The following is a 46,943-nucleotide window of genomic DNA, read 5'->3' as shown; positions in this document are numbered from 1 at the left end:
TACGCCCGTCACGCAAGAAGGAGAAGGCCCGCTACGGCGAACCGATGCTCAAGAAGGTCCGCCAGTTGATCGAGTCGGTCAACGACACTCTCAAAGGCCAACTCGACCTGGAACAACACGGTGGGCGGACCTTCGCCGGCGTCGCTGTACGGGTGGCCCAACGCCTCCTCGCGATGGCCGCCGCGATCTGGCACAACAACAAGACCGGCGCACCCGTCACCCGGTCACTGATCGCCTACGACTACTGACCGAACTTCGGAACTACTCGTCTAGGGCTGGCGTCGCGGTTGTCCGCGTGTCTGGCCGATGGCAGTGCAAGCGCACACATTATTCCGTCGCTGTCGATACCTCCCGACACCAAGGTTCCAGCACGACCTCGGCTGAACAGGCCAAAGCCATGAGGCGTACGCGGCTGAGGTAACCCCCAGCGTCGAGTGTTCGTGTCGAGGCTGTTCGACATCCACCGCCTTGTCCAGGCTGTTTGCAGCATGTCGATCAGCGCTCGGGTCTACCGCGTGCCGCCGATCAGTGGCTCCTCGCAGCGAGACTCGGCGGCCAGCCGCGTACCTACCGCGACCGCGCAACCAAGCCAGACGCCCACCTGCCGGCCCTCGACCTGCGCGACCGACGAGCAGCGTCGCGCCGGCCATTCAAACCGTGGACAGGACGGCACCCGCGATGACCGTCTACCAGTCCGGGACTCATCGACGGTCGGCGTTGTCGTTGCCGGTTGATCGTCGGCTGTTGGCGGATGAGTTCTTCCTCTTGGCTCACCATGATGTGTCCGGTCAGCTGCGGCTGACGCCGCGGATCGCCGGGTTCGGGGTGGCGGCCGCTGTGGTGGCGGATCTGGTCGTGGCCGGTTCACTGGCGGTGACACCAGCGGGTCATCTGGCATGTCCGCCGTCGACGGTGGCGGGGGTGGGTGGGTTCGAGCGGCAGGTCGCTGCGTGGGTGGCGGCGGAGCCTGGGCAGCCGGTCCCGGTGTGGCTTGAGGTTCTGGCCGACGCGTCGGTGCCGGCGGTGGGGCAGCGGCTGGCCGAGGCCGGGGTGGTGCGGCCGGTGCGGGTCCGGCGGCTGATGGCGACCCGGACGGTGTGGGAGCCGGTGGACATGAATGTGGCGGCGTGGCCGTGGGCCCGGTTGGCGACCCGTGTTCGTCGGGGTGAGCGGCTGGATGCGTTCGACACGGCTTTGGCGGGTTTGTGTGTGGCTGTTGGTGTCGAGAGCCGGTTCCTCGACGGCGGGCCACGGGCTCGCCTGCGTTTCGGCCGGTTGGTGAGTCCGCTGCCGCCGCAGGTCGACGTGCTGTTGGTCGAGTTGGCGGCGGCGGTGGGCCGGGCGGTGTTGGGCGGTCGGACCTGACCACCGTCGCCGCTGGCCAGGCGTCTACCGGCACGCCCGCTGTCCTTTTGTCGGCCTGCCCCCTTTTTGGCTTTTCTCGGGAGTGTGTTGTGTCTGTTTCTCATGGTGTGCCGCGTCCGCGTCGGGGTGGTGTCGCCGCCGTGTTGGCCCGGTCCCGGCTCGGGGTGCCGCAGGTGGTGTTCTTCGTGTTGGCGGCTGCGGCGCCGATGACGGTGGCCGCGTCGGCGGTGCCGACGGCGTACGCGGTGACCGGCCTGACCGGTGTGCCGGTCGCCTATGCGGCGACCGCGGTGGTGATGCTGCTGTTCGCGGTCGGCTACGTCGCCATGTCGCGGCATGTCGTCAACGCGGGGTCGATGTACTCCTACATCGCGCATGGTCTCGGCCCCGCCTGGGGTGTGGCGGCGGCGTTCGTCGCGGTGGTGGCCTACAACCTGATGCAGGTCGGCCTGTACGGGGCGTTCGGTGTCGTCGCGGCCGCCGCAGCGGCGGTGGCCGGTGTCAACGTGCCGTGGTGGGTGTGGGCTGTCGCCGGCTGGCTGTTGGTCGGGGGTCTGGGGTTGGCGCGGGTCGACCTCAACGGCCGGGTCCTGGGTGTGCTGCTGGTCGCGGAGATCACCGTGGTGGTCGTCTTCGACACGATCATGGCCACCCACCCCGCCGCCGGAGGGCTGGGGCTGTACGGGTTGGAGCCGGCGCATCTGGCCGCGCCGGGGATGGCGGCGATCCTCGTCGGCGGGATCGCCGGCTACGTCGGTGTCGAGGCCACCACCGTCCTCGCGGAGGAGACCCGCGACCCCCGCCGCACGGTCGCCCACGCCACCTACACCGCGATCGCCGTCACCGCGATCCTCTACGCCGGGTCGGCGTGGGCGATGCAGACCGCCTCCGGCCCCGACCGGATCATCGACGCCGCCGCCCAGCACGGACCCGAGTTGATGTTCGCCCTCGTCGGCGGCCACCTACCCGGGCTGGTGGTCGACGTGGGCCGGCTGCTGCTGGTCACGAGCCTGTTCGCCGCCCTGCTCGCCTTCCACAACCTCGTCGCCCGCTACCTGTTCGCGCTCGGCCGTGAACACGTCCTCCCCACGAGCCTGGGCCGCACCCACGGCCGGACCGGGGCACCGAAACTCGGCTCCCTGACCCAGACGAGCGTGGCCGGCCTCGTCATCGCCGCCTACGCGGCGACAGGGTTGGACCCGATCGTCCACCTGTTCTTCTGGTTGACCGTCACCGGTGGCCTCGGCGTACTGGGCCTGATGACCGCGACCAGCCTCGCCGCCGTCCTGTTCTTCCGCGACCACCGGCGTGGTGAGAGCCGCTGGGCCGTCACCGCCGCACCCGCCGGGGCGTTCGTCGTGCTTGCCGTCATCCTCACCGCCACTCTCGCCGGCTTCGGGGACCTCCTCGACACCCCTGCCGGCTCACCCGCGCGGTGGGCGCTGCCCGGCCTCTACGCCGCCGCGATCACCACCGGCCTCGCCTGGGCCGCCGTCCTGCACCACACACGCCCCCACGTCTACGCCACCGTCGGCACCGGAGCCGACGCCACCACCCACACCACCGTCCGGAAGGAAATCCACCGATGACCACCCCCACCACTGTGATCCGTGTCGCCGACCGCCACGACATCCCACCACTCGTACCCGCCCTGGTCGACGCGTTCGCCACCACCCCGACGCCGCCCTCACACCTACCTCGCCTACCTCGGCGTCGCACCCGACCGGCAGCGCCACGGCATGGGCACCGCCCTGCTCACCCACCGCCACACCACCTGCGACACCGCCGGCACCGGCATCCACCTCGTCGCCACCAGCCACGGTGCCCGCCGCCTCTACCAACGACACGGCTACTACGACACCACCCCCACCCCGATCCACCTCCCCGACGGCGGACCACCCCTATGGCCCATGTGGCGCCAACCCCGCACCCCCCACGCTGCCGCTGGCGGTCCAGGTCGCGAGCGGTGATGACCCTCCCCGACACCAGCCACACCCCCGCCACGCCGGGCACCAACACCGCCTTCGACACAAGCCGGACACAAGCTCAGGACAAGTCAACGGCGCATCCACCCGTATCAGCGACCACCCGGCAGATGACACCAAGACGACGCATCAGCGGTATCGACCGGTACAGCTGCAGAAACGAGTTCGCGCAGCTGTACCGCGCCGGTTACTCCATCCGCCGCATCGCCCGCGAAACCCACCGCTCCTACGGCTTCGTGCACCGAATCCTCAACGAAGCCAACGTCACCTTCCGGACACGAGGCCACGACCGTCGACCGCACACCCAGACCGCCGACCACATCCCCGAAACCACCAACCCGTGACCGAGGGCACCGTACTCATCCTCGGCCTCGTCCTGCTCGCCATCGCCATCCTCCACGCGGGCAACAGCATCACCTGGGCCTACACCAAATACCGGGCCCGGCGGCTCCTCACCACCGGACTCCTCATCCTCACCGCCGTCATCCTCCTACGCCACCACACCGGCGAACCCGAATGACCCCGCCCACACCAACCGGGCTTGGGTCGACGCCTCAGACGCCGGCCTCGGTGATCGGGGTGATGGGTGGACGTGCGGTGCCCTACCGGGCCGGTCAGGCGACGGGGCGGCGGCGCCAGGCGACGATCGGCATCTCGACGTCGGGTTCGGCGGACAGGCCGTTCTCGTCGAGGGCGTTCTGCACGGCCAGCCGGGCACCGTCGAAGCGGAACTCGACCGCGTGCAGCACGTGCGGCCGCCAGTGCGACGGCATGATCCGCTCGATCACGTTGACCGCCCGCAGCGGTCGGCCCCGGGCCGGCAGCGGCGCCGGGTGGCGGTCGCTGCGCCAGTCCAGCCGCAGGCCGGGCTGGTCCACCGGCATCGTCATGTCCACCTGGTTCCAGGTGATCGCGCACTCGTCGAACTTGCGGTGGGTGACCTCGACGTTGACGTCACCGAAGCCGAGGATGACCGGACCGTTGGCGTACCAGGTGTCCAGGTCGAGGTCCCACATCAGCCAGGTGTCGACCAGCGGACGTCCGATGATGCGGGAGAACCGGGCCCGGTGGGCGGCGGCGAGCGTCGCGGCGTCGTGACACCACTGTGGCTCGTACCCATCGATGCCGAGCACGACCGACCTCCGCAGCGGACCACTCTGAATCGGTAGATCCTACCGGTGTAGTTCGTCCGGCAGCGACGCGCGGCCGGCCCCGGGGTACGGGACCGGCCACGCGGCGAGTGGTTCGGTGGGTGTTACTTGGCCAGCGTGGTGCCGGTGGAGCGCAGGTGCTCGCAGGCGCCGACGACCCGCTTGGCCATCCCGGCCTCGGCCGCCTTGCCCCAGGCCCGGGGGTCGTACGACTTCTTGTCGCCGACCTCGCCGTCGATCTTCAACACCCCGTCGTACTTGGTGAACATGTGGGTGACGACCGGGCGGGTGAAGGCGTACTGGGTGTCGGTGTCGATGTTCATCTTCACCACGCCGTAGTCCAGCGCGGCCCGGATCTCCTCCAGCAGCGAGCCGGAGCCGCCGTGGAAGACCAGGCTGAGCGGCTTCTCCTTGCCGTACTTGGCACCGACCGCGTCCTGGATCTCCTTGAGGATCTCCGGCCGCAGCTTGACGTTGCCCGGCTTGTAGACGCCGTGCACGTTGCCGAAGGTGAGCGCCGCCATGTAGCGGCCCTTCTCGCCGAGGCCGAGCGCCTCGACCATGGCCAGCCCGTCCTCGACGGTGGTGTACAGCTTCTCGTCGATGGCGCCGACGACGCCGTCCTCCTCGCCGCCGACGACGCCGACCTCGATCTCCAGCACGACCTTGGCGGCGGCGGCCTCGGCGAGCAGGTCGGTGGCGATCTCCAGGTTCTCCTTCAGCGGTACGGCGGAGCCGTCCCACATGTGCGACTGGAACAGCGGCGCGCCACCGGCGGCGACCCGCTCCTTGGAGGCGGCCAGCAGCGGGCGGACGAAGCCGTCGAGCTTGCCCTTCGGGCAGTGGTCGGTGTGCAGCGCGATGTTGACCGGGTACTTCTTGGCCACCTCCTCGGCGAAGGCGGCGAAGGCCAGCGAGCCGCTGACCATGTCCTTGACGGTCGGGCCGGAGAGGTACTCGGCACCACCGGTGGAGACCTGGATGATGCCGTCGCTCTCCGCCTCGGCGAAGCCCTGCAGCGCGGCGTTGAGGGTCTGCGAGGACGTGACGTTGATGGCGGGGTACGCGAACGCGCCGGCCTTGGCGCGGTCAAGCATCTCGGCGTAGACCTCGGGAGAGGCGATGGGCATCTCGAACGCTCCTTTGTACCGGTTCGGCCCGTCGACGGGCCGGATTCCATGCTCAGCTCACTGCGCTGGACCGCGCTGTCCTCCGTCAGGCAGTATCCCGCAGCGGCACCGCCCCGGCGACATCGGCCCTGTCTGTGGGCACGGTCAGCGACGGTCGTACTTGTCGGGGATGACCAGGCTGATCAGCCAGCCGACGACGGCCATCACGATCGCTCCCCAGAATGCCGGCCAGAACCCGTCGATGACGAACGGCAGGTCCAGTTGCTGCGCAAGCCAGTCGGTCAGCAGGAAGAGCAGGGCGTTGACGACCAGGGCGAACAGACCGAGGGTGAGCAGGTAGAAGACGCAGCCGACGACCTTGATGACCGGTTTGAGGACCGCGTTGACCAGTCCGAAGATCAGCGCCACGATGACCAGGGTCAGCGCGTTGTTGGTCGCGGTGTCCCCGGTGACGTCGATGCCGGGCACGATCAGCGTGGTTATCCACAGGGCGACCGCGTTGACCGCAAGCCTGATCAGAAATCCCATACGCCCATCCTGCCACCCGGAGTAAACCACCGCGTCACAAAAACGGACAAGCCTCCTATCTTGGACGGTGGTCAGCGGGCGCCCCGGTTGACCCGTACCGTGGTGGAAGCACCGGTACGGACGAACGGAGGGCGACATGACCTACCCGGACGAGGACATCGCCCCAGGGGACCACCTCGCTCCCGAGGAACGTGACCCGGAGGCGCCCGCCGACGACGCGGTCGAGCAGTCGGTCGTGGCCAACCCGGTCGAGCAGCAACCCGAGGTACACCGCGGTCTGGAGGTTGACGACTGGGACGCGGTCGAGCAGTCCCGCATCGTCGACCTCGATGACGACGACGGCTACCGCTGACGACGGCGCGACGGCCACCGGGCAACCGCGATAACCGGTGTCGACCGGTGGTGGCCGGCTGGCACCATCACCCGGGTGCTGATGACCGTGACGACGACCCACCGGCCCGCCACCGACCTCGGCTACCTGCTGGTCAAACATCCGGACCGGATGCAGTCGTTCGACGTACCCACCGGCACCGCGCACGTGTTCTACCCGGAGGCCACCGAACAGCGCTGCACCGCCGCGCTGCTGCTCGACGTTGACCCGGCGCGGCTCGCCGCCGGCGGTCCGCGCCGTGGCCGGCGCACGGCCGCGATGCCGGCGAGCTTCACCCTCGGCCAGTACGTCAACGACCGGCCGTACGCCGCGTCCAGCCTGCTCGCCGCCGCGCTCGCCAAGGTGTTCCGGTCCGCGCTGCGCGGGGAGAGCCGGGACCGTCCCGAGCTGCCCGGCACCGCCCTGCCGCTGACCATCCGGGTGCCGGTGCTGCGCTGCCGGGGCGGCGCGACTCTCGCCGAGCGACTGTTCACCCCGCTCGGCTGGACGGTGACCGCCCGACCCATTCCGCTGGACGAGCGCTACCCGCAGTGGGGGGACAGCCGCTACGTCGACCTCACCCTGACCGGCACGCTGCGGGTCGCCGACGCGCTCAACCACCTGTACGTGCTGCTGCCGGTGCTCGATGACGCCAAGCACTACTGGATCGCCCCGGACGAGTTGGACAAGCTGATCCGGGCCGGCGAGGGCTGGCTGGCCGGCCACCCGGAACGCCGGTTGATCACCCGGCGTTACCTGGCCCACCGGCGGGTGCTCGCCCGACGCGCCGAGGACCGGCTCGCCGAGGCGCGGGCCGCCGAGCTCCGGCTCGCCGACGCCGCCGTCGACGACGTCACTGGTGCTGACGACGACACTGGCGCTGACGAGGACGCCGGGCTGCCGGCGGTGGTCCGGCCGCGACCGCTGGCCGCGACCCGCCGGGCCGCTGTGCTCACCGCGCTGGCCGAGGCCGGTGCCACCCGGGTGCTCGACCTGGGCTGCGGCGGCGGTGCGCTGCTGACCGAACTGCTCGCCCAGCCCCGGTTCACCGAGATCGTCGGCACCGACGTGTCGGCCCGGGCGCTGGAGCTGGCCGCCCGGCGGCTGCGACTGGACCGGCTCCCGGCGCGCCAGCAGCAGCGGATCCGGCTGTGGCAGTCGGCGCTGACCTACCGCGACGACCGGCTGCGCGGCTACGACGCCGCCGTACTGATGGAAGTTGTCGAGCACCTCGACCCGCCCCGGCTGCCGGCGCTGGCCGAAGCGGTCTTCGGCCACGCCCGCCCCGGCACCGTGCTGGTGACCACCCCGAACGTGGAGTACAACGTGCGCTACGAAGGCCTCGCCGCGGGCGCGCTGCGGCACCCGGACCACCGGTTCGAGTGGACCCGCGCCGAGTTCGCCGACTGGGCCGGCCGGGTCGCCGCGGCGTACGGCTACCGGGTCGGGTTTCGGCCGGTCGGCGAGGTCGATCCGGACGTGGGGCCGCCGACCCAGCTGGCGGTCTTCACCCGCGACGACGCCGGCCCGGACAGCACCGGCCGCGACGACGTCGGCGCCGGGGGTGCCCGGTGAACAGGCTGGAGATCCCCGAACTCGCCCTGATCGCCCTGGTCGGTGTCTCCGGCTCCGGCAAGTCGACCTTCGCCCGCCGGCACTTCGCCGCGACCCAGGTGCTCTCCTCGGACACCTTCCGGGCGATGGTCGCCGACGACGAGAACGACCAGTCGGCGTCGGCGGACGCCTTCGACGCGCTGCACTACGTCGCCGGCAAGCGGCTGCGGGCCGGCCGGCTCACCGTGGTCGACGCCACCAACCTGCAGGAGCACGCCCGGGCCGGGCTGGTCGCGCTCGCCCGGGAACACGACGTACTGCCGGTCGCGGTGGTGCTCGACGTGCCCGAGCAGACCTGCTGGGAACGGACCCAGGGCCGGGCCGACCGCGCCTTCGGTCGGCACGTGATCACCCGGATGCAGCGTGACCTGCGCCGCTCGGTCGGCCGGCTGACCCGGGAAGGATTCCGGCACGTGTTCGTGCTGCGCGGCACCGACGAGATCGACGCCGCCGAGATCCGGCTGACCCGGCTGTACAACGACCGGCGGGAGCTGACCGGGCCGTTCGACATCATCGGTGACGTGCACGGCTGCCGCACCGAACTGGAGGCGCTGCTGACGAAGCTGGGTTGGGCGCTCGACCGCGACGACGCCGGCCGACCGGTCGACGCCCGGCACCCGCAGGGGCGTACCGCGGTCTTCGTCGGTGACCTGGTCGACCGCGGCCCGGACTCGCCCGGCGTGCTGCGCCTGGTGATGGGGATGGTGCGGGCCGGCACCGCGCTCTGCGTGCCCGGCAACCACGAGCAGAAGCTGCTGCGCAAACTGCGGGGACGCAAGGTGACCGTGTCGCACGGGCTGGCCGAGACCCTGGAGCAGTTGGCCGCCGAGTCGGCCGGGTTCACCGACGAGGTCGCCCGGTTCATCGACGGGCTGGTCAGCCACTATCGGCTCGACGGCGGCGCGCTGGTGGTGGCACACGCCGGGCTCAAGGCCGAATACCAGGGTCGGGCGTCCGGCCGGGTGCGCAGCTTCGCGCTGTACGGGGAGACGACCGGCGAGACCGACGAGTACGGTCTGCCGGTGCGCTACCCGTGGGCGCGCGACTACCGGGGTGCCGCCACCGTGGTCTACGGGCACACCCCGACGACCCGTCCCGACTGGGTGAACAACACCATCTGCGTCGACACCGGCTGCGTCTTCGGCGGCCGGCTGACCGCGCTGCGCTACCCGTCGCGGGAACTCGTCTCGGTACCGGCTGACCGCGAGTACTACCCGCCGGTCCGGCCACTGACGGCCGAGCCGGGTGCCGCCGACATCGGCGGGCCGGTCACCGACCGCCCCGACGACGTGCTGGACCTGCGCGACGTCACCGGCCGTCGGCACATCGACTACGGCTACGGCACCACGACGGTCCCGGCCGAGAACGCGGCCGCCGCGTTGGAGGTGATGAGCCGCTTCGCGGTGGATCCCCGGTGGCTGGTCTGGCTGCCGCCGACCATGTCGCCCTGCTCGACGTCGACCCGGGACGGGTTCCTGGAGCATCCGGCGGAGGCGTTCGCCGACTACCGGGCCGCCGGTGTCGACCGGGTGGTCTGCCAGGAGAAGCACATGGGATCCCGGGCGGTGGTGCTGGTCTGCCGCGACCCGGCGGGGGGCCCACTGTTCGGCCCCGGCGGCGGGGTGGTGCACACCCGGACCGGGCGGCCGTTCTTCACCTCCGACGAGCGGACCGAGGCGCTGCTGGCCCGGATCCGGGCGGCGGCCGAGGCGGCCGGGCTGTGGCAGCGGCTAACCACCGGTGCCGGGCCGGCCGGCTGGCTGCTGCTCGACTGCGAGCTGCTGCCCTGGTCGGCGAAGGCGCTCGGGCTGATCCGCGAGCAGTACGCCAGCGTCGCCGCCGCCGGCCGGGCCGCGCTGCCCGCCGCGTTGGACGTGCTCGACGCCGCCGCCGGTCGGGGCCTGCCGGTCGGGCAGCTGCGTGCCCGGTTGGCCCGCCGGGCCGGCGACGTCGACCGGTACGCCGACGCCTACCGGGCGTACGTCGGTGACCCGGACGCGGTGACGCTGGCGCCGTTCGCGGTGCTGGCCGCCGACGGCCGCTCGTACGCCGACCGCGACCACGGCTGGCATCTGGAGTGCGCGGACGCGCTGGTGGCGGCCGATCCGCAGCTGTTCACCACCACCCGTCGGCGGGTGGTGGAGCTCACTGACGAGGCGGCGGTGACCGACGCCACCGACTGGTGGTCGGAGCTGACGGCGGCCGGCGGTGAGGGCATGGTGGTCAAGCCGTACGCCGGACTGACCGCCCGCAGCGGCACCGGCCGGCTGCTGCAGCCCGGCGTCAAGTGCCGGGGCCGGGAGTATCTGCGGATCATCTACGGTCCGGAGTACACCGAACCGGAGCGGTTGGCCGAGCTGCGCCGGCGGTCGCTGGGCCGAAAACGGTCGATGGCGCTGCGCGAACACGGTCTCGGTCTGGCCGCGCTGGATCTGCTGGCCACCGGCGCACCGCTGTGGCGCCGGCACGAGTTGGTCTTCGCGGTGCTCGCCTGCGAGTCCGAACCGGTCGACCCACGACTGTGAGCACTGGCCCGGTATGGTTCTGCGAATGTCAGTGCGCGAACGTGTCGGCCATATGTTCCGGGGTGCGGCGATCGGGGTGGCAGAGGCCGTCCCGGGGGTCAGCGGCGGGACCATCGCCCTGGTCACCGGCGTGTACGAGCGGCTCATCGCCTCGGCCGGGCACCTGATCAGCGCGGTCCGGTACGCGGTCACCGACGTGCCCCGTAAGCAGGGCTGGGCGCGCAGCGGGGAGCAGTTCCGGCAGGTGCACTGGGGGGTGATCATCCCGCTGGCGCTGGGCATGCTGCCGGGTCTGCTGCTGGCGGCCCGGCTGCTGGAGCCGATGCTGGAGGAGTACCCGGAGCACACCCGAGGGTTGTTCTTCGGCCTGGTGCTGGCCTCGGTGCTAGTGCCGGTCTCGATGATCGGCCGGCCGTGGCGCGGCCGGGACGTCTTCGCGGTGGTCGCCGCCGGGGTCGCTGCGTTCGTGCTGACCGGTCTACCGTCGGCCAGCATCGACCCGAACCCGGTGGTGGTGCTGCTGGCCGCCGCGGTCGCGGTCTGCGCGCTGGTGCTGCCGGGCGTGTCCGGGTCGTTCCTGCTGCTGACCGTCGGGCTCTACGAGCCGACCATCGAGGCGGTCAACGACCGCGACGTCGGCTACCTGGCGGTCTTCGCCGTCGGCATGCTCGTCGGGTTGACGCTGTTCGTGAAGCTGCTGCAGTACCTGTTGGAGCACCACCGGCGGGTGACCCTGGCGGTGATGACCGGGGTGATCGTCGGTAGCCTGCGGGCGCTGTGGCCGTGGCAGACCGAGGAGCGCGGGCTGCTCGCCCCTGGCAGCAACGTGCTGTCGGTGGTGTTGCTGCTGGTGCTGGGGGTCGCCATCGTCACCGCGATGGTGGTTCTGGAGCAGCGTCGGCTGCGCCGCGCGGCGGTCGATGTCACCCAGGAGGAGTCGCCGCAGCTGCCGACCCACCACTGAGCTGGTCCGCCGGCCGGTTGGCCGACCGGCCCAGCGGGCTTTTCCTCATCGGGTCGGTCCGGTCCGGTCGGGTCAGACGGTGCCGTGCTCCGCGTCCGGCAGCCGGTCGAGGTAGTCGGCCGGCAGCGGCGTCAGGTCGTCGAGCCGACCGATGGCCAGTGCCCGGTAGGTGAGCCGGGCGGCCTCTTCCAGGTTGACCGCCCGCTTGTGGGCGAGTTCCACCGACCCGGCCAGTACGGAGCAGCCGTGCCGGGACAGGATCAGGCAGTTGGTGCCGTCGGCGGCCGCGTCGGCGGCGGCTCGGGCGAGCCGCTGTCCGCCGGGCGGCGCGAACGGCACGGTGACGACGCGCCGCAGGTAGAAGGCGTGGTCGGTGGTGACCAGCCGAATCGGTACGCCGAGCGTGTCCAGCAGCAGCATGCTCTGCGGGTGCAGATGCACGATGGCGCGGACGTCGGGGCGGGCACGGTAGACCGCCAGGTGCAGCGCCAGCTCACTGGTCGGTCGGACCTGCGGTTCGTCGGGCAGGGTGCAGCCGTCCGCGATCCGCACCCGGGCGAACGATGCCGGGCCGAGCCGGTCCAGCCAGGTGCCGGACGCGGTTACCCAGCATTCATCGTCGCCCGGCAGGCGGGCGGAAAGGTTGCCGCCGGAGCCCACGACGAGACCGGCGCGCACCACGTCGGACCCGACGTGGGCAAGCTGGTCCCGCAGATCGCCAGCGATGTACGTCACGCGGCGACCTCCGTAAACCTTGGGCACCTTGCCTGGCAGCTCCGCCTCCGCGAGTCGACCAGGCAAGGCGCCGTCAGGTCAGCGTGCCTTCTTGGTGGCGCGCTTACGCGGCGGGGTCAGCAGATCCGCGATCGTGGCGATCGCGGTCGGCACCAGCCGGTAGTAAGCCCACACTCCGCGCTTCTCCCGCTCCAGCAAGCCGGCCTCGGTGAGGATACGCAGGTGGTGGCTCACCGTCGGCTGGGAGAGCCCCAGCGGAGCGGTGAGGTCGCAGACGCAGGCCTCGCCTTCCGGCGCCGACTGGATCAGGCTGAGCAGCCTGAGTCGGGCCGGGTCGGCGAGCGCCTTGAGGACTCCAGCGAGTCGCTCCGCGTCCGCGCGTTCGATCGGCTCGCCGGCAAGCGGCGAGATTTGAGGCATGGTCATTTCAGCCAACGCAGTTCCCACGAAACCCATCCTTCCACCAAACAGCATCGATCCGCCTGCATATCAGCAGATCCGAATCGGCAAACTTTTAGGCCGGAAGGCCGAGGTCAGCCAACGTATAGGCGGCCCGATAGGCCAGTCCGGCTGCCCGAACCGCGTCACCGGCCCCACGATCGACGATCACCGCCACGCCGACCACCTCAGCCCCTGCCTCCTGTAACGCCTCGACAGCGGTCAGTACGCTTCCGCCGGTCGTCGAGGTGTCCTCCACTGCCAGCACCCGCCGGCCGGCCACGTCCGGCCCTTCGATCCGTCGCTGGAGTCCGTGCGTCTTGCCAGCCTTGCGCACCACGAAGGCATCCAGTCGCCGTTGCTCCGCCGCAGCGGCGTGCAACATGGACAGAGCCACCGGGTCCGCTCCCAACGTCAGGCCACCAACCGCGTCGTACTCCCAGTCCGCGGTGAGATCGAGCAGCACCCGTCCCACCAGCGGTGCGGCGGCGTGGTGCAGCGTCACCCGCCGCAGGTCGACGTACCAGTCAGCCTCGCGACCTGACGACAACACCACTCTGCCGTGCACCACGGCCAGGTCAGTGATGAATTTGCGCAGGTCGTCGAGGTTCCCCATGTCACAAAGAGTACTGCCCGTCACTGGGTCCCCATCCGCCGGCCCGGCAACTCGCCGATATCCACCATCCGCCTCGCTACCTGGTCATACACCACGAAATCCCTGGTCAACGCGGCGACCAGTGCAGCGACGTACCCGCTGATACGCTCTTCGGCTCACTCGCGACTCTTTGGGCGCCCGGCCGCCAACCGGAGCAGTCCATGCGGAGCGTGACGCACCACAGTGGCGAGCGTCTTGTAGCGCCAGTCGGGGACGCTCACCGCCCGCCCCCTGGCCAGGTCCCGCAGGCCATCGGCGACCACGTCGTCGGCCCGCAGCCACAGCCAGGTCGGCGAGCCGGAGGTCCGGATGCCGGCGCGTTCGTGGAACTCGGTGCGGACGTAGCCCGGGCACAACGCCATCACCCGCACCCCGAGGTGGCGGACCGACATGTCGATCGACTCACTGAAGTTTGTCACCCAGGCCTTGCTCGCCGAATAGGTCGAACCAGCTGCTAATGGCCCAAAGCCCGCCACCGACGAGACATTAATCACTCTGCCCTGTCGGCGTTGCACCATGCCGGGCAGGACAGCATGCGTCAACCGCAGCACCGCCTCCACATTGAGCCGCAGCAGCCGCAGCTCGTCCGCCTCATCGGTGCGCCGGAACGACCGGTTCAGACCGATGCCCGCGTTGTTGACCAGCAGGTCGACCGGCGCGTCGACGGACCGCAGCCGGTCGGCCACGGCGGTCACTCCACCGTCAGTAGCCAGGTCGGCGTCGAGCACCTCGACGGTCACGCCGTGCCGGTCGGCCAACTCGTCCGCCAACGTGGTGAGCCGCTGCCGGTCACGGGCGACCAGCACCAGCCGATACCCGTCGGCGGCGAGCCGACGGGCGAAGCTGGCACCGAGGCCGGCGGTGGCCCCGGTGACCAGTGCGGTACGCAGGGCAGGCTTGTCCCCCACGTCGTCACCTCCTACGAGGACCGGGTCTCCCCGTACCGGCGGGTCGGTCCGCCCCGGGCGGACCGACCCGTGATCGACTGATCGTCAGCTGGTCGGCGGCGGGGGGTTGCCCGGCGGATTCTCCGGCGGCTCGGCAGCCGGCGGCGCGCCAGGGGTCGGCGGCGGACCGGGCGGGGTGGCCGTCGGCGGTGGGCCGGCAGCCGGCGGCCCACCGGGGGCGGCTGGGTAACTCGGGTAGGCGCCGCCCGGCATCGGCGGCACGCCGTACCCACCGCCCGGCACCGGCGGCTCCCAGGCCACGGCCGGCTTACGGAAGAAGTCGTTCGACGGCGGCAGCGCCAGCAGGATCAGCGCGGCCAGCAGCGCCAGCACGGTCACGACGCCGAGCAACAGGTTGGCCGGCTCGTACCAGCCGGGCAGCGCGGCCTCCAGATCCCGTTGCACCTGCGCCGGGTCCGGCATGTCCGGGTCGGTGCTGGTCGGGCCGGTGGGCAACGCGCTGCCGGCCGCTCCGAGCGCGAGCCCGCCCCCGGAGCAGCAGAGGAAGATGCCACCGAGCACCCAGGTGACGATCCGAGACGGGTTCTTGCCCCGGTTGTTGAGCAGAGCCAGCACCACCAGGCCGGCGGCGATCAGCAGGCCGAAGATCGCGCCGGCGATCAGGGAGATCGTCGTAAGGCTGCTGATGGCCTCCATGTCGGTGCCGGCGTAGGCGTCCTCGTAGACCTGTTGCATCGTGCCCATCACCGACAGCGCGACGATCAGGCCGACGACCTGCAGCGCGGCGATCAGGAACAGCAGGTAACTCGAAATGGTGACGGTGCTCGGCCGCGCCTTGACCGGTGGCGCGGCCGGATTCGGATCCGACACGGCTCTCCTTCCCGAAGCTTCGGAAGATCACCGTAGCGGTACCCCGCCAGTGACACGGGGCAAACGGACGCCGCGTCGACCTCGCGTTTCGTCGCCGAACCCGGCCTCGCCGTCGAGCAGAGCGATCGACAGCACTCACCGATGCACATCGATGCCGGTCAGCCGGCCTGCACCGCCAGCCCTTCCTTGTCGTCGGCGAGCTGCACCCGGACGGTGTCGCCGTCACGGATCTCGCCGGCCAGCAGCGCCTTGGCCAACTGGTCGCCGATCGCCGACTGGACCAGTCGACGCAGCGGCCGGGCTCCGTAGATCGGGTCGTAGCCGTGCTCGGCCAGCCAGCTGCGGGCAGTGTCGTCGACGTCCAGGGTCAGCCGCCGGTCGGCCAACCGCCGGCGCATCCGGTCCAGTTGAATGTCCACGATCGACCGCAGCTCGGCGCCGCTGAGCATCGCGAAGACCACGATGTCGTCCAGCCGGTTGAGGAACTCCGGCTTGAAGTGCGCCCGGACCACGGCCAGCACCGCGTCGCGGCGCTGCTCCTCGGTCAACGTCAGGTCGTTGATCAGCGTCGAGCCGAGGTTGGAGGTGAGGATCAGGATCGCGTTGCGGAAGTCGACCGTACGGCCCTGCCCGTCGGTGAGCCGACCGTCGTCGAGCACCTGCAGCAGCACGTCGAAGACGTCCGGGTGAGCCTTCTCCACCTCGTCGAGCAGGATCACCGAGTACGGCCGGCGGCGTACCGCCTCGGTCAACTGACCGCCCTCCTCGTACCCGACGTAGCCGGGCGGGGCACCGACCAGCCGGGCCACGGAGTGCTTCTCGGCGTACTCGCTCATGTCGATGCGAACCATGGCCCGCTCGTCGTCGAAGAGGAACCCGGCCAGCGCCTTGCCCAGCTCGGTCTTGCCGACGCCGGTCGGGCCGAGGAAGAGGAAGCTGCCGGTCGGCCGGTCCGGGTCGGCGACCCCGGCCCGGGCCCGGCGGACCGCGTCGGAGACGGCGGTGACGGCGGCGGCCTGGCCGACCACCCGGGCCCCCAGCGAGGACTCCATCCGTAGCAGCTTGGCGGTCTCGCCCTCCATGAGCCGGCCGGCCGGGATGCCGGTCCAGGCGGCGACGACGGCCGCGATGTCGTCCGCGCCGATCTCCTCCTTGAGCATCGCGCCGTCGGCCTGCAGCGCGGCCAGCTCGGTCTCGGCGCGGGCCAGCTCGCCCTGCAGCGCCGGGATCCGGCCGTACCGCAGCTCGGCGGCGCGCTCCAGCTCACCGTCGCGTTCGGCCCGCTCGGCCTCGCCGCCGAGGCGTTCCAACTCCTCGCGGGCGGTGGAGATCCGGGTGATGTGCCCCTTCTCCAGCTGCCAGCGGTCGCTGAGCGCGGTCAACTGCTCGCGCTTGTCGGCCAGCTCCCGGCGCAGCCGCTCCAGGCGCTGCGCCGAGCCGGGGTCCGGCTCCTTGGCCAGCGCCATCTCCTCGATCTCCAGCCGGCGGACGGCCCGCTCGATCTCGTCGACCTCGACCGGCCGGGAGTCGATCTCCATCCGCAGCCGGGAGGCGGACTCGTCGACCAGATCGATCGCCTTGTCCGGCAGGAACCGGTCGGTGATGTAGCGGTCGGACAGGCCGGCGGCGGCGACCAGCGCGGCGTCGGTGATCCGTACGCCGTGGTGCACCTCGTAGCGTTCCTTGAGCCCGCGCAGGATGCCGATGGTGTCCTCCACGGTCGGCTCGCCGACCAGCACCGGCTGGAACCGGCGCTCCAACGCCGGGTCCTTCTCGATGTGCTCGCGGTACTCGTCGAGGGTGGTGGCGCCGACCATCCGCAGCTCGCCACGGGCCAGCATCGGCTTGAGCATGTTGCCGGCGTCCATCGAGCCCTCGCCCTTGCCGGCACCGACCACGGTGTGCAGCTCGTCGAGGAAGGTGATCACCTGGCCGTCGGAGCTCTTGATCTCCTCCAGGACGGATTTGAGCCGCTCCTCGAACTGGCCCCGGTACTGCGCACCGGCGACCATCGCGCCGAGGTCGAGCGACACCAGCCGCTTGTCGCGCAGCGACTCGGGTACGTCGCCGGCGACGATCCGCTGGGCGAGCCCTTCGACGATCGCGGTCTTGCCGACGCCGGGTTCGCCGATCAGCACCGGGTTGTTCTTGGTACGCCGGGACAGCACCTGGATCACCCGGCGGATCTCGGCGTCCCGGCCGATCACCGGGTCGATCTTGCCGTCCCGGGCGCTGGCGGTCAGGTCGACGCCGTACTTCTCCAGGGCCTGGTAGGTCTGCTCGGGGTCGGCGGTGGTGACCCGGCGGTCGCCGCCGCGTACCGACGGGAACGCGGCGACCAGGTTTTCCTCGGTGGCTCCGGCATCCTTGAGTAGCCCGGCGACGGCCCCGCCGACCCGGGCCAGGCCGGCCAACAGGTGCTCGGTGGAGGTGTACTCGTCGCCGAGTGGACGGGCGATCTGCTCGGCCGCGCCGATCGCGTTGGCGAACTCGCGGGACAGGCTCGGCTCGGCGACGCTGGAGCCGCGCGCGGCGGGCAGGTTCTCCACGGTCCGTACGGCGGACCGGCGGATCTCCACCGGGTTGGCGCCGACGGCCCGCAGCAGGCCGGCGGCGGTTGAGCCGCCGGTGTCCAGCAGGGAGAGCAGCAGATGCCACGGTTCGACCGTGGCGTGGCCCCGCTGGTTGGCGATGGCGACCGCGGCGGTGATGACTTCGCGACTCTTGGTGGTCAAACGTTCGGCGTTCATGAGCTCCCCTGTACGGCAGGTTGGTCCACTGATGAGGACACCACCAGACTTGAGTCTATTCCACTCAACTCCGATCGACGAGTCGACCGCCGAAGCCCGACCCGCACCGGGCTACCGCCCGTACGGTTCCCAGGAGATCTCCACCCACCCGGCACCCGACGGCTGTCGCGCCTTGAGCAGCACCGCGCCGCCCGGCCGGACCGCCTGCACCGTCCCGTCCCGCAGCCGGGTCAGGTAGGCGCCCTGCACCGGCCAGTCAACCGGCTCGAAGCGGCCGTCGGAGCCGACCGACCAGACACCGGTACTGGTGGTGACCAGCAGCCGGCCACCGTCCGGCAGCACCGACATCACCTCCGGCGGCGGGTCATCGAACCGCACCGGCTCCAGCCGACCCCAATCGGCCCGCCAGACGAGCGGAAACTCACCCGGCAGGGGCACCGGCTCGCCGATCAGCCAGTAACCGCCCGACGGCGTCGTCTCCACGACGAGCTGACGGATCCGCTCCGGATCCGCGACGGTGACCGCGTCGGTCCGCCACAGCCAGCGCACCCCTGGCCCACCGCCGCCATCATCGTCGGTCGCCACCGGCGCGCCGAACGCCACATGCAGCCGGCCGTCGTGCAGCCCGGCCACGGTCAGCTTGTCGCCGATGTGGCCGACGGTCTGCACCACCGGGATCGGCGGCTGCGGGGCCAACGGGACCGTCCCCTGCTCGGTCACCTCGACGACCCGCGGCACGGGATCGGTTCGGCAACACACCTGGTACGGCCCGTCCCAACTGGCGAACTCGGGCGGCATCGACCCGTCCGGACTGTCACCCTGGGTGAAGGTCACACCCCCGTCGACCGACCGGTACCAGGCCGCGCCGGCGGACAGCACCAGGCTGCCGTAGCCGACCAGCATCGAATGCTCCACCGCCGCCGGGTCCGGGTGCTCCCGGTGCTGCCAGGACCGGCCGCCGTCGGCGGTCGCGTAGAGCTGCGACGGGCAACCCGACGCAACCCCGACGGACGCCCGGGCGTTGCATCCGTGAAAGAAGGCGTACCCGTGGTCGGCGTCGTCGAACGCGACGAATGGGGCGTTGTAGCCGGCCCGCACCCGCATCGGGCGTACCTCGACGGCGGGCCCGCCGACAGGCCCCGTCGCGTCCGTCGACGGGGCCGCGCGGTCTGGAGGTGGCCGGCGGATGTCGCCGATCGAACACCCGGTGAGGATCAGCACGGCCGACAGACCGACGGCCGCGACCGACCCGCCTACCCGACGTCGCATCCACCCTCTCCTTCCGCCCGCGCCCCACAACCGCCCGGTCCGGCGACCACTCCTGGCCGATTCGGCACCGCGTCCGCACCAGTCTGCCGGGACGCGGCGCGACCGTCTGCCCTTAGGCGGCGTAGCGTGGACGGTGTGCGCGCACGTGTGGAACAGGTCGATCTCCCCGGCATCGGAGTACGCCACGACCTGATGACCGAGTCAGGCCGACGGATCGGCGTGGTGAGTCACCGGTCAGGGCGTCGTGACCTCGTCCTCTACGACCGGGACGATCCGGACGCCTGTGACGCCGACATCCCGCTGACCGACGACGAGGCGGAGGCGCTCGCCGACATCCTCGGCGCGTCGCTGATGCTCAGCCAGCTCGCCGGGTTGCGCGACCAGGCGGCCGGGCTGCTCACCGAGCAGGTGCCGATCTCGGCTGGCTCGCCGTTCGTCGGCCGCACCCTCGGCGACACCAAGACGCGGACCCGTACCGGGGCGTCGATCGTGGCGGTGCTGCGCAACCGGGAGGTGCTGGCCTCCCCGGGGCCGGAGTTCCGGTTCGCCGCCGGCGACGTGGTGGTGGTCGTCGGTACCAGGTCCGGGCTGGACGGCGTGGGCGGCATCCTCGCCGACGACGACCCGGCCGGCTGACCCGGCCATGCACGACAGCGCACTGCTGCTGATCGAACTCGGCGCGCTGCTGCTGCTCCTCGGGCTGCTCAGCCGCCTGTCCCGGCGCTACGGGCTGTCGCCGATCCCGCTCTATTTGCTCGCCGGGCTGCTGTTCGGTCACGGCGGCCTGCTCCCGCTGCACGACATCCAGGACTTCTTCGCCGTCGGGGCAGAGATCGGCGTGGTGCTGCTGCTGGTGATGCTCGGGCTGGAGTACTCGGCGAGCGAGCTGATCGGCAACCTGCGCCGGGCGGCACCGGCCGGCCTGATCGACGCGCTGCTCAACGCGCTGCCCGGGGTCGCGTTCGCCCTGCTGCTCGGCTGGGGGCCGACCGCCGCCGTGGTGCTCGGCGGGATCACCTGGATCTCGTCGTCCGGCGTGATCGCCAAGATGCTCGGCGACCTGGGCCGGCTGGGTAACCGGGAAACGCCGGTCATCCTGTCGATCCTGGTCGTCGAGGACCTGGCGATGGCGTTCTACCTGCCGGTGCTCAGCGCGGTGCTGATCGGCGCCGGGCTCGCCGCCGGCAGCCTGGCGGTCGCGGTGGCGGTCACCGCGGTCACCGTCGTGCTGCTGGTCGCGGTCCGGTTCGGCCACCGGATCTCCGCTCTGCTGTCGGTACGCGACCCGGAGGCGCTGCTGCTCGGCGTACTCGGATTGACCCTGCTGGTCGCCGGGATCGCCGCCGAACTGCAGGTCTCCGCGGCGGTCGGCGCGTTCCTGGTCGGCATCGCGCTGTCCGGGCCGGTGGCGCACAGCGCCACCGAACTGCTCACCCCGCTGCGGGACGTGTTCGCTGCGGTCTTCTTCGTCTTCTTCGGGCTGGTGACCGACCCCCGGGACATCCCGCCGGTGCTGCTGCCGGCCCTCGGGCTGGCGGTGGTGACGATGTGCACCAAGGTGCTGACCGGTTACCTGGCCGCCAAGCGGGCCGGTATCGCCGCTCCCGGTCGGTGGCGGGCCGGGCTGGCGCTGATGCCGCGTGGGGAGTTCTCCATCGTGATCGCCGGCCTGGCGGTCGCCAGCTCCGGTATCGAGCCGGCGCTCGCGCCGTTGGCCACCGCGTACGTGCTGATCACCGTGGTGACCGGACCGGTGCTGGCCCGGATTCCGGATTCCCGCTGGTTCAAGCGTCGGCTGCGGAGGCGGCCCGCACCCCTCGCGGCCAGCGGGGATCACCTGACGGAAGCGGACCGGCACGTACCGGCTTCGTGAAAGGCATTACCAGGGACTTCCCCGATCACCCTCCGACACGCTACCGTGGCGCGGCAGTAGCTAGTGGTAGGCCCAGGGCCGGTTGTGCCCTGTCGGCCGCGAACGGGAGGGTCCCCGTTGAGCGTGCAAGAGTCGGCGTTCCGCGGCTTCACCAACCCGGTGGACCCGTCGCCCGCCGAGCTGCGCGCCTGGGCATACCAGCCGGACTCGGTCCCGCTGCAGTCGATGCCGCAGGACTGGGACCTGCTCGTCTCCGGTGACCGGTTGATCACCACGCTGTTCGACCTGGCGATGGATCCGACCTGTCCGGCCCGCCGGTTTGCGCTGCACTGCCTCTACATCTACGCGGCGGACGGCATCCGGACCAACTTCCGCGCCCACCCGAAACGGCGGCTGCGCAAGCTGGTCGAGCAGGCCGAGCAGGACGGCGACGAGCTGATGTCGGTCTGGGCGCACAACACCCGGGTGCTGCTGGCCAAGCCGCAGCTGTTCGACTACCACGACTGGTGCGAAGGCGGCCTGGTCCGTAAGTCCCGCCGGCTGAGCTAGCATCCGCGAGTCCCGCCGGCTCAGCTGATCGTCAACGGCTCCCGCCGGCTGAGTGACCGACGGACCGGTCCGGCTCCGCCCCCGCTTACTCCTGCCGGCTGCCCCGGTTGGGCCGCCACACCACCAGCGCGGTTGAGGTGCGGCTGGTCGGGACCAGGTCACGTCGCGGGTACGGGCCGACCGACTCCAGCTCGGCGATCCGCCGGTACGCCTCGGCCAGCTCGGCGCGCAACCCGTCAACCTGCTGCTGCAGGTCGCCGACGAGCTGCTCCAGCCCGATGATCCGCTTGATGCCGGCCAGGTTGACGCCGTCGTCCTGGCTGAGCCGCTGCACCTCGCGCAGCAGCACCACGTCCCGGACGCTGTACCGGCGGCCGCCGCCAGCCGCCCGGCCGGCCTGCACCAGGCCCAGCCGGTCGTACTGGCGCAGCGTCTGCGGATGCATGCCGGCCATCCGCGCCGCCACCGAGATGATCAGGACCTTGGCGTCGGAGGCGGCCTCGAACGTGATCAGCAGATCCTCGTCCACCCCTCACTCACCTCCCGTCTGTCCCTCGCGGCGACCCGGCGGCCTGCTCCTCGTTGCGACGCAGCCGGGCGGCGAGACGTTCCCGGTCGGCAGCGGGGGTGTGCTCCGCGAAGGTCCGCAGGGCGGCCTGTGCCGACTCGTCCACGGTAGCCGGAACGACGACCTCGACGGTAACCAGAAGATCACCGGCGGTGCCGTCCCGGCGGGGCACACCCTTGCCGCGCGCCCGCAAGGTACGCCCACTCGGTGTACCCGGTTGCACCCGAAGCGTTACGGCACCGTCCATGGTCGGGACCCGCAGGTCGGTGCCGAGCACCGCCTCGGCGTAGGTGATCGGCACGGTCAACGTGAGATCGTCGCCGGTCCGCCCGAACAGTTCGTCGTTGCGGACCTTGACCAGCACGTACAGGTCACCGGCCGGGCCACCCCGGTCGCCCGGCTCGCCCCGCCCGGCCAACCGGATCCGCTGGCCGTCCGCCACGCCGGATGGGAAGCGGACGTTCAGCGTCCGGGTCTTGGTCACCCCACCGGAGCCATGACATTCCGGGCACTTCTCGTCGACGATCGTGCCCACCCCCTGGCAGTCACGGCACGGCTCGGAGAAGCTGAACGACCCCTGGTTGCGGGTGGTCAGCCCGGACCCGGCACAGGTCGGGCAGGTCCTCGGCACCGAGCCTGGCTTGGCACCGTTGCCGTGGCAGGTGTCGCACACCCCAGGTGCCCGCAGGCTCAGCGGCAGCGTCGTGCCGCGTACGGCGGCGCCGAAGTCCAGCACCACCTCGGCCTCGACGTCGCGGCCTCGGGCCGGTCCACGGGTACGCATCCCGCCCCCGCCGCCGCCGGAAAAGATCGAGCTGAAAATGTCGGAAAACCCGGCCCCGCCGAACCGACGGTCGCCGGCACCGCCAGCCCCGGCGAAGCCGCCGAACAGGTCGGCCGGGTCGAAGCCCGGCCCGCCGCCACGCGCCCCCCGGCGGAACGCACCCGAACCGAACAGCGAGCGCATCTCGTCGTACTCCTTGCGCCGCCGATCGTCGGCGAGCACGTTGTACGCCTCCGACACCGCCTTGAACCGCTCCTCAAAGGCCGAGTTGCCGGGATTGTGGTCGGGATGCAACTCGCGGGCCAGCTTGCGGTACGCCTTCTTGATCTCGTCGGCGGAGGCCGTCTTGGGCACCCCCAGTACGGCGTAGAAGTCCTTTTCCAGCCAGTCCTTGGAACTCACCCTGTCCTCCTCCTGTCCGTCACCGGACCCCGACCCTGACCGCCCTGGTGCCAGGTGGACGACCGGCCAACCACTGCGGGCCCGGCCCACGCGCGGCGGCCGGTACCGCGGTGCCGGCGGCGGGACGCGGTCCGCGTCCCGCCGCCGGCAGTGATGTGCGCCGGTGGACCACCGGCGGCGGTCATTCCGGGTCTGCGACAGCGACCAGCGCCGCCCGCAGCAGCCGGTCCCCGAGCAGGTAGCCCCGCCGCATCACGTCGACGCAGGTGGGTTCGGTGACCTCGGCGGAGGTCAGGTGCGCGACCGCCTCGTGCAGGGTGGGATCGAACGGGTCGCCCTTCTCGCCGAACGCGGTGAGCCCGAACTTGCCCAGCGCCGCGCCGAGTTGCTCGGCCACGGCGCCGAACGGGCCGACCAGGTCGCCGTGCTCCCGTGCCCGGTCCAGGTCGTCCAGGATCGGCAGCAGCGCGGCGAGAACCGCACCAGTGGCCTGATCTGCGGCGACCCCTTTGTCCCGCTCGACCCGCTTGCGATAGTTGGCGTACTCAGCGGTCACCCGCTGCAGGTCGCGGGTGCGTTCGTCGAGATCGGCGCGGAGCGCCTCCAGCTCGGCGCCGAGCGGACCGGAACCGGCCACGCCCCCGGCCGCCTCCTCGGCGTCCGACTCCGGCGCCGGCTCCACCACTTCGCCGACCACCGGCTCGTCGACGACAGCGGTGTCCGACGAGTCGGGCTGAACGGCCCGGTCGGTGCCGGTCGCGGACCCGCTGCTCGTCGCGGACCCGCTTCCGGTCGCGGACCGGGTCGGCTCGTCCTTTCCGGTGTCGCTGGCGGCCGACCCGTCAGCGGACCTGTCGTCGGCTTTCCCGCTCACTGGCTCCTCCTCCGTGCCCGACCGGGCGTGCCGCCCGGTCGGACGATGGTCGGTGGGGGGTGCCGCACCCGTCGGCTCGGCCGCCGCGTGCCGCGCGGTCCGAGGCCGCGTCCCGGTCGGGTCGATCCGGCGTTTGTCCCGGATCACCAGGCGCTCGGTGGTCTCACCGTCCGCCTGCTCGACCGGTGCCGAGCGGCGCCTCGGCGGGCCGGTGCCGGCCGGATCAGCGGCCCGTGACTTCTCCGTCATGTGGCTACCTCGCTCCGTGCGGCAGTTCGAGGGAAGATCATCGCTGGTCCTCGGCCTCGACGGAGACTCACTTCTTGTCGTCCTCGATGATCTCCGCGTCGACCACGTCGTCCGGCCCGCCGGCGGCACCACCTGACGCGGACGCCCCAGCGGCGCCCGGTCCGGCGGTGCCCGGTCCGGGCTCGCCGGGGGTGCCGGCACCGCCCGGCTGCTCGGCCTGCTGGGCGTAGAGCTGCGAGCCGGCCTGCTGGGAAACCTGCGCCAGCTTCTCGTGCGCGGACTTGATCGCCTCGATGTCGCTGCCGGCCAACGCGCCACGCAGTTCGCCCAGCGCGTCGTTCATCTGGTCGCGGGAGTCCGACGGCAGCTTGTCGCCGCTCTCGGCGAGAAACTTCTCGGTCTGCCACTGCAGCTGTTCGGCCAGGTTGCGGGTCTCCGCCTCCTCGCGACGCCGCTTGTCCTCGTCGGCGTGGTCCTGCGCGTCGCGCATCATCCGCTCGATGTCGTCCTTCGGCAGCGCCGAGCCGCCGGTGATCGTCATCGACTGCTCCTTGCCAGTGCCCAGGTCCTTGGCGTTGACGTGGACGATGCCGTTCGCGTCGATGTCGAAGGCGACCTCGACCTGCGGCACGCCGCGCGGCGCCGGCGGGAGCCCGGTGAGCTCGAAGGTGCCGAGCTTCTTGTTGTACGCGGCGATGTCCCGCTCACCCTGGAAGACCTGGATGAGCACCGACGGCTGGTTGTCGTCGGCCGTGGTGAACACCTCGGAGCGCTTGGTCGGGATGGTGGTGTTGCGCTCGATCAGCTTGGTGAAGATGCCGCCCTTGGTCTCGATGCCCAGGCTCAGCGGGGTCACGTCGAGCAGCAGGACGTCCTTGACCTCGCCCTTGAGCACACCGGCCTGCAGCGCGGCACCGACCGCGACCACCTCGTCCGGGTTGACGCCCTTGTTCGGCTCCCGGCCGGTCAGCTGCTTGACCAGGTCGGAGACGGCCGGCATCCGGGTGGACCCGCCGACCAGGATGACGTGGTCGACATCGGCCAGCTTGACGCTGGCGTCCTTGATCGCCTGCTCGAACGGGCCCTTGCAGCGGTCCAGCAGGTCCTGGGTCATCCGCTGGAACTCGGCGCGGGTCAGCGTGACGTCCAGGTGCAGCGGCGCCGACGGGGCGCCGTCCGACCCGGCCGGGCCGGCGGTGATGTACGGCAGGTTGATGCTGGTCGTGGTGGCGGCGGACAGCTCGATCTTGGCCTTCTCCGCGGCTTCCCGCAGCCGCTGCATCGCCATCTTGTCCTGGGCGAGGTCAACGCCGTGCTGGCCACGGAACGTCTTCACCAGGTGGTCGATGATCCGCTGGTCCCAGTCGTCACCACCGAGCAGGTTGTCACCACTGGTCGACTTGACCTCGATCACGCCCTCGCCGAGCTCCAGCAGCGAGACGTCGAAGGTGCCGCCACCGAGGTCGAAGACCAGGACGGTCTGCTCCTTGGAGCCCTTGTCCAGGCCGTACGCCAGGGCCGCCGCGGTCGGCTCGTTGACGATCCGCAGCACGTTGAACCCGGCGATCTCGCCGGCTTCCTTGGTGGCCTGACGCTGCGCGTCGTTGAAGTACGCCGGGACGGTGATCACCGCGTCGGTGATCCGCTCACCGAGGTAGGCCTCGGCGTCCCGCTTGAGCTTCATCAGGGTACGGGCGGAGATCTCCTGCGGCGTGTACTTCTTGCCGTCGATGTCGACGGTCCAGCTGGTGCCGATCTCACGCTTGACCGACCGGATCGTCCGGTCCGGGTTGGTTACCGCCTGCCGCTTGGCGACCTCGCCGACGAGCACCTCACCGTTGCGGGCGAACGCGACGATGGAAGGAGTGGTCCGGGAGCCCTCCGCGTTGGCGATGACGGTAGGCTCACCACCCTCCAGCACACTGACGCAAGAGTTCGTCGTGCCCAGGTCGATACCGACCGCACGTGCCATGGTCGCTTCCTCGCTTCGTTCGTAGAGCAGGTGCCGGGGCACCGCCCCGCCGCACACCCACCACAAGTTGAGTGGACTTGACTCAATACTGCCACGATCGTAGCCACCGTCAAGTCAGGTTGAGTCGGAGTCGCGCAACTCATGCCCCCACCAGCACCGATACCCCCCTCAGGGCGCGTCACCCACAGTGTCATCGGCAGCCACGCCGGGCCGGTTCAGGTTGTCTGGCATGCATTGATCGGGCACGCTTTACCCGTGACCACGCAGGGCAGACCGGCCGCGCCCAACCCCGGCGCACCCGAACTTCCCGCTGCACTCAAACGACTACGCTCCGCAATTGCGGCGATGGCGTACCCTCTCGTGTTGCCCTCAGCCGGGGAGGGCCGCGAGGTCGGTGCCGGCCTGCTCGCCCAGTTGGACGACTATCTGCTGCCCCGGCTCGCCCGACTCGACGCCCCGCTGCTGGTGGTGGTCGGCGGCTCCACCGGTGCGGGCAAGTCGACCCTGGTCAACAGCATGGTCCGGGCCCGGGTCAGCGCCACCGGCGTACTGCGGCCCACCACCCGGTCCCCGGTGCTGGTCAGCCATCCGGCGGATGCCGGCTGGTTCCGGCAGGGCGAGCTGCTGCCCGGCCTGACCCGCACCGCCGGCCCCACCGACGCGCCGGACGCGCTGCAGCTCGTCGCCGCGCCGGCGCTACCCCCCGGGCTGGCCTTCCTCGACGCGCCGGACATCGACTCGGTGGTCGACGCCAACCGGGCGCTCGCCGTCCAACTGCTCGCCGCCGCCGACCTGTGGCTGTTCGTCACCACCGCCGCCCGGTACGCCGACGCGGTCCCCTGGCAGCTGCTGCAGACCGCGCAGCTGCGCGGGACCATGGTCGCGCTCGCCCTGGACCGGGTGCCGACCGAGGCAGTCGACGAAATCACCGCGCACCTGCGGGAGATGCTCACCGCCCACGACCTCGGCGACGTACCGATCTTCGTGGTGCCGGAGACGGTGGTCGGCGGCCAGGGGCTGCTGCCGGAGATCGTCGCCGCGCCGCTGCGCGAATGGTTCGGCCGGCTCGCCGGGGACGCCGCCGCCCGCGCCGCGGTGATCCGGCAGTCCCTCGACGGGGCGCTGAGCGCGCTGGCACCGACCGTCGAAGGACTGGCCTCCGCTGCCGACGACCAGCTCGACGCGGCCCGCACCCTGACCGACCGGGTCCGCGCCGCGTACCGCAGCGTGAGCCGTAACGCCGAGCAGGCGGTGCAGGACGGCCGGCTGCTCCGCGGCGAAGTACTCGGCCGCTGGCAGGACTTCGTCGGCACCGGCGAACTGTTCCGTTCACTGGAGGCCAGGGTGGGGCGGCTTCGCGACCGGGTACTCAGCGCCGTCACCGGGCGGCCGGCACCCGCCAACCAGCTGCGGACCGCGATCGAGTCACAACTGGTCACCCTGATCAAGGGCGCGGCGACCGAGGCCGCCGACGCCGCGCACCTCGCCTGGCGGACCCACCCGGCCGGCGCCGCGCTACTCACCCCGGACCTCGCCCGGCCCTCCGCCGACCTGCCGGAACGCGCCGAGCGGCTGGTCCGCGACTGGCAACGCGACGTGCTCGAACTGGTCCGGGCCGAGGCCGGCGACAAGCGGTTCGTCGCCCGCACCGCCGCGTACGCGGTGAACGCCACCGGGCTCGCCGTCATGATCGCCGTCTTCGCCTCGACCGCCTTCATCCCGACCGGGCTGGAGGTCGCCGCCGCCGGCGGCACCACCGTCGCCGCCCAGAAGGTACTTGAGGCGATCTTCGGCGACCAGGCGATCCGCAACCTCGCCAACCGGTCCCGGGAGGGCCTGCTACTCCGGATCCGGACACTGCTCGACGAGGAGGCCGGCCGCTACCTGCGGCTGATCGAAGCGGCCGGTGTCCCGCCGCAGGCCGTCGACGCCACGGCCACCGCGCCCGGCGACCGGCTGCGCGCCGCAGCCGTCGAGGTCGAGCAGGCCCGGGCGACCGCCGGGTTGAACAGCGGTACGCCGTACCGGTTGCCGGACACGCTGCCCGGCGCGACCGGACCGCTGCCGGGAGCGGTCGCGTGACCGGCTTCGTCGATCGGGTCCGACACCTGGTCCGAGGAGACTCACGGGTGGACGCCGACCTGCTGGTCGACCGGCTCGACGCGCTCGGGCGGTTCCTGCGCGCCGCCGACGGTCGGATTCCCGACGACCGTCTCGGAGCCGCCCACACCCTGGTCGAGCGGGCCGGGGCCCGGCTGGCGCTGTCCCGGGAACACACCGTCGTGGCGCTGGCCGGCGCCACCGGCAGCGGGAAGTCCAGCATCTTCAACGCGCTGGCCGGGCGGGACCTCTCTCCGGCCGGCGTACGCCGGCCCACCACCGGGTACGCGCACGCGTGCGGGTGGGGCGCGGTCGACGGAGCGAGCGGGCTGTTGGACTGGGTCGGGGTCCTGCCCCGGCACCGGTTCGTCCGGGAGAGCGCCCTGGACGGCACCGACGAGGCCGGGCTGCACGGTCTGGTCCTGCTCGACCTGCCCGACTTCGACTCGGTCGAGTACGGGCACCGGCTGGAGGTCGACCGGCTACTCGGCCTGGTCGACCTGGTGATCTGGGTGGTCGACCCGCAGAAATACGCCGACCGGGTGATCCACCGCAGCTATCTGCGGGAGTTCCATCGCAACCGGGACGTCACCGTGGTGGTGCTCAACCACGCCGACCGGCTGGACCGGACCGAGCTGCCCCGGCTGCTCGCCGACCTGCGCCGGCTGCTCGACGCCGACGGGCTCGACGGAGTCCCGCTGCTGGCCACCTCGGCGCTGGTACCGGCCGCGATGACCGAGCTGCGCCGGCTGTTGGAAGGCACGGTGGCCGAGCGGCAGGCGGCGCTGCGGCGACTCTCCGGTGACCTGGACTCGGTCACCGAAGGCCTGGCGGAACTGGTCGGCCCAGCCGGCGAACACGCCGAGGAGGAGATCAACCGTGGCACGGTGCGCCGGCTCAGCCTGGCGCTGGCGGCGGCGGCCGGGGTGCCGAGCGTGGTCGACGCCGTCGACTCGGCGTACCGGCACCGGGCCGGGGCCGCGACCGGCTGGCCGCTCACCCGGGCCTGGCGCAGGCTGCGGCCGGATCCGCTGCTACGGCTGCACCTGCTCGGCTCCCGCCGGGCCGGCGGGATCGACCCGGCCGACCAGCCAGCGCCGGTGACCGCGCCCGGTCAACCGGGGCCGCCGTCGCTGGCCGGGGCTGGTGGACCGGTGCCGGTCACCTCGTTGCCGGCACCGAGTGCCGCACAGCGCGCCGCGGTCGATCTGGCCGTACGCGGCCTCGCCGAGCAGGCCGGCAGTCGCCTGCCGACCCCCTGGTCGGCGGCGGTCGCCGCCGCCGCCCGGTCGCAACGGGCCGAGCTGCCGGACGCTCTCGACCGGGCGATCGGCGGCGCCGACCTGGGCCTGGACCGGCCGCCGATGTGGTGGCGGCTGGTCGGCGCGGTGCAGTGGGCGGTCACCGCCACCGCCGCCGCCGGGCTCGGCTGGCTGCTGGTCGGCTTCATCATCCGTACGCTGGGTCTGCCGGCCCTCGATTATCCGACGGTCGGTGTCCTGCCGGTGCCGACCGCGATGCTGCTCGGCGGTTTGCTCGGCGGGATTCTGCTCAGTCTGCTGATCCGGCCGGTGACCGGGTGGGCGGCCCGGCGGGTCCGCAGACGGGCCGAGGACCGGCTGTACGACGTGGTGGCCGAGACTGCCCGCCGGCTGGTCGTCGCCCCGGTCCGGGCGGTCCTGCAGGCGCATGCCGACGCCCGTGACGCGTTGGACCGTGCCCGGTCGTCCCACCGCTGACGACCTCGTCCGGTCTTCCCGATGCAAGCGCGGCCCATCGGCCGGCTGGACGGGGCCGGAGTCCGCCCGCCCGGCGTACCCGACATGTGACGCGCAGGTGATGCCAGCCGCCGCAGCACAGCGTAGGGTCGATTCATGGCCACGCCTGAAACCCCCTACGAAGCGGTGCTCGCCGCCGCCCGTGACGTGACCAAGTTGGAGTGTGCCCTCGACGCGGAGATGCTCGGCGCCGCCCTGCTCGGCAGCGTGTACGCGGTGGCGGAGACGGACCGCGCCGACGCGGTGCGGGAGTTCGTCGGCGGCTTTCTCGCCGCCACCACCCGCCGGCGCGCCGCCGCCGCGACCACCATCCGTACCGTCTTCGCCCGGCTGGTGCCGGAGGCGGCGGGCGCCGCCGCGGTGAAGGTCGGCAAGACCGCGCCGCCCTGGTCGGACCGGTTGGGCCGGGTCCGGCTGACCGGCAGCTACGCCTACGGCGACGTGTACGGCGACCAGACCTCGTACCTGGCCACCTTCGCCTACGACGACGAGCTCGGCGGCCCCGAGCACGCGATGGTGGCGCTGGTCGACCACAACATCGGCATCACCAAGGACGTCTTCGTCGGTGGTCCGGCCGAGCGGGTCCTCGGTCAGGTTCGGCAGATGTGTGCCAACGACGAGCTGACCTGGTTCCGCGATGAGGATCCCCGGGTGCTGCGCGGTGAGGTGAGCCGGCACCTGGCGATCACCGACGGCCTGGGCGAACTGCCCGGCGAGGGGTCGCTCGCCACCGACCGGGCGTTGGTCGGCGCGCGGCTCGCCGTACTGCCCGCGCCGCAGCCGACCGTGGCACCGGCACCGGACGATCCGCTGCCCGCCGACCGGCGGACCGTTCTGGTGCGGGAGTTCCTCGCGTCTGCCGAGGCCAAGCGGTTCGGACTGGACGCGGCCGGCGACGCCGACCTTGCCTCGCTGCACTTCTGCCTGAGCCTGGTGCTCGACCACTCGGCGAGCCTGCTCGACCCCGACCCGATGCGCTGGAGCCCGGCGGTGGCCGGCATGTTCCTGCTCGACTGGGTGCACCGCCGGGCGGTGCTGGACATCGACGACGCGGCCATGCTGCCCGGCGTGGTCCGCGGCTGGTCCGCGTACGCCGGCCGGCAGCGCGGTCTACCGGCGGCGGCGTTCAGCCAGACGGACGCCGCGATCGCCGAGATGGTGCCGGAGTTCGTCCGCCTCTACACCACCGGGGAGCGCCGCAGCCCGGCCACGGCCGCGGTCGCCCAACTCCTTGCCGAGGGTGTCGACCTCAACGATCCGCAGGCGCTCGACGCCTGGATCGAGGCCAACCGGCAACGACTCGCCGACGAGCAGGGCGGATCCTGACGGGTCTACCCGGTCACGCCGCGTCCGATGGGCGCGGACTGCAGGACGGACCCGGCGTCGGACCCGGATCCACGTCTGGGTCCGGAGTCGGCGTCGGATCGGGATCAGGGGACGGGTCGATGTCCGGGTCGATGTCCGGGTCGATGTCCGGGTCGATGTCCGGGTCGATGTCCGGATTCGGCGACGGTGTAGGCGTCGGATCGGGCTCCGGGTCGACGTCGGTGACGGGCGGCGGGTCGTCAGGGTCCGGCGAGTCGTCCGGAGTGTCGGATGGTGGCTGTTCTGACCCAGGATCGCTGGGGGTCGTCGGTGCCGGACCATCGGAGTCCGCCGGTGCGCCCGGGGCCGGCCGGTCACGATCCGACGATCCGCTCCCGCTGTCGCGCTTCGTGCCGGTGGAAGGTCCGCCCCGGCCGCCGGCACGACGGTCCGCCGACGCGTCCTGCTCCGTACCGTCCCCGCCGGTCGGCTCGACCGGTCCGGACGGGGTCGGGTGCGGCAGCGGCTGCACGATGATCGGTCCGCCGCCCGGCTGACCGATCAGCGGCAGCACCGTGGCCGGGCCACCTCCGGCCACCGTCGCCGAACCCGCGCCGAGCGTCGCAAGCAGCGGCAACGAAGCGGTCAGCACCAGCAACGCCACGATCAACGCGAACCGCCGGGCAGGTCCGTCCACCCCCGTGGGCCGGGCCACGCGATCCTGCGGCAGCAGCACGGCTCGTCTCCTCATCGGTATGGTCTCCGGTCGATCCACGGTCCCACAGATCACCGGCTCTGGATACATCGTGAAGCAGTGACAGAAAGTTTTCCAGTTCAATACATCGTGTTATCAGAACCGGACGGATGAGTCACACTCGGCCGAACGCAGCGCGAGGCTACAAGTTCCGCGCAACGCGGACATCGCACCTGCACGACCGGACCGACCTATGACACCCCTCACCTCCAATGCGAATATGGACCGGACGGCACCGCAGCCGCTGCCTCCGCCTCTACCGCGGCGGGCACGACTCGATGGCGTCCCTCCCGGACCGGGTCCAGCCAGAACCCGGCCCGTGCCGCGCGGCAACCCTGACCCGGGCCAGGCGCGGCGAGAGGACCTGCACCGGCAGCAGCCGGCGGCAGGACGAGCTGCGCGGTCGGGACACCCCCGCTGCCACGCACGAACGATGGGAGAGACGGATGGCGAAAGGCGAGCGCGGGACAGCGACCCGTGCCAGACCGGCCGCGGCTCGACGGCGCGTCAACAGGAACGCCGCCGATCCGGAGTTGGTGCAACTACTGACTCCGGACGGCGAACGGATCGACCGGGTTACCGGCCCCGACGGCACGCAGTACACGGTCGACTTCACCGACGCCGAGTACCGTGCCCTCTACCGAGACCTCGTCGTGGTGCGGAAACTCGATGCCGAGGCGACCGCCCTGCAGCGCCAAGGTGAGCTGGGCATCTGGGCGAGCCTGCTCGGTCAGGAGGCCGCGCAGGTCGGTTCCGGACGGGCGCTGCGCGCTCAGGACATGGCGTTTCCCACCTACCGCGAACACGGTGTGCTGTACTGCCGCGGCATCGACCCGATCATGCCGCTGGGGTTGTTCCGCGGGGTCGACCAGGGTGGCTGGGATCCGAACGAGTTCAAGTTCAACATGTACACGATCGTGATCGGCGCCCAGACGCTGCACGCCACCGGCTACGCCATGGGCATCACCATGGACGGCAAGGTCGGCGGCGACGACGGCGAGGCGGTCATCGCGTACTTCGGTGACGGGGCGTCCGCACAGGGTGACGTCAACGAAGCCTTTGTCTGGTCCAGCGTCTTCAACGCGCCGATCGTCTTTTTCTGTCAGAACAACCAGTACGCCATCTCCGAACCCCTCGAACGACAGACCAGGATTCCGCTCTACCAGCGGTCGTCCGGCTTCGGCTTCCCGGGCGTACGGGTGGACGGCAACGACGTGCTGGCCAGCTACGCGGTGACCCGGACCGCGCTGGACAACGCCCGGCACGGGCAGGGCCCGACGCTGATCGAGGCGTACACGTACCGGATGGGGGCGCACACCACCTCCGACGACCCGACCCGGTACCGGATTGCCAGCGAGGTGGAGGCGTGGCAGGCCAAGGATCCGATCACCCGGGTCCGCGCCTTCCTGGAGAAGCAGCAGATCGCCGACGCCGACTTCTTCGCCGAGGTTGACGCGCAGGCCAAGCAGGACGCGGTGCAGCTGCGGGAGCGGGTGCTGAGCATGCCCGACCCGCAGCCCGGCGCGCTCTTCGATCACGTGTACGCGCACGGCTCGCCGTTGCTCGACACCGAACGGGCCCAGTTCGAGCGGTACCTGGCGTCGTTCGAGGGAGGGTCGCACTGATGGCTGAGACACTCACTCTCGGTAAGGCGCTCAACGCCGGGTTGCGCAGGGCGCTGGACAACGACAACAAGGTCGTCCTGATGGGCGAGGACGTCGGCAAGCTCGGCGGTGTCTTCCGGATCACCGACGGGCTGCAGAAGGACTTCGGTGAGGACCGGGTGATCGACACCCCGCTGGCCGAGTCCGGAATCATCGGCACCGCCGTCGGTCTGGCCATCCGCGGCTTCCGTCCGATCTGCGAGATCCAGTTCGACGGCTTCGTCTACCCGGCGTACGACCAGATCGTGTCCCAGGTGGCCAAGATGCACTACCGGTCGCAGGGCAAGGTGAAGCTGCCGATCGTGATCCGGATCCCGTTCGGCGGCGGCATCGGCGCGGTGGAGCACCACTCCGAGTCGCCGGAAGCGTACTTCTCGCACACCGCCGGGCTGAAGGTCGTGGCCTGCTCCAACCCGCAGGACGCCTACACGATGATCCAGCAGGCGGTGCTCTCCGACGACCCGATCATCTTCCTGGAGCCGAAGCGGCGGTACTGGGAAAAGGCGTCGGTCGAGCTGGAGGCACCGCCGGGTACGGCGTATCCGCTGCATGCCGCCCGCACCGTGCGACCCGGCAGCGACGCGACGGTTCTGGCGTACGGGCCGATGGTGCGCACCGCACTGGACGCGGCGACCGCCGCCGCCGAGGAGGGCCGCGAACTCGAGGTGATCGACCTGCGGTCGCTGTCCCCGCTGGACCTGGCCGGCACGTACGAGTCGGTCCGGCGGACCGGTCGTTGCGTGGTGGTGCACGAGGCGCCGACGAACCTCGGTCTCGGTGCCGAGATCGCCGCCCGGATCACCGAGGAGTGCTTCTACTCCCTGGAAGCGCCGGTACTGCGGGTGGGCGGCTTCAACACGCCGTACCCGGCCGCCCGTCTGGAGGAGGAGTACCTGCCGGACCTGGACCGGGTACTCGACGCCGTCGACCGCGCGTTCGGTTGGTGAGCGCCGATGTCTCGGATCAAACAGTTCGACCTGCCCGACCTCGGCGAAGGCCTCACCGAGGGCGAAATCCTCAAGTGGCTCGTCCAGGTCGGCGACGTCATCGAGCTGAACCAGCCGATCGTCGAGGTGGAGACCGCGAAGGCCGCGGTGGAGATTCCCGCCAAATGGGGCGGGCGGGTGCAGGCCATCCTCCACCAGGAAGGTGCCACCGTCGAAGTCGGCACGGCGATCATCGCGATCGACACCGAGCCGGCCGCCGGCCCCGCCGCTGAACCGACCGGCCCGAAGCCGGCACCGTCCCGACCCGAATCGCCACAGCCGGAGATCCCGCCGCCCGGCGGTGCGATCGAGCCGGGCATGATCGGCGGGCCGGCCCCCGGTGGTCGGACCGCCGTGCTGGTCGGCTACGGCCCGCGGACCACCGCGGCCAAGCGCCGGCCGCGCCGCACCACGGGCGAACTGGCCCAGCCCGCCGAACCGATGCCGGTGTCGACCGGGCCGCTGACGGCCCAGCCGGCCCAGCCTGAACCGGCCCAGACTGAACCGGCCCAGACTGAACCAGGCCCAGCCGGACCAGGCCCAGCCGCACCGGCGACGAGAGCGCTGGCCAAGCCGCCGGTGCGCAAACTCGCCCGGGACCTCGGCGTCGACCTGGCCGGGCTGCGCGGCAGCGGTCCGCTCGGCTCGGTCACCCGCGACGACGTGCTCCGTGCCAACGATCAGGCCGGGTCGACGCAGGCCGGGTCGGCACAGAACGGGTCTGCCGCACTGCCGCCCGGCCCCAACCGCGAACAGCGGATTCCGGTCAAAGGGGTACGCAGGTTGACTGCTGAGAACATGGTCGCGTCGGCGTTCACCGCGCCGCACGTCACCGAGTTCCTCACCGTCGACCTGACCAGATCGGTGAAGGCACTGGACCGGATCCGGAGTCAGCCCGACTGGCAGGGGATCAAGGTCTCGCCGTTGCTGATGGTGGCTCGGGCGATGCTGCTGGCGGCCCGCCGGCACCCGTTGGTGAACTCCACCTGGGCCGGCGACGAGATCGTGGTCAAGGAGTACGTGAATCTCGGCATCGCGGCGGCGACCGAGCGGGGCCTGATCGTGCCGAACATCAAGGACGCTGGGCGGCTGACCACGCGGGAACTCGCCGAGGCGATGGCCGATCTGGTTCGGACCGCGAAGGCGGGGCGGACCGCGCCGGCCGACATGGCCGGCGGCACGATGACCGTGACCAACGTCGGAGTGTTCGGAGTGGACAGTGGCACTCCGATCCTCCCGCCGGGCGAGTCGGCGATTCTCGCGATCGGCACGATCCGCAAGGCACCCTGGGTACACAAGGAGAAGATTCGGATACGCCAGGTAGCGACCCTGGCGCTGTCGTTCGACCACCGGATCATCGACGGCGAACTTGGCTCCGCCTTCCTGCGCGACGTCGGGGCGTTCCTGACCGACCCGGAGGCGGCACTGCTCGCCTGGACCTGACCGCCGAGCACCGACGCGACTACGAACGGCGTCGCCACCATCACTGGTGGCGACGCCGTTCCCGTTGTTATCCTAATCATCATCAGACCAAGCTCCCTGATAGCACGGATTCTTAGGAACGTGGCGGCTCTCACCTAAGAATCATTGGCAGCCCAGGGGCCGGTGCGCTTCACTTGAGTTGACCGCCGAACGGTCGACAAGAGATCCACAGGAGAGAGCACCATGTCCATGATCGATCGCATCCGCCGCCACCGGGAAGCCAGCCGACGGACCCGGGCCCTGGAGCGGGCGCTGCGCTCCACCGACTCGGCCGCCGTACGCGACGAGATCCGCGCCATCGCACAGCGCTACCACGGCTGAACGGACCGCCGTCACGGTTCGCTGTCCCGCGACACCTCCGCCACTTCGACGGCACCAGGATTCCTCCGTTGCGGCATGGCCCGGTACGGTGGGCTCGGTCGCCGTCGGGTCGATCCGGCGCGCTGGAGACCAGAACCGGTCGGCAGCCGCCGGACGACCAGCCGGCACACCCAGGCTGGTAGTGCAGAGAGCCAGCCGGGCCCGCCTGGCCACGGTGGCAGCAGAGCCGCCGCAGGTCGGGTGAGCCCGCCCGGCCGGTCCACCGGTGTCCCTGGTCGACCGACCAGCCAGGTCGGCGGCACCGGCGCGGCTGACATGTCATGGAGGAGGCGCACATGACGTCCGAGGGCACGCAGCATCCCGGCCAGGAGCCGGAGGAGGCGGGTGTCGGCGGACCCGCGCCATACGGCAGCAGCCAGCCGCAACGCGGCGCGACACCCGATCCCGGCGACCCCGGTGCCGGACACCAACCCGAGCAGTGGGCGCCGGCCGGTGGCGGTTGGCCGACCGGATTCGGCGACCAGCCGGGCGGTGCCGGCTACCCGGCGCCGCCGCCCTACCCAGCCCCGCCCGGCATTCCGGCGCCCAGCATTCCGCCGGCCGAGCCCTGGTCTCCCCAGCAAGCCTGGCGGACCGACCCGGAGCGGCCCGTGACGCCGGCTCCCGCGCCACAACCCCCCGCCGTGCCGCCGACCGCCGCAGGGTCCGGGGAACTACCGCAGCGTCAGCCGGAGCCGCAACAGCAACCCGAGCAGCCGGAACCACCGCGGTTCGCTCCGGGTCCGCCGGCGGAATCGCCACGGCCCGGCGGGGCGCTACCGTTCTCCCCGGCCGGCCCCACGCCGCTACCGCCCCAGGAGACGCGGGTGCCCGGTGCGTCGCTGGCCGCCGCGCTTGGCGGCGCTCCGATGCCGCCCGATCCGATGCAGGCTCCGCACGTACCGCCGCAGCAGGCGCAACACCCGCAGCAGCAGGCCCCGCACGTACCGCAACAACGTGGTCCGTACCCCGATCCGGCACTGGCCGACGCCCACCCGGGCTTCCCCGACTCCGGGCAACCCGGCGGCGAAGCCAGCGGCCCGGAGCCGGCCGCCGACCGCCCGGCAATGGCCGCCGGGCCGTCCGTACCGGCTGGTCCCGGGGTCGAGCAGCACCGCCCAGCGGCCGCGACAGCCGGCAGCACCGGCCGAGCGGTGACCGCCACCGCAGCCGTGCCCAGCACCAGTCGGGTCGCCCCGCCGACGGATCCGGCCGCGCTGCCCGCCGGTCGGGCACCGGCCCAGCCCCGCGTCTACGGCCGGCCGGTCAGTGGTGCCGCACCGGCCGCCGAGCAGCACCCCGAACCGTTCGGCCAGCGGCCCCAGCCACCCGGCGGCCAGAACGGCGTTCCGTTCGCACCAGCCGGCTCACCGGTCCCCATGCCGGAGCACAACCCCGGGCTGCCTCCGCTGACCCCGCGCCGACCCGGACAGGTCGCACCTCCGTTCGGTGCTCGGCCGACGCCGGACGGCCCCGGCCCCGACGCTGCTGCGCTCGCACTGCCGCACCTGAGCGCCGGGGCGCACATCCAGCCCAGCTCACCGCCGGAGTCGGCGCAGGGCTACCGACCAGCCGGTGCGCCGCCGTACGGTGATCTCGTCGACTCCGGCAACCCCGGGGCGGGCCACTGGAACCACCCGGACCTGGCCGGCCGTCAGCACCCGGCCGGCCCCGGCCAGCCAGGAGCGACACCGGCTGCCGACGGCGCCCCGCCGGCCGGCCAGTGGGGGCCGCCCGACCCGGAACAGAACCGGTTTGACGCGTTCCGGCCGGATGCGGCCGAACCAGCAGCCGACGAGGCCGAGCCGGAGCCGGCCCCCCAGGTCCGCAACGGACGGGTACTCGTCGCGGTTTTCGTCGCCGCCGTGCTGCTGGTGGGAATCCCGATGTCACTGGTCTGGCTCATCACCCGGCCCGGGGAGCAGCCGTTCAACCCGGCCGTCGGCGACTGTGTGAAGCAGTCGGGCAACACCGCCGCACCGGCCGACTGCGCTGAGCCGGGCGCGTACCAGATCATCGCCAAGGTCGACCAGCTCGACCAGTGCGACGACCCGGCCGCCCCGCACATCGAGATCCCGGCGGACTCGGGCCGGGCCCAGGTCCTCTGCCTGCAGACCGCAGCAACCGAACCGGACCCGCAGAGTAGTGCCGACACTGGCGAGGAAGCCACCGAGTGACCGCACCCCGCGTCCGGGCACCAGAGCTGAACGGTCGACAGTGGCTGAACACCGGCGACCGTGAACTCAGCCTGCGTGAGCTGCGTGGGCGGATCGTCCTGCTGGATTTCTGGACCTTCTGCTGCGTCAACTGTCTGCACGTGCTCGACGAACTGCGGCCGCTGGAGGAGAAGTACGCCGAGGTCCTGGTGGTGATCGGGGTGCACTCGCCGAAGTTCGCCCACGAGCGGGATCCGGCGGCGGTGGCGGCCGCCGTGGAACGGTACGGGGTGAGCCACCCGGTGCTCGACGACCCGGACCTGGACATGTGGCAGCAGTACGCCGCTCGGGCCTGGCCGACCCTGGTACTGGTCGACCCGGAGGGCTACGTCGTCGCCACCATGGCCGGCGAGGGACACGCCGACGGTCTGGCCAGGGAGATCGGCCAGCTGATCCGGACGCACGAGGCGAAGGGCACGCTGCACCGCGGCGACGGCCCGTACCTGCCGCCGACGCCGGCCGACACCACCCTGCGCTTCCCCGGCAAGGCGGTGGCGCTCGACGACGGTGCCCTGCTGGTCTCCGACTCGGCCCGGCACCAGCTGGTGGAGCTCGAACCGGACGGCGAGACCGTCCGTCGCCGGATCGGCGCCGGCGAGCGCGGCGGCGCCGACGGGTCCGCCCGGACCGCGACGTTCAACGAACCGCAGGGCCTGCTCCGGCTACCGGCCGACGTCGCTGCCGTGGCCGGGTACGACATCGTGGTCGCGGACACCGTCAACCATCTGCTGCGTGGCCTGGAGTACGCCACCGCGGAGGTACGCACGGTCGCCGGCTCCGGCCGCCAGTGGCGCTCGACGGTGGACTACCACCCGCACGACGCCCACGCCGTCGACCTCTCCTCGCCCTGGGACCTGGCCTGGTACGACGGCAAGGTGATCGTCGCCATGGCCGGCATCCACCAGCTCTGGTGGTTCGACCCGGTGACCCGCACCGCTGGCATGTACGCCGGCACCACCGTTGAGTCGCTGCGTGACGGCCCGATCCCGGATGTCTGGCTGGCCCAGCCGTCCGGCCTCGCCACCAGCGTCGACGGCGACCAGCTGTGGATCGCCGACAGCGAGACCAGCGCGCTGCGCCGGCTCGCTGACGGCGAGCTGCGTACCGTCGTCGGGCAGGGCCTGTTCGACTTCGGCCAGGTCGACGGGGCAGCGACCGACGCGCTGCTGCAGCATCCGCTCGGAGTGTGCGCACTGGCCGACGGCTCGGTGCTGGTGGCGGACACCTACAACGGCGCGGTCCGTCGCTACGACCCGGCCACCGACCGGGTGTCCACGGTGACTGACGGTCTGGCCGAGCCGAGTGACGTGCTGGTGGCTGCGGACGGCACCGTATGGGTGGTGGAGTCGGCGGCGCACCGGCTCACCCGGCTGGCCCCGGGTGCCCTGTCGGCGGCCGGCGCCACGATCGTCCGGGCCCGGCGCCGCGCCGAGCGTCCGCCGACGCTGATCGCGCCCGGTGCACTGTCGCTCGAGGTGGTGTTCACTCCGGCGCCCGGTCAGAAGCTGGATGCCAGTTTCGGTCCGGCGACCCGGCTGGAGGTCTCGGCCGACCCACCGGAGCTGCTGCTCGACGGGGCAGGCAGCGACACCGGGCTGACCCGGCGGCTGGTCATCGACCCGGCGGTGGCCGCTGGCGTGTTGCAGGTGGTCGCCCAAGCGGCGACATGCGACGCGGACGCCGAGCACGCCGCCTGCCACCTGACCCGGCAGGACTGGGGAGTGCCGGTACGGATCGATCCGGCCGGGGCGGGTCGGTTGCCGCTGATCCTGCGCGGAGTCGACGCACCCTGACCGGCGGTCAGACGAAGGCGGCGAGGCGTTGACCATCCGCGCGTAGTGCAGCGCGGATCCGTCCGGCCAACTCGACCGCGCCGGGGGTGTCACCGTGCAGGCAGATCGACTCGACCGGGCAGGCGACGATGCTGCCGTCGGTCGCGGTGACACTGTGCCGCCGGGCCAGGGACACCGCCTGCCCGACGACCCTGTCGGGGTCGCCGAGCAGCGCGCCCGGGTCCGATCGGGGCACCAGCCCACCGTCGGGCAGATAGCCACGGTCGGCGAAACCCTCGGCGACGGCCCGCAGCCCGGCACCGGTGGTGAGCTGTCCAAGGACCGAGCCCGGCAGGCAGAGAACCGACAGCGCGGGGTCGTAGTCGGCCACCGCGGCGACGACGGCGGCGGCCTGCGTCTCGTCCACGCAGGCCGTGTTGTACAGCGCGCCGTGCGGCTTGACGTAGCGGACCCGGGTCCCGGCCACCCGGCAGAAGCCGTCCAGTGCGGCGAGCTGGTAGAGCACGTCGTCGCGCAACTCGTCAAAGCGGTAGTCGATCCGCCGCCGCCCGAAGCCGGCCAGGTCGCGGTAGCCGACCTGGGCTCCGACGGCGACGGCCCGCTCGGCGGCGGCGGCGCAGATGCGGCGCATCGTCACCGGGTCGCCGGCGTGAAAACCGCAGGCGACATTCGCGGAGGTCACCACGTCCAGCAACGCCTCGTCGTCGCCGAGACGCCAGACGCCGAAGCCCTCACCGAGGTCCGCGTTGAGATCCATGGAACCGCACAGTAGTACCGGGCCGCGCCTGGGCCAGCGGGGTGACGTCGTCGACGACGCCGACCACCGGATATCCGCCGGTGGTCGGATGGTCAGCGAGGAAGACCAGTGGCTGCCCGTCGGCGGGCACCTGGACCGCGCCGACCACCAGCCCTTCACTGGGTAGTTCGTCGCGGACGGACCGGGTCAGCGGCGCGCCGGTCAGTCGGACACCGATCCGGTTGCTCAGCGGGCTGACCTCGTACCCAGTGGTGAGCAGCCGCTGGACCGCCTCAGCGGTGAACCAGTCCGCCCGTGGCCCGAGCCGGACGGTGAGCCGGACCGGGACGGCCGGCGCGGACCAGGGCACCGCGTCGGCCGCGGCCCGGCTCAGCGCCGCTGGCGGCGGTGCGGCGCCGACCGGCAGTACGTCGCCGTCGCGTACGGCCGGCGGTCCGATGCCGGCGAGTGTGTCGGTGGACCGGCTACCGAGCACCGCTGGTACGGCGATCCCGCCGGCGATCGCGAGATAGCTGCGGACGCCGTACCGGGCCGGACCGACCTCGACCACGGCGTCCGGCGGCACCGGTGTTGGGGTGAGGAAGCCACCGGACCGGCCGGCGATGCGGACCGTTGCCGGTGCCCCGGTGAGCGCGACCCAGCCGCCGGTACGCAACCGAAGCGTGCAGCCGGTCAGGGTGACCTCCAGACCGGCGGCGTCGGGTGGGTTGCCGACCAGCCGGTTGGCCAGCGCCAACGCCGGCTGGTCGAGCGCACCGGCCCGGGGTACCCCCAGGTGCGCCCAGCCGTACCGGCCGCGGTCCTGCACGGTGGTGAGCGCGCCGGCCCGGATCACCTCGATCATCGGTCCGCCGCCGGGGACCTGTTCCTGTCGGCTGGCCCGGTGGCGGTCAGCCGGACCCGGGTGCCGGGGGTCAGCGTCGCGGGCGGCTCCCGGTCCAGGTCGAACAGCACCAGGTCGGTACGCCCGACCAGCTGCCAGCCGCCGGGCGACGCGGTCGGGTAGATGCCGGCGTATTCGCCGGCCAGGGCCACCGAGCCGGCCGGGACGGCTGGGCGGGGCGTGGCTCGGCGGGACACGTTCCATCGCCTGGGCAGGCCGGTCAGGTATCCGAAGCCGGGCGCGAAGCCGCAGAACGCCACGGTGAACTCGATCCGGGTCAGCCGGTCCACGACGTCGGCGACGGCGACCTCCCACTGCCCGGCGACGTCGATCAGGTCGGGGCCGTCGAACCGGACCGGTACGGTGATCCACCGTCCGGTGTCGTCGACGGCCTCGGCCGTCCCCGGTTGCCAGCTGGCCAGTTGGCTGGCGGTCAGTGCGGGGTCCGGCAGGCCGTCGAGCAGAATGGTCCGGGCTCCGGGGACAATCTCGGCTACCCGCAGTTCGCCAAGTTCACAGCGCCGGCTCAGCTCGGCGCGCCAAGCGTCGACGGGGCCGCGTTCGCTGCCCCTGAATTCGCTGTCTTCGAGTTCGCTGCCCCCGGGTAGCACGGTGCCAGCCGGCGCCGCCCATTCGAGCAGTAGCGCGTGCCGGCCGACGGGGTGGATCCGCATGGGTCCATTGTCGGCCGCCGGACGTCAGCTGGACATCAGGCGGACGTGAGGCGATTCACTACCAGCGGGTAACCTACGGTGCCGTAACCTTGTCTGGTGACCACCGAAGCGCCCCTTCGCCTCAAGCCGGTCGACATCGGCAAACCCCGGATGCGCGGCTGGCTGCACACGTACGCATTCTTCGTGGCCCTGGTCAGCGGAATTGTGCTCTGCGCGCTGGCCGCCACCCGACCCGGCTGGACCGCGCTGGTCAGCTGCGTCGTCTACAGCCTGACGGTGTGCGGCCTGTTCGGCACCAGCGCGCTCTATCACCGCCGAGTCTGGTCGGAACGGGCGTACCAGATCATGCGCCGCCTCGACCATTCGATGATCTTCGTCTTCATCGCCGGCACCTACACGCCGTTCTGCCTGCTTCTGCTGCCCGGGCGCAGCGCGGCCACCCTGCTTACCGTGGTCTGGGTCGGTGCGCTGGCCGGGGTGGCGATGAAGCTGATCTGGCCGCATCTGCCGCGCTGGGCCGGCGCCCCGCTCTACATCGCCCTCGGCTGGGTCGCGGTGGTGGTACTACCCGACATTCTGCAGCACGGTGGGGTCACCGCGCTGGTCCTGCTGATCGTCGGCGGTGCGGTCTACAGCGTCGGGGCGATCTTCTACGCGCTGCGCCGCCCCAACCCGTGGCCCACCGTCTTCGGCCACCACGAGTTCTTCCACGCCTGCACCCTCGTCGCCGCGCTGTGCCATCACATCGCGATCTACTTCGCGCTCTACGCCTGACCCGCCACCACCCCGGCGGGGACCGCCCGGTCCGGGATCGTCGGAGATCCTGTTCCGTTCGTGGCAGATCCTGATCCGTCGGGGGGGTGGAGGTCTGCTCGGGGTCCGGGATCACCGCCGCACCGGGCCGCCCGGGCGACGCACCTCCCGGTACTGCTCCTCCACGACCCGGTCCGCCTCCACCGGAGCATCCGGTGCCGGCTCGTCCTGCGCGGTCCGGGACACCACCGTACGGCGCCGGCTCTGCCAGAACCACAACGTCAGGGCCAGCCCGAACACGCCGGCCACCATCAACACCCAGCCGACCGTGGTCAGGTCGAGAAAGCCCAGTTCGGCCTCGACCGCGAAGGCCAGGATGGCGCCCAGGGCGATGAGGAAGATACTTCCGCCGATACCCACTTCGTACCTCCTTGGCTGTTGCCGGCACCGTCGTGCCAGCCGGATGCCGCTTGTGAGGTAGCGGCGGGCACGGATGTACCCAGGCGCTTGTGAACTCAATCAGGCAAGCTGAACCGATGACCCGACGCAGCATCGTGCTGCTCCGGCACGCCAAGGCGGAGCAGCCCGAACAGATGGCAGACGAGCAACGCGGGCTCACCCCGCGCGGACATTCGGACGCGGCACACGCCGGGCAGTGGCTGGCCGAACACCAGCTCTGGCCGCAACTGGTGCTCTGCTCGCCAGCCCGGCGTACCCGGCAGACCTGGCAGGAGGCATCGGCGGCGGGTCCGCCGGCACCCGCCCGCTTCGAACCCCGGTTGTACGGCGGGACCGCGGTCGACCTGCTCGGCCTGGTGCGGCAACTGGACAACTCGGTGTCCCGGGTGCTGATCGTCGGGCACAACCCGACGGTCTCCTACGCCTCAGCGCTGCTCGACCCGGTCGGTGCCAGCGACAGCGGACTGCGGACCTGTGGGATCGCCGTTCACGAGTTCACCGGCGACTGGACGGCGTGTGGGCCGCAGGCGGCTCCTGCGACCCACACGTACACCGCCCGGGCTGCCCGTACCAGCTGACCGCGCGGCCCTGATCAGCTCGACCGACGTGGTCAGCCAGGTTGGCGACGTGGTCAGTTGGGCGGCTGCGGCGGTTCGGCTGGCGGCGGCACCATCTGCGCCGGATGGGCCAGCTTGTTCTCCTCGACGATGACCGTCCGGGCCCGGCGGCGGCGATCGTTCCAGAACCAGAGCACGGTGAGCAGGATCGCCAACCCGGCCAGGATCAGCACCCAGCCCACGGCCCGCACGTCCAGCCACCAGACGTCGGCCCGGACGGCGTACGCCAGGATGGCGCCTATTGCGATGAGGAAGATTCCACTGCCGATACCCATGCGTGCACTCCTTGTGCGGTGGCTACAAGTTGTGCGGTCGCCTGCTGATCTACCCGCCGGGGAGGGCCCGAAACGGTGGCGGCGGAACCTCCGGTCAGCGGCTCAAAAGGCGTCCTCGGGTAGGTCCATCAGGTCGAGTCCGGTTCCGGCGATGATTCGACGGTCGGCACCGATCCGGGGCAGCACCTCGCTGGCGAAGAACCGGGCGGCGGCCACCTTGCCCTGGTAGAAACTCTGGTCGGCGTCGGAGACCCCGTCGCCGGCCAAGGCGGTCAGGGCGACCTCGGCTTGGCGCTGCAGCAGCCAGGCGATCACCACGTCGCCGAGCGCCAGCAGCAGTCGCCGGCTGCTCAGGCCGACCTTGTACAGCGAGCGCGGCTCGCCGCTCTGCACCTCACCGAGCCAGCCGGTCATCACGCCGAGAATGTTCTGCACCTCGCCGAGCGCCCGGCCGAGCGCGGCGCGCTCCTCCTTGAGCTGGCCATTGCCGCCCTCGGCGGCGATGAAGGCCTGAATCTCGCCGGCGATCGCCATCAGCGACTGGCCGTTGTCCCGGACGATCTTACGGAAGAACAGGTCGAGGCTCTGGATCGCGGTGGTTCCCTCGTACAGGGTGTCGATCTTCGAATCCCGGACGTACTGCTCCAGCGGGTAGTCCTGCAGGAAGCCGGAGCCGCCGAAGGTTTGCAGCGACTCGTGGCCGAGCAGTTCGTACGCCCGTTCCGAGCCACACCCCTTGACCAGGGGCAGCAGCAGGTCGTTGACCCGCTTGGCGAGCTGAACGGTCTCCTCGTTGCCGGCCGCCCGGGCAATGTTGATCTTGTCCTGCCAGCTGGCCGTGTAGCAGACCAACGCACGCAGGCCCTCGGCATACGACTTCTGCAGCATGAGCGACCGACGGACATCGGGGTGGTGGGTGATGGTCACCCGCGGTGCCGATTTGTCAGTCATCTGCAGCAGATCAGCGCCCTGGACCCGGTTCTTGGCGTACTCGAGGGCGTTGAGGTAGCCGGTGGAGAGGGTGGCGATCGCCTTCGTGCCGACCAGCATCCGGGCGTACTCGATGATCAGGAACATCTGCCGGATTCCGTCGTGCACGTCGCCGAGCAGCCAGCCCTTGGCCGGCACGCCATGCTCACCGAAGGTGAGCTCGCAGGTAGTGGAGACCTTCAGCCCCATCTTGTGCTCGACGTTGGTGGCGAACACGCCATTGCGTTCGCCCAGCTCACCGGTTGCCGCGTCGAAGTGGTACTTGGGCACGACGAACAGCGACAGGCCCTTGGTGCCCGGACCACCGGCGCCCTCGACTCCAACCGGACGGGCCAGCACGTAGTGGATGATGTTCTCGCTGAGGTCGTGCTCGCCGCTGGTGATGAAGCGCTTGACGCCCTCGATGTGGTACGAACCGTCCGGCTGCGGGATCGCCCGGGTGCGCCCGGCGCCCACGTCGGAGCCGGCGTCCGGCTCGGTCAGCACCATCGTCGACGCCCACTGCCGCTCGACGAAGAGCTTGGCCCACTCCTTCTGCTCCGGCGTGCCCTCGACGTAGAGGGTGTGCG

44 protein-coding genes and 1 pseudogene (1 of these 45 running past the window's edge) are annotated in these 46,943 nt (G+C 71.5%); 24 read left to right on the top strand and 21 right to left on the bottom strand.

Annotation, left to right across the window (positions count from 1 at the left end; translation table 11 throughout):
• The 6 genes and pseudogenes from ACFHW1_RS04690 to ACFHW1_RS04665 all read left to right on the top strand — a co-directional run.
• Positions 1-248: pseudogene (locus ACFHW1_RS04690) on the top strand (IS982 family transposase); the annotation flags it as partial.
• A 430-nt stretch (positions 249-678) separates the two neighbouring features.
• Complete coding sequence (locus ACFHW1_RS04685; RefSeq protein WP_416551030.1) at positions 679-1,365, top strand: GOLPH3/VPS74 family protein; 687 nt, start codon at positions 679-681, stop codon at positions 1,363-1,365.
• A gap of 89 nt (positions 1,366-1,454) precedes the next feature.
• Complete coding sequence (locus ACFHW1_RS04680; RefSeq protein ID WP_416551029.1) at positions 1,455-2,954, top strand: APC family permease; 1,500 nt, start codon at positions 1,455-1,457, stop codon at positions 2,952-2,954.
• Positions 2,955-2,975: 21 nt separating this feature from the next.
• On the top strand, positions 2,976-3,335 hold the full coding sequence (locus tag ACFHW1_RS04675; protein ID WP_416551028.1) for a GNAT family N-acetyltransferase: 360 nt from the start codon (positions 2,976-2,978) through the stop codon (positions 3,333-3,335).
• A 125-nt stretch (positions 3,336-3,460) separates the two neighbouring features.
• The gene (locus ACFHW1_RS04670; RefSeq protein WP_416551027.1) at positions 3,461-3,694 is read left to right on the top strand and encodes a helix-turn-helix domain-containing protein; all 234 of its coding nucleotides are present in this window, start codon (positions 3,461-3,463) and stop codon (positions 3,692-3,694) included.
• Entirely contained in the window at positions 3,691-3,870 is a 180-nt protein-coding gene (locus ACFHW1_RS04665) for a hypothetical protein (RefSeq protein WP_416551026.1), read from the top strand. Before ACFHW1_RS04670 ends, ACFHW1_RS04665 begins: the two co-directional genes overlap by 4 nt.
• Before the next feature lie 94 nt (positions 3,871-3,964).
• Here the strand turns inward: ACFHW1_RS04665 and ACFHW1_RS04660 are convergent, their stop codons facing one another.
• The 3 genes from ACFHW1_RS04660 to ACFHW1_RS04650 all read right to left on the bottom strand — a co-directional run bounded on the left by ACFHW1_RS04660 (position 3,965) and on the right by ACFHW1_RS04650 (position 6,159).
• Entirely contained in the window at positions 3,965-4,483 is a 519-nt protein-coding gene (locus tag ACFHW1_RS04660; protein ID WP_416551025.1) for a hypothetical protein, read from the bottom strand.
• A gap of 122 nt (positions 4,484-4,605) precedes the next feature.
• Positions 4,606-5,631: a class II fructose-bisphosphate aldolase gene (gene fbaA / locus ACFHW1_RS04655; RefSeq protein WP_416551024.1), complete on the bottom strand. Its 1,026-nt coding sequence runs from the start codon at positions 5,629-5,631 to the stop codon at positions 4,606-4,608.
• A 144-nt stretch (positions 5,632-5,775) separates the two neighbouring features.
• Positions 5,776-6,159 (bottom strand): phage holin family protein, encoded by a 384-nt coding sequence (locus ACFHW1_RS04650; protein ID WP_416551023.1) that lies wholly within the window; start codon positions 6,157-6,159, stop codon positions 5,776-5,778.
• 136 nt (positions 6,160-6,295) lie between these two features.
• On the opposite strand from ACFHW1_RS04650, the gene ACFHW1_RS04645 reads away from it, so the two are divergent.
• The 4 genes from ACFHW1_RS04645 to ACFHW1_RS04630 all read left to right on the top strand — a co-directional run bounded on the left by ACFHW1_RS04645 (position 6,296) and on the right by ACFHW1_RS04630 (position 11,632).
• Positions 6,296-6,511: a hypothetical protein gene (locus tag ACFHW1_RS04645; RefSeq protein ID WP_123606506.1), complete on the top strand. Its 216-nt coding sequence runs from the start codon at positions 6,296-6,298 to the stop codon at positions 6,509-6,511.
• A 75-nt stretch (positions 6,512-6,586) separates the two neighbouring features.
• Positions 6,587-8,104 carry a 3' terminal RNA ribose 2'-O-methyltransferase Hen1 gene (locus tag ACFHW1_RS04640; RefSeq protein ID WP_416551022.1) on the top strand — a complete coding sequence of 506 codons (1,518 nt, stop codon included), beginning with the start codon at positions 6,587-6,589 and terminating at the stop codon, positions 8,102-8,104.
• A complete protein-coding gene (locus ACFHW1_RS04635) occupies positions 8,101-10,668 on the top strand; it encodes a polynucleotide kinase-phosphatase (RefSeq protein ID WP_416568757.1) in 2,568 nt (855 codons plus the stop codon). The genes ACFHW1_RS04640 and ACFHW1_RS04635 overlap by 4 nt, the downstream gene beginning before the upstream one ends.
• Positions 10,669-10,693: 25 nt before the next feature.
• Complete coding sequence (locus ACFHW1_RS04630; protein WP_416551020.1) at positions 10,694-11,632, top strand: DUF368 domain-containing protein; 939 nt, start codon at positions 10,694-10,696, stop codon at positions 11,630-11,632.
• A gap of 72 nt (positions 11,633-11,704) precedes the next feature.
• Here ACFHW1_RS04630 and ACFHW1_RS04625 read toward each other — a convergent pair whose 3' ends face one another.
• The 7 genes from ACFHW1_RS04625 to ACFHW1_RS04595 form a co-directional block, all read right to left on the bottom strand.
• Positions 11,705-12,367, bottom strand: a complete 663-nt coding sequence (locus tag ACFHW1_RS04625) for a class II aldolase/adducin family protein (RefSeq protein WP_416551019.1) — start codon at positions 12,365-12,367, stop codon at positions 11,705-11,707.
• Between the two features lie 78 nt (positions 12,368-12,445).
• Positions 12,446-12,823 (bottom strand): ArsR/SmtB family transcription factor, encoded by a 378-nt coding sequence (locus ACFHW1_RS04620; protein WP_123606510.1) that lies wholly within the window; start codon positions 12,821-12,823, stop codon positions 12,446-12,448.
• Positions 12,824-12,881: 58 nt separating this feature from the next.
• Positions 12,882-13,421, bottom strand: a complete 540-nt coding sequence (gene pyrE, locus ACFHW1_RS04615; RefSeq protein ID WP_416551018.1) for an orotate phosphoribosyltransferase — start codon at positions 13,419-13,421, stop codon at positions 12,882-12,884.
• A 155-nt stretch (positions 13,422-13,576) separates the two neighbouring features.
• Positions 13,577-14,368, bottom strand: coding sequence for an SDR family NAD(P)-dependent oxidoreductase (locus ACFHW1_RS04610; RefSeq protein WP_416568760.1), 792 nt, complete (start codon positions 14,366-14,368; stop codon positions 13,577-13,579).
• 84 nt (positions 14,369-14,452) lie between these two features.
• Positions 14,453-15,238: a hypothetical protein gene (locus ACFHW1_RS04605; RefSeq protein ID WP_416614865.1), complete on the bottom strand. Its 786-nt coding sequence runs from the start codon at positions 15,236-15,238 to the stop codon at positions 14,453-14,455.
• Between the two features lie 158 nt (positions 15,239-15,396).
• Positions 15,397-17,988 (bottom strand): ATP-dependent chaperone ClpB, encoded by a 2,592-nt coding sequence (gene clpB / locus ACFHW1_RS04600; RefSeq protein ID WP_416568762.1) that lies wholly within the window; start codon positions 17,986-17,988, stop codon positions 15,397-15,399.
• 111 nt (positions 17,989-18,099) lie between these two features.
• Complete coding sequence (locus tag ACFHW1_RS04595; RefSeq protein WP_416551014.1) at positions 18,100-19,257, bottom strand: hypothetical protein; 1,158 nt, start codon at positions 19,255-19,257, stop codon at positions 18,100-18,102.
• A gap of 135 nt (positions 19,258-19,392) precedes the next feature.
• Between ACFHW1_RS04595 and ACFHW1_RS04590 the strand changes: the two genes are divergently transcribed.
• The 3 genes from ACFHW1_RS04590 (at position 19,393) to ACFHW1_RS04580 (ending at position 21,679) form a co-directional block, all read left to right on the top strand.
• A complete protein-coding gene (locus ACFHW1_RS04590; protein ID WP_416551013.1) occupies positions 19,393-19,893 on the top strand; it encodes a cation:proton antiporter regulatory subunit in 501 nt (166 codons plus the stop codon).
• A 7-nt stretch (positions 19,894-19,900) separates the two neighbouring features.
• Positions 19,901-21,130, top strand: a complete 1,230-nt coding sequence (locus ACFHW1_RS04585; protein ID WP_416551012.1) for a cation:proton antiporter — start codon at positions 19,901-19,903, stop codon at positions 21,128-21,130.
• Between the two features lie 117 nt (positions 21,131-21,247).
• Complete coding sequence (locus ACFHW1_RS04580; protein WP_416551011.1) at positions 21,248-21,679, top strand: hypothetical protein; 432 nt, start codon at positions 21,248-21,250, stop codon at positions 21,677-21,679.
• Positions 21,680-21,764: 85 nt separating this feature from the next.
• Here ACFHW1_RS04580 and ACFHW1_RS04575 read toward each other — a convergent pair whose 3' ends face one another.
• The 4 genes from ACFHW1_RS04575 to dnaK form a co-directional block, all read right to left on the bottom strand.
• Complete coding sequence (locus ACFHW1_RS04575) at positions 21,765-22,208, bottom strand: heat shock protein transcriptional repressor HspR (RefSeq protein ID WP_416551010.1); 444 nt, start codon at positions 22,206-22,208, stop codon at positions 21,765-21,767.
• A 7-nt stretch (positions 22,209-22,215) separates the two neighbouring features.
• A complete protein-coding gene (dnaJ, locus tag ACFHW1_RS04570; RefSeq protein WP_416551009.1) occupies positions 22,216-23,433 on the bottom strand; it encodes a molecular chaperone DnaJ in 1,218 nt (405 codons plus the stop codon).
• Between the two features lie 181 nt (positions 23,434-23,614).
• On the bottom strand, positions 23,615-24,556 hold the full coding sequence (gene grpE, locus ACFHW1_RS04565; RefSeq protein WP_416551008.1) for a nucleotide exchange factor GrpE: 942 nt from the start codon (positions 24,554-24,556) through the stop codon (positions 23,615-23,617).
• A gap of 67 nt (positions 24,557-24,623) precedes the next feature.
• Positions 24,624-26,528, bottom strand: coding sequence for a molecular chaperone DnaK (gene dnaK, locus ACFHW1_RS04560; RefSeq protein ID WP_416551007.1), 1,905 nt, complete (start codon positions 26,526-26,528; stop codon positions 24,624-24,626).
• A 345-nt stretch (positions 26,529-26,873) separates the two neighbouring features.
• On the opposite strand from dnaK, the gene ACFHW1_RS04555 reads away from it, so the two are divergent.
• The 3 genes from ACFHW1_RS04555 (at position 26,874) to ACFHW1_RS04545 (ending at position 31,732) form a co-directional block, all read left to right on the top strand.
• The gene (locus tag ACFHW1_RS04555) at positions 26,874-28,610 is read left to right on the top strand and encodes an ABC transporter (RefSeq protein ID WP_416551006.1); all 1,737 of its coding nucleotides are present in this window, start codon (positions 26,874-26,876) and stop codon (positions 28,608-28,610) included.
• The gene (locus ACFHW1_RS04550) at positions 28,607-30,367 is read left to right on the top strand and encodes a GTPase (protein ID WP_416551005.1); all 1,761 of its coding nucleotides are present in this window, start codon (positions 28,607-28,609) and stop codon (positions 30,365-30,367) included. The genes ACFHW1_RS04555 and ACFHW1_RS04550 overlap by 4 nt, the downstream gene beginning before the upstream one ends.
• A gap of 135 nt (positions 30,368-30,502) precedes the next feature.
• Positions 30,503-31,732 carry a hypothetical protein gene (locus ACFHW1_RS04545; RefSeq protein WP_416551004.1) on the top strand — a complete coding sequence of 410 codons (1,230 nt, stop codon included), beginning with the start codon at positions 30,503-30,505 and terminating at the stop codon, positions 31,730-31,732.
• A 13-nt stretch (positions 31,733-31,745) separates the two neighbouring features.
• Here the strand turns inward: ACFHW1_RS04545 and ACFHW1_RS04540 are convergent, their stop codons facing one another.
• A complete protein-coding gene (locus ACFHW1_RS04540; protein ID WP_416614864.1) occupies positions 31,746-32,462 on the bottom strand; it encodes a hypothetical protein in 717 nt (238 codons plus the stop codon).
• 449 nt (positions 32,463-32,911) lie between these two features.
• On the opposite strand from ACFHW1_RS04540, the gene pdhA reads away from it, so the two are divergent.
• The 6 genes from pdhA to ACFHW1_RS04510 all read left to right on the top strand — a co-directional run bounded on the left by pdhA (position 32,912) and on the right by ACFHW1_RS04510 (position 40,966).
• Entirely contained in the window at positions 32,912-34,090 is a 1,179-nt protein-coding gene (gene pdhA / locus ACFHW1_RS04535; protein WP_416551002.1) for a pyruvate dehydrogenase (acetyl-transferring) E1 component subunit alpha, read from the top strand.
• Positions 34,087-35,076, top strand: a complete 990-nt coding sequence (locus ACFHW1_RS04530) for an alpha-ketoacid dehydrogenase subunit beta (protein ID WP_416551104.1) — start codon at positions 34,087-34,089, stop codon at positions 35,074-35,076. The genes pdhA and ACFHW1_RS04530 overlap by 4 nt, the downstream gene beginning before the upstream one ends.
• A gap of 6 nt (positions 35,077-35,082) precedes the next feature.
• Positions 35,083-36,558, top strand: coding sequence for a 2-oxo acid dehydrogenase subunit E2 (locus ACFHW1_RS04525; RefSeq protein ID WP_416551001.1), 1,476 nt, complete (start codon positions 35,083-35,085; stop codon positions 36,556-36,558).
• A 222-nt stretch (positions 36,559-36,780) separates the two neighbouring features.
• Positions 36,781-36,918, top strand: coding sequence for a hypothetical protein (locus ACFHW1_RS04520; RefSeq protein ID WP_416551000.1), 138 nt, complete (start codon positions 36,781-36,783; stop codon positions 36,916-36,918).
• Positions 36,919-37,253: 335 nt separating this feature from the next.
• Positions 37,254-39,134, top strand: coding sequence for an LppU/SCO3897 family protein (locus tag ACFHW1_RS04515; RefSeq protein ID WP_416550999.1), 1,881 nt, complete (start codon positions 37,254-37,256; stop codon positions 39,132-39,134).
• On the top strand, positions 39,131-40,966 hold the full coding sequence (locus tag ACFHW1_RS04510; protein ID WP_416550998.1) for an NHL domain-containing thioredoxin family protein: 1,836 nt from the start codon (positions 39,131-39,133) through the stop codon (positions 40,964-40,966). The genes ACFHW1_RS04515 and ACFHW1_RS04510 overlap by 4 nt, the downstream gene beginning before the upstream one ends.
• Before the next feature lie 7 nt (positions 40,967-40,973).
• On the opposite strand, the gene ACFHW1_RS04505 is transcribed toward ACFHW1_RS04510, so the two are convergent.
• The 3 genes from ACFHW1_RS04505 to ACFHW1_RS04495 are packed head-to-tail and all read right to left on the bottom strand — an operon-like array spanning position 40,974 to position 43,280.
• A complete protein-coding gene (locus ACFHW1_RS04505) occupies positions 40,974-41,723 on the bottom strand; it encodes a LamB/YcsF family protein (RefSeq protein ID WP_416550997.1) in 750 nt (249 codons plus the stop codon).
• Entirely contained in the window at positions 41,698-42,567 is an 870-nt protein-coding gene (locus ACFHW1_RS04500) for a biotin-dependent carboxyltransferase family protein (RefSeq protein ID WP_416550996.1), read from the bottom strand. Before ACFHW1_RS04500 ends, ACFHW1_RS04505 begins: the two co-directional genes overlap by 26 nt.
• Positions 42,564-43,280 carry a 5-oxoprolinase subunit B family protein gene (locus tag ACFHW1_RS04495; protein ID WP_416550995.1) on the bottom strand — a complete coding sequence of 239 codons (717 nt, stop codon included), beginning with the start codon at positions 43,278-43,280 and terminating at the stop codon, positions 42,564-42,566. Before ACFHW1_RS04495 ends, ACFHW1_RS04500 begins: the two co-directional genes overlap by 4 nt.
• Positions 43,281-43,376: 96 nt before the next feature.
• Between ACFHW1_RS04495 and trhA the strand changes: the two genes are divergently transcribed.
• On the top strand, positions 43,377-44,054 hold the full coding sequence (gene trhA, locus ACFHW1_RS04490; RefSeq protein WP_278172704.1) for a PAQR family membrane homeostasis protein TrhA: 678 nt from the start codon (positions 43,377-43,379) through the stop codon (positions 44,052-44,054).
• 111 nt (positions 44,055-44,165) lie between these two features.
• Here the strand turns inward: trhA and ACFHW1_RS04485 are convergent, their stop codons facing one another.
• On the bottom strand, positions 44,166-44,453 hold the full coding sequence (locus ACFHW1_RS04485; protein ID WP_416550994.1) for a DUF6458 family protein: 288 nt from the start codon (positions 44,451-44,453) through the stop codon (positions 44,166-44,168).
• A 116-nt stretch (positions 44,454-44,569) separates the two neighbouring features.
• Between ACFHW1_RS04485 and ACFHW1_RS04480 the strand changes: the two genes are divergently transcribed.
• Positions 44,570-45,070 (top strand): SixA phosphatase family protein, encoded by a 501-nt coding sequence (locus ACFHW1_RS04480; RefSeq protein WP_416550993.1) that lies wholly within the window; start codon positions 44,570-44,572, stop codon positions 45,068-45,070.
• Between the two features lie 53 nt (positions 45,071-45,123).
• Here ACFHW1_RS04480 and ACFHW1_RS04475 read toward each other — a convergent pair whose 3' ends face one another.
• Both ACFHW1_RS04475 and ACFHW1_RS04470 read right to left on the bottom strand, forming a co-directional pair.
• Positions 45,124-45,384 carry a DUF6458 family protein gene (locus ACFHW1_RS04475; RefSeq protein ID WP_123606537.1) on the bottom strand — a complete coding sequence of 87 codons (261 nt, stop codon included), beginning with the start codon at positions 45,382-45,384 and terminating at the stop codon, positions 45,124-45,126.
• A 102-nt stretch (positions 45,385-45,486) separates the two neighbouring features.
• Positions 45,487-46,943, bottom strand: partial view of an acyl-CoA dehydrogenase gene (locus ACFHW1_RS04470; protein ID WP_416550992.1) — the 3' portion only. It continues 403 nt past the right edge of the window; the window shows 1,457 of its 1,860 coding nt (coding positions 404-1,860); its start codon lies off the right edge, out of view; its stop codon occupies positions 45,487-45,489.

The sequence above is a fragment of the Micromonospora sp. LOL_014 genome, from assembly GCF_048060245.1.
In the GTDB taxonomy this organism is placed as follows: Bacteria; Actinomycetota; Actinomycetes; order Mycobacteriales; family Micromonosporaceae; genus Micromonospora_E.
This window is presented reverse-complemented; position numbering and strand designations above follow the sequence as displayed.

Bases quoted from the DNA above. Each gene is read 5' to 3' on its own strand.
- ACFHW1_RS04685 (WP_416551030.1), top strand. From the start codon at position 679: ATGACCGTCTACCAGTCCGGGACTCATCGACGGTCGGCGTTGTCGTTG.
- ACFHW1_RS04670 (WP_416551027.1), top strand. From the start codon at position 3,461: ATGACACCAAGACGACGCATCAGCGGTATCGACCGGTACAGCTGCAGA.
- fbaA (WP_416551024.1), bottom strand. From the start codon at position 5,631: ATGCCCATCGCCTCTCCCGAGGTCTACGCCGAGATGCTTGACCGCGCC.
- ACFHW1_RS04650 (WP_416551023.1), bottom strand. From the start codon at position 6,159: ATGGGATTTCTGATCAGGCTTGCGGTCAACGCGGTCGCCCTGTGGATA.
- ACFHW1_RS04645 (WP_123606506.1), top strand. From the start codon at position 6,296: ATGACCTACCCGGACGAGGACATCGCCCCAGGGGACCACCTCGCTCCC.
- ACFHW1_RS04630 (WP_416551020.1), top strand. From the start codon at position 10,694: ATGTCAGTGCGCGAACGTGTCGGCCATATGTTCCGGGGTGCGGCGATC.
- ACFHW1_RS04620 (WP_123606510.1), bottom strand. From the start codon at position 12,823: ATGGGTTTCGTGGGAACTGCGTTGGCTGAAATGACCATGCCTCAAATC.
- pyrE (WP_416551018.1), bottom strand. From the start codon at position 13,421: ATGGGGAACCTCGACGACCTGCGCAAATTCATCACTGACCTGGCCGTG.
- clpB (WP_416568762.1), bottom strand. From the start codon at position 17,988: ATGAACGCCGAACGTTTGACCACCAAGAGTCGCGAAGTCATCACCGCC.
- ACFHW1_RS04595 (WP_416551014.1), bottom strand. From the start codon at position 19,257: ATGCGACGTCGGGTAGGCGGGTCGGTCGCGGCCGTCGGTCTGTCGGCC.
- ACFHW1_RS04585 (WP_416551012.1), top strand. From the start codon at position 19,901: ATGCACGACAGCGCACTGCTGCTGATCGAACTCGGCGCGCTGCTGCTG.
- grpE (WP_416551008.1), bottom strand. From the start codon at position 24,556: ATGACGGAGAAGTCACGGGCCGCTGATCCGGCCGGCACCGGCCCGCCG.
- dnaK (WP_416551007.1), bottom strand. From the start codon at position 26,528: ATGGCACGTGCGGTCGGTATCGACCTGGGCACGACGAACTCTTGCGTC.
- ACFHW1_RS04555 (WP_416551006.1), top strand. From the start codon at position 26,874: ATGGCGTACCCTCTCGTGTTGCCCTCAGCCGGGGAGGGCCGCGAGGTC.
- ACFHW1_RS04545 (WP_416551004.1), top strand. From the start codon at position 30,503: ATGGCCACGCCTGAAACCCCCTACGAAGCGGTGCTCGCCGCCGCCCGT.
- ACFHW1_RS04540 (WP_416614864.1), bottom strand. From the start codon at position 32,462: ATGAGGAGACGAGCCGTGCTGCTGCCGCAGGATCGCGTGGCCCGGCCC.
- pdhA (WP_416551002.1), top strand. From the start codon at position 32,912: ATGGCGAAAGGCGAGCGCGGGACAGCGACCCGTGCCAGACCGGCCGCG.
- ACFHW1_RS04525 (WP_416551001.1), top strand. From the start codon at position 35,083: ATGTCTCGGATCAAACAGTTCGACCTGCCCGACCTCGGCGAAGGCCTC.
- ACFHW1_RS04520 (WP_416551000.1), top strand. From the start codon at position 36,781: ATGTCCATGATCGATCGCATCCGCCGCCACCGGGAAGCCAGCCGACGG.
- ACFHW1_RS04515 (WP_416550999.1), top strand. From the start codon at position 37,254: ATGACGTCCGAGGGCACGCAGCATCCCGGCCAGGAGCCGGAGGAGGCG.
- ACFHW1_RS04505 (WP_416550997.1), bottom strand. From the start codon at position 41,723: ATGGATCTCAACGCGGACCTCGGTGAGGGCTTCGGCGTCTGGCGTCTC.
- ACFHW1_RS04500 (WP_416550996.1), bottom strand. From the start codon at position 42,567: ATGATCGAGGTGATCCGGGCCGGCGCGCTCACCACCGTGCAGGACCGC.
- ACFHW1_RS04495 (WP_416550995.1), bottom strand. From the start codon at position 43,280: ATGCGGATCCACCCCGTCGGCCGGCACGCGCTACTGCTCGAATGGGCG.
- ACFHW1_RS04480 (WP_416550993.1), top strand. From the start codon at position 44,570: ATGACCCGACGCAGCATCGTGCTGCTCCGGCACGCCAAGGCGGAGCAG.
- ACFHW1_RS04475 (WP_123606537.1), bottom strand. From the start codon at position 45,384: ATGGGTATCGGCAGTGGAATCTTCCTCATCGCAATAGGCGCCATCCTG.